52 protein-coding genes and 1 pseudogene are annotated in these 53351 nt (G+C 74.2%); 28 read left to right on the top strand and 25 right to left on the bottom strand.

Features of this window, described 5'->3' with window-relative positions; all coding sequences use genetic code 11:
* The 5 genes and pseudogenes from PV350_RS10750 to PV350_RS10730 all read left to right on the top strand — a co-directional run.
* A pseudogene (locus PV350_RS10750) lies at nt 1-152 on the top strand (flavodoxin-dependent (E)-4-hydroxy-3-methylbut-2-enyl-diphosphate synthase); the annotation flags it as partial.
* Nucleotides 153-189: 37 nt separating this feature from the next.
* The gene (gene dxs, locus PV350_RS10745) at nt 190-2115 is read left to right on the top strand and encodes a 1-deoxy-D-xylulose-5-phosphate synthase (protein ID WP_499515206.1); all 1926 of its coding nucleotides are present in this window, start codon (nt 190-192) and stop codon (nt 2113-2115) included.
* A complete protein-coding gene (locus PV350_RS10740) occupies nt 2096-3499 on the top strand; it encodes an aspartate aminotransferase family protein (RefSeq protein ID WP_500333470.1) in 1404 nt (467 codons plus the stop codon). Before dxs ends, PV350_RS10740 begins: the two co-directional genes overlap by 20 nt.
* An 83-nt stretch (nt 3500-3582) precedes the next feature.
* Nucleotides 3583-4200, top strand: coding sequence for a helix-turn-helix domain-containing protein (locus PV350_RS10735; RefSeq protein ID WP_499515208.1), 618 nt, complete (start codon nt 3583-3585; stop codon nt 4198-4200).
* On the top strand, nt 4197-4340 hold the full coding sequence (locus tag PV350_RS10730; protein WP_500333469.1) for a DUF6126 family protein: 144 nt from the start codon (nt 4197-4199) through the stop codon (nt 4338-4340). Before PV350_RS10735 ends, PV350_RS10730 begins: the two co-directional genes overlap by 4 nt.
* Nucleotides 4341-4360: 20 nt before the next feature.
* Here PV350_RS10730 and PV350_RS10725 read toward each other — a convergent pair whose 3' ends face one another.
* Complete coding sequence (locus PV350_RS10725; protein WP_499515210.1) at nt 4361-5185, bottom strand: tyrosine-protein phosphatase; 825 nt, start codon at nt 5183-5185, stop codon at nt 4361-4363.
* Nucleotides 5186-5430: 245 nt separating this feature from the next.
* Here PV350_RS10725 and PV350_RS10720 point away from each other — a divergent pair, with 245 nt between their 5' ends.
* Entirely contained in the window at nt 5431-6222 is a 792-nt protein-coding gene (locus tag PV350_RS10720) for an SGNH/GDSL hydrolase family protein (RefSeq protein ID WP_499515211.1), read from the top strand.
* A gap of 44 nt (nt 6223-6266) precedes the next feature.
* Here the strand turns inward: PV350_RS10720 and PV350_RS10715 are convergent, their stop codons facing one another.
* Nucleotides 6267-6647, bottom strand: coding sequence for an ATP-binding protein (locus tag PV350_RS10715; protein ID WP_500333468.1), 381 nt, complete (start codon nt 6645-6647; stop codon nt 6267-6269).
* 214 nt (nt 6648-6861) lie between these two features.
* Here PV350_RS10715 and PV350_RS10710 point away from each other — a divergent pair, with 214 nt between their 5' ends.
* Both PV350_RS10710 and PV350_RS10705 read left to right on the top strand, forming a co-directional pair.
* Nucleotides 6862-7728 carry a Sco1979 family transcriptional regulator gene (locus PV350_RS10710; protein WP_499515213.1) on the top strand — a complete coding sequence of 289 codons (867 nt, stop codon included), beginning with the start codon at nt 6862-6864 and terminating at the stop codon, nt 7726-7728.
* Nucleotides 7729-7813: 85 nt separating this feature from the next.
* The gene (locus tag PV350_RS10705; protein WP_500333467.1) at nt 7814-8620 is read left to right on the top strand and encodes an SAM-dependent methyltransferase; all 807 of its coding nucleotides are present in this window, start codon (nt 7814-7816) and stop codon (nt 8618-8620) included.
* Nucleotides 8621-8641: 21 nt separating this feature from the next.
* On the opposite strand, the gene PV350_RS10700 is transcribed toward PV350_RS10705, so the two are convergent.
* The 6 genes from PV350_RS10700 to PV350_RS10675 are packed head-to-tail and all read right to left on the bottom strand — an operon-like array spanning nt 8642 to nt 14795.
* Nucleotides 8642-9532 (bottom strand): STM4011 family radical SAM protein, encoded by an 891-nt coding sequence (locus PV350_RS10700; RefSeq protein ID WP_500333473.1) that lies wholly within the window; start codon nt 9530-9532, stop codon nt 8642-8644.
* An 11-nt stretch (nt 9533-9543) separates the two neighbouring features.
* Nucleotides 9544-10923: an STM4012 family radical SAM protein gene (locus PV350_RS10695; protein ID WP_499515216.1), complete on the bottom strand. Its 1380-nt coding sequence runs from the start codon at nt 10921-10923 to the stop codon at nt 9544-9546.
* Nucleotides 10920-11729: an STM4013/SEN3800 family hydrolase gene (locus tag PV350_RS10690; RefSeq protein WP_500333472.1), complete on the bottom strand. Its 810-nt coding sequence runs from the start codon at nt 11727-11729 to the stop codon at nt 10920-10922. Before PV350_RS10690 ends, PV350_RS10695 begins: the two co-directional genes overlap by 4 nt.
* Before the next feature lies 1 nt (nt 11730).
* Complete coding sequence (locus PV350_RS10685; protein WP_499515217.1) at nt 11731-12888, bottom strand: STM4014 family protein; 1158 nt, start codon at nt 12886-12888, stop codon at nt 11731-11733.
* On the bottom strand, nt 12869-13834 hold the full coding sequence (locus tag PV350_RS10680; RefSeq protein WP_500333466.1) for an STM4015 family protein: 966 nt from the start codon (nt 13832-13834) through the stop codon (nt 12869-12871). Before PV350_RS10680 ends, PV350_RS10685 begins: the two co-directional genes overlap by 20 nt.
* Before the next feature lie 7 nt (nt 13835-13841).
* Nucleotides 13842-14795: an STM4015 family protein gene (locus tag PV350_RS10675; protein ID WP_500333465.1), complete on the bottom strand. Its 954-nt coding sequence runs from the start codon at nt 14793-14795 to the stop codon at nt 13842-13844.
* Between the two features lie 221 nt (nt 14796-15016).
* Here PV350_RS10675 and PV350_RS10670 point away from each other — a divergent pair, with 221 nt between their 5' ends.
* Both PV350_RS10670 and PV350_RS10665 read left to right on the top strand, forming a co-directional pair.
* Entirely contained in the window at nt 15017-15343 is a 327-nt protein-coding gene (locus PV350_RS10670) for a DUF8820 family protein (protein WP_499515220.1), read from the top strand.
* 21 nt (nt 15344-15364) lie between these two features.
* On the top strand, nt 15365-16441 hold the full coding sequence (locus PV350_RS10665; RefSeq protein ID WP_499515221.1) for a DUF6745 domain-containing protein: 1077 nt from the start codon (nt 15365-15367) through the stop codon (nt 16439-16441).
* On the opposite strand, the gene PV350_RS10660 is transcribed toward PV350_RS10665, so the two are convergent.
* Both PV350_RS10660 and PV350_RS10655 read right to left on the bottom strand, forming a co-directional pair.
* A complete protein-coding gene (locus tag PV350_RS10660) occupies nt 16417-17340 on the bottom strand; it encodes a carbohydrate kinase family protein (RefSeq protein WP_499515222.1) in 924 nt (307 codons plus the stop codon). The genes PV350_RS10665 and PV350_RS10660 overlap by 25 nt on opposite strands.
* Before the next feature lie 31 nt (nt 17341-17371).
* Complete coding sequence (locus PV350_RS10655) at nt 17372-17944, bottom strand: PadR family transcriptional regulator (protein WP_500333471.1); 573 nt, start codon at nt 17942-17944, stop codon at nt 17372-17374.
* Between PV350_RS10655 and PV350_RS10650 the strand changes: the two genes are divergently transcribed.
* Nucleotides 17880-18401, top strand: coding sequence for a hypothetical protein (locus PV350_RS10650; protein ID WP_500333464.1), 522 nt, complete (start codon nt 17880-17882; stop codon nt 18399-18401). The genes PV350_RS10655 and PV350_RS10650 overlap by 65 nt on opposite strands.
* On the opposite strand, the gene PV350_RS10645 is transcribed toward PV350_RS10650, so the two are convergent.
* Genes PV350_RS10645 through wecB form a run of 4 tightly spaced genes read right to left on the bottom strand, consistent with a single transcriptional unit; the run spans nt 18382 to nt 24077 of the window.
* A complete protein-coding gene (locus tag PV350_RS10645) occupies nt 18382-20544 on the bottom strand; it encodes a glycosyltransferase family protein (protein WP_500333463.1) in 2163 nt (720 codons plus the stop codon). The genes PV350_RS10650 and PV350_RS10645 overlap by 20 nt on opposite strands.
* Nucleotides 20541-22358 carry a hypothetical protein gene (locus tag PV350_RS10640; protein ID WP_500333462.1) on the bottom strand — a complete coding sequence of 606 codons (1818 nt, stop codon included), beginning with the start codon at nt 22356-22358 and terminating at the stop codon, nt 20541-20543. Before PV350_RS10640 ends, PV350_RS10645 begins: the two co-directional genes overlap by 4 nt.
* Nucleotides 22358-22999 (bottom strand): class I SAM-dependent methyltransferase, encoded by a 642-nt coding sequence (locus PV350_RS10635; protein ID WP_499515227.1) that lies wholly within the window; start codon nt 22997-22999, stop codon nt 22358-22360. The genes PV350_RS10640 and PV350_RS10635 overlap by 1 nt, the downstream gene beginning before the upstream one ends.
* Nucleotides 22992-24077 carry a non-hydrolyzing UDP-N-acetylglucosamine 2-epimerase gene (wecB, locus tag PV350_RS10630; RefSeq protein WP_499515228.1) on the bottom strand — a complete coding sequence of 362 codons (1086 nt, stop codon included), beginning with the start codon at nt 24075-24077 and terminating at the stop codon, nt 22992-22994. The genes PV350_RS10635 and wecB overlap by 8 nt, the downstream gene beginning before the upstream one ends.
* A gap of 62 nt (nt 24078-24139) precedes the next feature.
* Here wecB and PV350_RS10625 point away from each other — a divergent pair, with 62 nt between their 5' ends.
* From PV350_RS10625 to PV350_RS10615, 3 genes are read left to right on the top strand one after another with little or no spacing between them, the layout of a single operon-like run.
* Nucleotides 24140-25570 carry a glycosyltransferase gene (locus tag PV350_RS10625; RefSeq protein ID WP_499515229.1) on the top strand — a complete coding sequence of 477 codons (1431 nt, stop codon included), beginning with the start codon at nt 24140-24142 and terminating at the stop codon, nt 25568-25570.
* An 18-nt stretch (nt 25571-25588) separates the two neighbouring features.
* On the top strand, nt 25589-26848 hold the full coding sequence (locus tag PV350_RS10620) for a nucleotide sugar dehydrogenase (RefSeq protein ID WP_500333461.1): 1260 nt from the start codon (nt 25589-25591) through the stop codon (nt 26846-26848).
* Nucleotides 26848-27999, top strand: coding sequence for a glycosyltransferase (locus PV350_RS10615; protein WP_499515231.1), 1152 nt, complete (start codon nt 26848-26850; stop codon nt 27997-27999). The genes PV350_RS10620 and PV350_RS10615 overlap by 1 nt, the downstream gene beginning before the upstream one ends.
* A 247-nt stretch (nt 28000-28246) precedes the next feature.
* Here the strand turns inward: PV350_RS10615 and PV350_RS10610 are convergent, their stop codons facing one another.
* Nucleotides 28247-29278, bottom strand: coding sequence for a saccharopine dehydrogenase family protein (locus PV350_RS10610; RefSeq protein ID WP_500333460.1), 1032 nt, complete (start codon nt 29276-29278; stop codon nt 28247-28249).
* A 230-nt stretch (nt 29279-29508) separates the two neighbouring features.
* Between PV350_RS10610 and PV350_RS10605 the strand changes: the two genes are divergently transcribed.
* Nucleotides 29509-30420 (top strand): alpha/beta hydrolase, encoded by a 912-nt coding sequence (locus PV350_RS10605; protein WP_499515233.1) that lies wholly within the window; start codon nt 29509-29511, stop codon nt 30418-30420.
* Between the two features lie 320 nt (nt 30421-30740).
* Here PV350_RS10605 and PV350_RS10600 read toward each other — a convergent pair whose 3' ends face one another.
* The gene (locus tag PV350_RS10600) at nt 30741-31196 is read right to left on the bottom strand and encodes a hypothetical protein (RefSeq protein ID WP_499515234.1); all 456 of its coding nucleotides are present in this window, start codon (nt 31194-31196) and stop codon (nt 30741-30743) included.
* Nucleotides 31197-31245: 49 nt separating this feature from the next.
* Here PV350_RS10600 and PV350_RS10595 point away from each other — a divergent pair, with 49 nt between their 5' ends.
* A complete protein-coding gene (locus tag PV350_RS10595) occupies nt 31246-31437 on the top strand; it encodes a hypothetical protein (RefSeq protein ID WP_500333459.1) in 192 nt (63 codons plus the stop codon).
* A gap of 136 nt (nt 31438-31573) precedes the next feature.
* Here PV350_RS10595 and PV350_RS10590 read toward each other — a convergent pair whose 3' ends face one another.
* The 3 genes from PV350_RS10590 to PV350_RS10580 are packed head-to-tail and all read right to left on the bottom strand — an operon-like array spanning nt 31574 to nt 35274.
* Nucleotides 31574-32641, bottom strand: a complete 1068-nt coding sequence (locus tag PV350_RS10590) for a maleylacetate reductase (protein ID WP_500333458.1) — start codon at nt 32639-32641, stop codon at nt 31574-31576.
* The gene (locus PV350_RS10585) at nt 32638-33504 is read right to left on the bottom strand and encodes a dioxygenase family protein (RefSeq protein ID WP_499515237.1); all 867 of its coding nucleotides are present in this window, start codon (nt 33502-33504) and stop codon (nt 32638-32640) included. The genes PV350_RS10590 and PV350_RS10585 overlap by 4 nt, the downstream gene beginning before the upstream one ends.
* A gap of 12 nt (nt 33505-33516) precedes the next feature.
* Nucleotides 33517-35274 (bottom strand): FAD-dependent oxidoreductase, encoded by a 1758-nt coding sequence (locus PV350_RS10580; protein ID WP_500333457.1) that lies wholly within the window; start codon nt 35272-35274, stop codon nt 33517-33519.
* A 69-nt stretch (nt 35275-35343) separates the two neighbouring features.
* Between PV350_RS10580 and PV350_RS10575 the strand changes: the two genes are divergently transcribed.
* The 3 genes from PV350_RS10575 to aroQ are packed head-to-tail and all read left to right on the top strand — an operon-like array spanning nt 35344 to nt 37801.
* Nucleotides 35344-36489 (top strand): helix-turn-helix domain-containing protein, encoded by a 1146-nt coding sequence (locus PV350_RS10575; RefSeq protein WP_500333456.1) that lies wholly within the window; start codon nt 35344-35346, stop codon nt 36487-36489.
* A 60-nt stretch (nt 36490-36549) separates the two neighbouring features.
* Nucleotides 36550-37311, top strand: a complete 762-nt coding sequence (locus PV350_RS10570; protein ID WP_499515240.1) for a pirin family protein — start codon at nt 36550-36552, stop codon at nt 37309-37311.
* A gap of 22 nt (nt 37312-37333) precedes the next feature.
* The gene (aroQ, locus tag PV350_RS10565) at nt 37334-37801 is read left to right on the top strand and encodes a type II 3-dehydroquinate dehydratase (RefSeq protein WP_499515241.1); all 468 of its coding nucleotides are present in this window, start codon (nt 37334-37336) and stop codon (nt 37799-37801) included.
* Nucleotides 37802-37819: 18 nt separating this feature from the next.
* Here aroQ and grpE read toward each other — a convergent pair whose 3' ends face one another.
* Complete coding sequence (grpE, locus tag PV350_RS10560) at nt 37820-38515, bottom strand: nucleotide exchange factor GrpE (RefSeq protein ID WP_499515242.1); 696 nt, start codon at nt 38513-38515, stop codon at nt 37820-37822.
* Nucleotides 38512-40380: a molecular chaperone DnaK gene (dnaK, locus tag PV350_RS10555; RefSeq protein ID WP_499515243.1), complete on the bottom strand. Its 1869-nt coding sequence runs from the start codon at nt 40378-40380 to the stop codon at nt 38512-38514. Before dnaK ends, grpE begins: the two co-directional genes overlap by 4 nt.
* 142 nt (nt 40381-40522) lie before the next feature.
* On the opposite strand from dnaK, the gene PV350_RS10550 reads away from it, so the two are divergent.
* The 3 genes from PV350_RS10550 (at nt 40523) to PV350_RS10540 (ending at nt 42527) form a co-directional block, all read left to right on the top strand.
* Nucleotides 40523-41368: an NUDIX domain-containing protein gene (locus tag PV350_RS10550; protein WP_500333455.1), complete on the top strand. Its 846-nt coding sequence runs from the start codon at nt 40523-40525 to the stop codon at nt 41366-41368.
* A 53-nt stretch (nt 41369-41421) separates the two neighbouring features.
* Nucleotides 41422-41952 (top strand): O-acetyl-ADP-ribose deacetylase, encoded by a 531-nt coding sequence (locus PV350_RS10545; RefSeq protein WP_499515245.1) that lies wholly within the window; start codon nt 41422-41424, stop codon nt 41950-41952.
* 296 nt (nt 41953-42248) lie between these two features.
* Nucleotides 42249-42527 carry a hypothetical protein gene (locus PV350_RS10540; RefSeq protein WP_500333454.1) on the top strand — a complete coding sequence of 93 codons (279 nt, stop codon included), beginning with the start codon at nt 42249-42251 and terminating at the stop codon, nt 42525-42527.
* A gap of 117 nt (nt 42528-42644) precedes the next feature.
* Here the strand turns inward: PV350_RS10540 and PV350_RS10535 are convergent, their stop codons facing one another.
* From PV350_RS10535 to PV350_RS10525, 3 genes are read right to left on the bottom strand one after another with little or no spacing between them, the layout of a single operon-like run.
* Nucleotides 42645-44180, bottom strand: coding sequence for an ATP-dependent DNA ligase (locus PV350_RS10535; RefSeq protein ID WP_499515247.1), 1536 nt, complete (start codon nt 44178-44180; stop codon nt 42645-42647).
* A gap of 47 nt (nt 44181-44227) precedes the next feature.
* A complete protein-coding gene (locus PV350_RS10530) occupies nt 44228-45364 on the bottom strand; it encodes a site-2 protease family protein (RefSeq protein WP_499515248.1) in 1137 nt (378 codons plus the stop codon).
* Between the two features lie 17 nt (nt 45365-45381).
* The gene (locus PV350_RS10525) at nt 45382-46326 is read right to left on the bottom strand and encodes an AraC family transcriptional regulator (protein WP_500333453.1); all 945 of its coding nucleotides are present in this window, start codon (nt 46324-46326) and stop codon (nt 45382-45384) included.
* A gap of 278 nt (nt 46327-46604) precedes the next feature.
* Here PV350_RS10525 and PV350_RS10520 point away from each other — a divergent pair, with 278 nt between their 5' ends.
* Nucleotides 46605-47255, top strand: a complete 651-nt coding sequence (locus PV350_RS10520; protein WP_500333452.1) for a DUF4360 domain-containing protein — start codon at nt 46605-46607, stop codon at nt 47253-47255.
* Between the two features lie 69 nt (nt 47256-47324).
* Here the strand turns inward: PV350_RS10520 and PV350_RS10515 are convergent, their stop codons facing one another.
* Nucleotides 47325-48209, bottom strand: a complete 885-nt coding sequence (locus tag PV350_RS10515) for an alpha/beta fold hydrolase (RefSeq protein WP_499515251.1) — start codon at nt 48207-48209, stop codon at nt 47325-47327.
* 68 nt (nt 48210-48277) lie between these two features.
* Between PV350_RS10515 and PV350_RS10510 the strand changes: the two genes are divergently transcribed.
* From PV350_RS10510 to PV350_RS10490, 5 genes are all read left to right on the top strand, one after another.
* Nucleotides 48278-48907: a GNAT family N-acetyltransferase gene (locus tag PV350_RS10510; RefSeq protein WP_500333451.1), complete on the top strand. Its 630-nt coding sequence runs from the start codon at nt 48278-48280 to the stop codon at nt 48905-48907.
* A gap of 39 nt (nt 48908-48946) precedes the next feature.
* On the top strand, nt 48947-49348 hold the full coding sequence (locus PV350_RS10505) for a hypothetical protein (protein ID WP_499515253.1): 402 nt from the start codon (nt 48947-48949) through the stop codon (nt 49346-49348).
* 152 nt (nt 49349-49500) lie between these two features.
* Nucleotides 49501-51348, top strand: coding sequence for a DUF2264 domain-containing protein (locus tag PV350_RS10500; protein ID WP_499515254.1), 1848 nt, complete (start codon nt 49501-49503; stop codon nt 51346-51348).
* Nucleotides 51349-51355: 7 nt separating this feature from the next.
* Nucleotides 51356-51784, top strand: a complete 429-nt coding sequence (locus tag PV350_RS10495) for a PPOX class F420-dependent oxidoreductase (RefSeq protein ID WP_499515255.1) — start codon at nt 51356-51358, stop codon at nt 51782-51784.
* 339 nt (nt 51785-52123) lie between these two features.
* The gene (locus PV350_RS10490) at nt 52124-53290 is read left to right on the top strand and encodes an MBL fold metallo-hydrolase (RefSeq protein ID WP_500333450.1); all 1167 of its coding nucleotides are present in this window, start codon (nt 52124-52126) and stop codon (nt 53288-53290) included.
* Nucleotides 53291-53351: the final 61 nt, after the last annotated feature.

Raw genomic sequence — 53351 nt, 5'->3', positions numbered from 1 at the left:
GCAAGGGGCAGATCTTCGTCAAGGGCGAGGTCATCAAGACCGTGCCGGAGTCGAAGATCGTGGAGACCCTCATCGAAGAGGCCATGAAGCTCGCCGAGCGCATGCAGGCCGACGGAGTGCCGTCAGGAGAGCCCCAGATCAGTGTGAGCTAAAGCGAAACAATCCCCGGCAGGGGAGCGAGGTGGGAAAGTGTCGCTGCTCGAGAACATCCGTGGTCCACGCGACCTGAAGGCCCTTCCGCCGGAGCGGCTGGGCGAACTCGCCGTGGAGATCCGTGAATTCCTGGTGCAGGCGGTGGCCAGGACCGGGGGGCACCTGGGACCCAATCTGGGCGTGGTCGAGCTGACGGTCGCCCTGCACCGGGTCTTCGACTCGCCGGCCGACCGCATCCTGTGGGACACGGGTCACCAGTCCTACGTCCACAAGATCCTGACCGGCCGTCAGGACTTCTCCAAACTGCGCGGCAAGGGGGGCCTGTCCGGCTACCCCTCGCGCGCCGAGTCCGAGCACGACGTCATCGAGAACAGCCACGCCTCCACGGTGCTCGGCTGGGCCGACGGCCTGGCCAAGGCCAACCAGGTGCTCGGCCGGCAGGACCACGTCGTGGCCGTGATCGGGGACGGTGCGCTCACCGGCGGCATGGCCTGGGAGGCGCTGAACAACATCGCCGCCGCCAAGGACCGTCCGCTGATCATCGTCGTCAACGACAACGAGCGCTCCTACGCCCCCACCATCGGCGGCCTCGCCAACCACCTGGCCACCCTGCGCACCACCGACGGCTACGAGCGCTTCCTGGCCTGGGGCAAGCAGGTGCTCCAGCAGACGCCCGTGGTCGGCAAGCCGCTGTACGAGTCCCTGCACGGCGCCAAGAAGGGCTTCAAGGACGCCTTCGCCCCGCAGGGCATGTTCGAGGACCTGGGGCTGAAGTACCTCGGCCCGATCGACGGCCACGACGTGACCGCGGTCGAGTCGGCGCTGCGCCGGGCCCGGCGCTTCCACGGCCCCGTCCTCGTGCACTGCCTCACCGAGAAGGGCCGCGGCTACGCCTTCGCCGAGCGCGACGAGGCGGACCGCTTCCACGCCGTGGGCGCCATGGACCCGCTCACCTGCGAACCGCTCACCCCGTCGAGCGGCCCGAAGTGGACCTCGGTCTTCGGCAACGAGATGGTCCGGATCGGCGCCGAGCGCCCGGAGGTCGTGGCGATCACGGCGGCCATGCTGCAGCCGGTCGGGCTGGAGAAGTTCGCCAAGGCCTTCCCGCGCCGCGTCTACGACGTCGGGATCGCCGAGCAGCACGCGGCGGTCTCGGCGGCGGGCCTGGCGACCGGTGGCCTGCACCCGGTGGTCGCCGTGTACGCGACCTTCCTCAACCGCGCCTTCGACCAGGTCCTGATGGACGTCGCGCTGCACAAGTGCGGTGTCACCTTCGTGCTGGACCGGGCGGGCGTCACCGGCGACGACGGCGCCTCGCACAACGGCATGTGGGACATGTCGATCCTCCAGGTCGTCCCGGGCCTGCGGATCGCCGCCCCGCGCGACGCCGACCAACTGCGCGCCCAGCTCCGCGAGGCGATCGACGTCGACGACGCGCCCACCGTCGTCCGCTTCCCCAAGGAGACCGTCGGCGAGGCCCTGCCGGCCATCGACCGGGTCGGCGGCATGGACGTCCTGCACCGCGGCGACCGGCCGGACGTGCTGATGGTGTCCGTCGGCGCCCTGGGCTCGGTCTCCCTGGCCGCGGCCGCCCTGCTCCGCGAACGCGGCGTCGGCGTCACGGTCGTCGACCCCCGCTGGGTCAAGCCGCTCGACGCGGAGCTGCCCGCGCTCGCCGCCCGGCACCGCATGGTGGCCGTCATCGAGGACAACGGCCGTGCCGGGGGCGTGGGTTCCGCGGTGGCGCAGGCCCTGCGTGACGCGGAGACCGACGTGCCGGTCCGGGACTTCGGCATCCCGCAGCAGTTCCTGGCGCACGCCAAGCGCGGCGAGGTGCTGGCCGACATCGGGCTCACCCCCGCCGAGATCGCCGGCCGGATCGGGGCCACCTTGACCCGTCTCGCGGTGAACGAGCAGCACCCGAACGAGAGGCACGTGAGCGATGACACCGCCCGAACCTGAGCCCAAGGGGTTCGACCTGGCGACGCTGCTGGCCGAGCGCGGAGCCGAGCGCTACGACCTGCACGCCAGGTACCTCAACCACCAGTTGCCGCGCATGCTGCACACCATCGGCTTCGACAAGGTCTACGAGCGGGCCGAGGGCGCGTACTTCTGGGACGACGAGGGCCGGGACTACCTCGACATGCTCGCCGGCTTCGGGGTGATGGGCCTGGGCCGCCACCACCCCGTGGTCCGCAAGGCGCTGCACGACGTCCTGGACGCCGGGCTGGCCGACCTCACCCGCTTCGACTGCCAGCCGTTGCCGGGCCTGCTCGCGGAGAAGCTGCTGTCGTACGCGCCGGGACTCGACCGGGTGTTCTTCGGCAACAGCGGCACCGAGGCCGTCGAGACGGCCCTGAAGTTCGCCCGTTACGCCACCGGCAGGCCCCGCGTGCTCTACTGCGACCACGCGTTCCACGGGCTGACCACCGGCTCGCTCTCCGTCAACGGCGAGGGCGGCTTCCGCGAGGGCTTCGACCCGCTGCTCCCCGACACCGCCATGCCCCTGGGCGACCTGGCGGCCCTGGAGCGGGAGCTGGCCAAGGGCGACGTGGCCGCGCTGATCGTCGAGCCGATCCAGGGCAAGGGCGTGCACGCCGCGCCGCCCGGTTACCTGCGGGCGGCGCAGGAGCTGCTGCACCGGCACAAGGCGCTGCTCGTCGCCGACGAGGTGCAGACCGGCATCGGCCGCACCGGCGACTTCTTCGCGTACCGGCACGAGGAGGGCGTCGAGCCCGACCTGGTGTGCGTGGCCAAGGCGCTGTCGGGCGGCTACGTGCCGGTGGGAGCCACCCTCGGCAAGGACTGGATCTTCAAGAAGGTCTACTCGTCCATGGACCGGGTGCTGGTGCACTCCGCCAGCTTCGGCTCCAACGCCCAGGCCATGGCCGCGGGGCTGGCCACCCTCACGGTGATGGAGGACGAGAAGGTCGTCGCCAACGCGCGGGCCACCGGGGACCTGCTCCGCGACCGCCTGGCCGCCCTCGTCGACCGCTACGAGCTGCTGCACGAGGTCCGCGGCCGGGGCCTGATGATCGGCATCGAGTTCGGCCGGCCGAAGTCGCTGGGGCTGCGCAGCCGCTGGACGATGCTGCAGGCGGCCCGCAAGGGCCTGTTCGCGCAGATGGTGGTCGTGCCGCTGCTGCAGCGGCACCGTATCCTCACCCAGGTCTCGGGGGACCACCTGGAAGTGATCAAGCTGATCCCGCCGCTGGTCATCGGGGAGCGCGAGGTGGACCGTTTCGTGGACGCCTTCACCGCCGTGATGGACGACGCACACGGCGGCGGTGGCCTGATGTGGGAGTTCGGCAGGACACTGGTGAAGCAGGCCGTCGCCAACCGCTGACCCGGGCCCGCGTCCGGCCCACGGTGCTTTGCCCCTGAGGCAAGTTTTTTGCCTCAGGGGCGAACCGCGTCTATACCTGAGGTATGACCTCACCATCCGCGGACGAGGCGCCCCTGCCGGACGTCGCCCCCCAGCTGCGCGCGCTACGCCGCAGGGGCGGGCTGACGCTGGAGGCGGCCGCGGCCCGCGCCGGGCTGTCGCCCGCGCACCTGTCCCGGCTGGAGACCGGGCAGCGGCAGCCTTCGCTCCCCATGCTGCTGACCCTCGCCCGCACCTACGGCACCACGGTGTCCGACCTGCTCGGCGAGACCTCCCCCGAGCGCGATCCGGTCGTCCGCGGCGGTTCCGTGCCTCCCGCGGAGGCCGGCGGCTGGACGTACTGGCCGGCCGGGAACCCCGGGCGGGCCATGCAGGCGCTGCGGCTGCACGTGCCGCCCGGCCCCCAGGAGGGGCTGGTCCGCGTCCACGCCGGCGAGGAGTGGCTGTACGTCCTGGGGGGCGAACTGCGGCTCACCCTCGGGGACGCCGTGCACCGGCTGGTGCCCGGCGACAGCGCCCACTTCGACTCGCTCACCCCGCACCGCATCGCGGCGGCCTCGCCGGACGGTGTCGATCTGCTGTTCGTCCACACGCTGCTGCGGAGTTCCGTCGTGGAGCTGTGCCTGGGCGACGGCCGTTCAACGCGCCCCCACGGCGCATGACGAGAGGACTGACCGTGTCCGGCAACTCCGGGGGCAAGGCCCCCATGGGCTTCAAGGTGCGCACCTTCATCTATCTGGTGGGGGTCCACATCATCGCCGCGTTCTTCTTCCTGATCTTCCACCTGGCCGGGGCCAAGTAGGGCGGCCCCGCCGCCTCGTGTCAGGCCGGCTGCGCGCCGTCCAGGAAGAGCGCGCGCAGCCGCTCGCGACGCCCGGGGGTGAGGCCGAGCCCCTCCTCCAGGTAGCGGTCCACCGAGCCCCAGTGCTCCTCGATGGTGTCGAAGGCGGTCTCCAGGTACTCCTTGCGCGCGTCGAAGAGCGGGCCGAGCAGCTCCATGACCTCGGGGGTGGTCGCCGGTTCCGCGTCGTCGCCGCGCTTGATGCGGTAGCGGCGGTGGGCCTCGTTGCTCTTGAGGTAGTCCTCCACGATCGCGTCGCGCTCGACCCCGAGGGCGAGCAGGATGACGGCGACCGAGGTCCCGGCCCGGTCCTTGCCCGCGGCGCAGTGCAGCAGCGCCGGCACCGACTCGTCCTCGGCGAGCAGTTCCAGCATGCGGGCGTGCTCGGCGGTGCGGTCCAGCACGATGCGGCGGTAGGCGTGCACCATGCGCGCGGCGGCGCGGCCCTCGCCGAGGATCTCGCGCAGCGCCGCGATGTCGCCGTCGCGGACCGTCGTCCAGAACTCGGCGCCCGAGGCCGGGTCGCTCAGCGGCATGTTGACGTTGCGCACGCCGGGCAGCTCGACGTCCGGGCCCTCCAGCTTCATGTCGGAGGCGTTGCGGAAGTCGAAGACCGTGTGCAGCCCGAGGGCGGAGAGGAAGGCGGCGTCGTCGGCGGTGGCGTGCGCCAGGTGGCCGCTGCGGAAGAGCCGTCCGTACCGCACCCGGCGGCCGTCGGTCGTCGGGAGGCCGCCCACGTCGCGGAAGTTGCGCACCCCGGTCAGCTCGGGTTCCGACGGGGCGGTCTGCGGCGTCTGCTCGGTCACCGGGGCTCCTTCGCTCAGGGGCCGGACGGTGCGGATCACCGGCGGCCGGACCACTCCCGACCATACGACACCCCGGGCGCGCCCCGTACCGCGCGGTATGTGATCGCGGGAGGGGGCTGTGCGCGGCGGTCGCGACGCCGCCGTATTCCGCTTCCGGCGGATCCGGCCGGGTGGGATACATCACCCCCCGTCAACCCTTGGTTACGGTGGCGTAGGTCACTTGAGGAGGTGAAGTATGTGCTGACGTGCCAGACGATTCGAAGAGAAACCACAGTGCCGCCATCGGGTCGTACACCGCCCTGGGGGACAGCTTCACGGAAGGTGTGGGCGATCCGGGTCCCGACGGGACGTTCATCGGCTGGGCCGACCGGCTGGCGGTCCTCCTGTCCGACCGCCGCCCGGAGCACGACTTCCGGTACGCGAACCTCGCGGTGCGCGGCCGCCTGCTCGACCAGATCGTCGAGGAGCAGGTGCCGCGGGCCGTGGAGCTCGCGCCCGACCTCGTGACCTTCTGCGCGGGCGGCAACGACATCCTCCGCCCCGGCAGCGACCCGGACGACGTCGCGGAGCGCTACGAGGCGGCGGTCGCCCGCCTCACCGCGTCCGTCGGCACCGTCGTGCTGTGCACCGGTTTCGACACCCGCGGCATCCCCGTGCTGCGCCATCTGCGCGGCAAGATCGCCACCTACACGGCCCATGTGCGCGCCATCGCCGACCGGTACGACTCCCCGGTGCTGGACCTGTGGTCGCTCCGTTCCGTCCAGGACCGCCGGGCCTGGGACTCCGACCGCCTCCACCTGTCGCCCGAGGGGCACACCAGGGTCGCGCTGCGCGCCGCGCAGGTGCTGGGCCTCGAGGTGCCCGCCGACCCCGACCAGGCGTGGCCGCCGGAGCCGTTCCGCGCGCCCGCCGAGATCCGGCGGGACAACATCCAGTGGGCGCGCGAGTACCTCGTGCCCTGGATCGGCCGGCGCCTGCGCGGGGAGTCCTCCGGCGACAACGTGGAGCCCAAGCGCCCGGACCTGCTGCCGCTGTAACCGGCGGGCCCGGGGCGTACCGCGCGCGGGCGCGCGACGCGGCGTCAGAAGGACGAGGTCCCGGAGGCGAGTTCGGCCCACACGACACGGCCGCCACCGTCGTCGGTGGGCCGGACGCCCCATGCCTGCGAGAGCGCGCCCACCAGCAGCAGCCCGCGGCCGCCCTCCTCGTCGACGCCCGCCGCCCGCGGCCGGGGCGCAGTCGGCGCGTGCCCCTGGTCGCTGACTTCGAGGCGCAGCCGGGTGCCGTCGTAGCGCAGCCCGCAGGTGATGAACTCACTGCCGGTGTGCATGACGGCGTTGGTGAAGAGCTCGGAGACGATCATCTCGGCGTCGTCGCGGAGTCCCTCGTCCGCCTCCCACTCCCGCAACCGTGCCCGCACGCGATGGCGTGCGTCGGCGACCGAGGACCCGTGAGCGGGCAAACGGAAGAGGTCCTGGCAGCGAGGGGCGTCGAGGTCGCCACGGCGCTCTAACCGCAGAGCGTCTGGTGAGGAGGCCACGTCGCTAACTATGCGGTGCCGTTCTCACTGTTGGCAAGATGCGATCTGTAATTTACAGAACGGCCGATGCGCACTGTCGGTTTTCGTTGACGGCATGACACACTGCTTGTGGCAGAGGGGAGTTGGGGAAGTGGTCGTGACGGACGCGCGGTCAGCCGGTGCCCCCACCGTCCTCCGTGTGGTGCTCGGAAAACGGCTCCAGGACCTGCGTGAGAAGGCCGGACTCTCCTTCGAGGACGCGGGCCGGGCGCTCGACGTCACCCACGCCACCGTCCGCCGCATGGAGAAGGCCGAGGTCGGCCTGAAGATCCCCTACGTCGAGAAGCTCCTGCGCACCTACGGGGTCACCGACCCGGAAGAGGTCGAGGGGTTCCTGGCGCTGGCCCGCGAGGCCAACCAGCCGGGCTGGTGGCACCGCTACCGCGACGTCCTGCCCGACTGGTTCAGCGCCTTCGTGAGCCTGGAGGGCGAGGCCGGTGTCATCCGCGCCTACGAGCCGCACTACGTCCCCGGACTGCTGCAGACCGAGGACTACGCGCGCGAGGTGCTGCGGGCGGGGAACCCGGGCGCCGGCGACGCGGAGGTCGAACGCGGGGTCGCGCTGCGCATGGAGCGCCAGGCCCTGCTCACCCGTGAGGACGCGCCGCTGGTCTGGATCGTCATCGACGAGACGGTGCTGCGAAGACCCATCGGCCGTCCGGCGGTCATGCGTGCCCAGATCGCCAAGCTGATCGACTCCTGCGCGCTGCCCAACGTACGGCTCCAGATCATGCCGTTCACGGCCGGACCGCACCCCGCCATGTACGGCCCGTTCCACATCTTCCGGTTCCAGACGCACGAGCTCCCGGACGTCGTCTACTCGGAGAGCCTGGTCGGGGGCGTCTACTTCGACGACCGCGACGACGTCTCGGCGTTCCTGGAGGCACTGGACCGGATGTGCGCACAGGCCGCGCCCACCCAGAGCACCGAGCGGATCCTCGTCGGCATCCAGAGGGAGACGTGACCATGGAGCGGACCCACGACGGCGACGAGATGACCGCACCGACCTCGACCCGCAAGGGTCACCGGAATCCGAACGGAGCAGGGCGTTGACCGACAAGGGCTTCCCCGCGGAGGAGATCGACACCAGCCGGCCGCACCCGGCCCGGATGTACGACTACTACCTCGGCGGCAAGGACAACTACGAGGCCGACCGCGAGGCGGCCGAGATGGTGATCCGCATGACCCCCGACGCGCGCCCCAGCGCCCGCGCCAACCGGGACTTCATGCAGCGCGCGGTGCGCTACGCGGCGGGGCAGGGCGTCCGGCAGTTCGTCGACATCGGCACCGGCATCCCGACCTCGCCCAACACCCACGAGGTCGCCCGTTCCGTCGTCCCCGAGGCCCGGGTCGCCTACGTCGACAACGACCCCATCGTGGCCGCCCACGCCGGCGCGCGGCTCACCAACACCGGCAACGCCGGCTTCTTCCTCGGCGACGTCCGCGAGCCCGAGACCATCCTGGAGCACGCGACCATCCGGGAGCTGATCGACTTCGACGAGCCCGTCGCCCTGATGCTGGTCGCGCTGCTGCACTTCGTCCGCGACGACGAGGACCCGGCCGGGATCGTGCGGACCCTCACCAAGAACCTCCCGGCCGGCAGCTTCCTGATCCTCAGCCACGGCACGACCGACTTCCACCGGGACGTCGACGCCGACGCCGGTGAGGCGTACAAGAACGCCACCTCCACCCTCAACCTGCGCAGCAAGCCGGCGATCGAGCCCTTCTTCGAGGGGTTCTGCCTGGTCGAGCCCGGCCTGGTGCAGGTGACGGGGTGGCGCCCGGACTCCCCGTCCGCGCGGGAGGGCGAGCACGCCCGCGCCGCCTTCTGGGGAGGGGTCGGCCGCAAGGGCTGACGCGGGGGCGTCGGCCGCCCGCTACGGAAGCAGGGGCGGCAGGAGCGGGAGCGGTGTCCGCCCCGGCGGCGGCACGGCGGGGATCCGCTCCAGGACCCCGCCCGCGAACACGTCGTACAACGGCAGCGTCTCCAGGTGGACGTAGCCGATGTGGCAGTCGCAGACGGCCAGCGGACACGCGCGCGGGCGCAGCGCCGCGCGGTAGGAGCCGTCGTAGAGGTTGCCCAGTTCCTCGGGGACGAAGTGGCAGCGGCGCACCGTGCCCTCGCCGTCCACCGAGATGACCGACTCGCCCGTGCGGCACGGCAGGCCCGCGCTGCGGTGCGGATGCCGGCTGTAAGGGAAGAGCGGGTCCAGCGCGGTCCACCGCGCCGCCTCGGCGTCGGTGTACGTGTGGCCCTCGGCGGCGTTGACCCACAGGTAGACGTGGTCCGGGAGGTCGGCCCGCAGCCGGTCGGCCTGTTCCAGGTGCTCCGGCAGCCCGACGACGCCCACGCTGTGGCGGACGCCGCGGTCCGCGAGCTCGCGGCATTTGGCCAGGAAGCGGTCGTAGGGCGTCTGGCCCGGGTGGAAGGTGCACCACAGGGCGAGCGTGTCCAGGTCGGCCTCGTCCAGCCACTGCGTGCGGCAGCTCAGATTGGTCTGGATCGCCACCCGGCGGACGTGCGGAAGCCGGCTCAGCTCCGCCAGCGTACGCCGGTACCAGGAGCGCACCAGGCCCTCGCCCCACGGGGTGAACAGCAGGGAGAGCCGGTCGTCGGTCCGCCCGGCCGCCCAGCCCGCGAAGCGCTCCAGCGCGGCGCGGTCGGCGGTCAGCTGGGCGCGGCTGTCACGGCGCTTGGCGAAGGGGCAGTACGGGCAGTCGTAGTCGCACGAGGCCAGCGGGCCGCGGTAGAGGATCGTCAGGTCCATGGCGGAGGCGCTCACTTGGGCTCGTAGGCGGCCATGCGCCGGCGGACGGCGGCGGAGAACAGCTCGGGTCCGGCCGCGTCGGAGTGGGCCAGCCCCTCGGGCGACAGCCGCAGCACCTCCGGCCCCGCGGCGGCGTCGAGCCAGCCCCGGTCCGCGAAGCGCTCCAGCTCCCCGGCGAAGTCCTCCCCGGGAGCCGTGCCGAACCGGGCCCGGTACTCCGTGACGGGCAGGCCCTCGGCCTGCAGCAGGGACTGCAGCAGATGACGGCGGCGGGCCTCCTCGGCGTCCATCGCCCAGCCGAAGTCGGCGTGGGCGAACTCCTGCGTGGTGCGCGCCGTGTAGTCGTCGATGATGCCGCGGATGTGGTGCATGTCGACGGCGTAGTCGAAGGAGTAGTGCAGCGAGGAGGTGTACGAACGGGCGCCGCAGCCCAGGCCCACCATGCCGTCGGTCTGGCAGGCGTAGTCCCCGCCGCCCGTGGTGGGCGCGTCCGCACGGCGGAACATGCGCATCGACACCTGCTCGTAGCCGTGCGCCAGCAGATGGTCGCGGCCGTGGCGGTACAGCCGCAGCCGCTGCTCGTCCCACGCCGCTTCGCCCCGCGCGGCGTCGGCCGCGTGCCGGCCGAGGCCGGTGAGCGGGCGGACGTACAGGGGGTACAGGTACAGCTCCTCGGGCCGCCAGGCGAGCGCCGCGTCGAGGGACTGCGTCCAGGAACCCTCGGTCTGGCCGTCGATGCCGTAGATCAGGTCGATGTTGAGGACGGGGATGCCCGCCTCCCGGATCCTGCCCAGCGCCGCCTCGACGTCGGCCCGGCGCTGGGGACGGACGGCGGCGCGCGCCTCGGCGTCGACGAAGCTCTGCACCCCCAGGCTCAGCCGGGTCGTGCCGCGCTCCGCCAGCACCGACAGGCGGTCGGCGGTCGCGGTGGCCGGCGAGGCCTCCACGGAGAGCGGTATCGCCCGCAGGTCCGCCCCCAGGCCGCGTTCGGCGAGATCGCAGAGCCGCTCCAGCTCGGCAGCCTCCAGGTACGTGGGGGTGCCGCCGCCGAAGGCCGCGTTGGCGAACCGCGCGCCCCCGCCCAGCGCCTCCCGCACCGCCGCGGCCTGGCGCTCCAGCGCGTCCAGGTAGGCGGTCGCCAGGCCGTCGGGCGCCCCGATCCTGGTGAAGAGGTTGCAGAAGCCGCAGCGGACCTCGCAGAACGGGATGTGGAAGTAGAGGGACAGCGCGTCCTTCGGCTCGTCCGCCCACAGGTCGCGCAGCCGGGCGTGCTCGCGGGGCAGCGCGCGGTAGGCCGTCTTGTGCGGGTACGCGTACACGTAGTGCCGGTACGGGCGCACGGCGGCCGTGGCCGGGGGCGCGGCGGAGAGCGTCACGTCGGTGAGGGTCATCGGGCGGCCCCGTCGAGGAGGAAGTGGGCGTAGGGCACCGTCCACACGACCTCGTGGCCGATGCGGTGGCCGGTGTGGCCGTCCTCGCCGTACGCCGTGCCGTGGTCGGAACAGACGACGGCCAGGCACGGACGGCGGCTGGAGACGGCGGCGAAGAGCCTGCCGATGTGGCGGTCGACGTACTCCAGGGCGGCGGCGTGGGTGGCGCGCGAGTCGCCCGCCTCCCGGGTGGCGCCCGGCAGGTGGAACCAGTTGGGCTGGTGCAGCGCCGACACGTTCACGAACAGGAAGAGCCGCTGCTGCGGCGGCAGGGCGGCGACGACCTCCTCGGCGCGGGCCACCTGGGCCTCGAAGGAGGTCGGGGAGGGCACGCCGAACTCCGGCTCCCAGTGGCTCTCCTGGAAGAGCCCGGGCAGCACCGAGCCCAGCGGCGCCTGCTTGTTGAAGAAGCCGACGCCGCCGATGCACACCGTGCGGTAGCCGGCCTCGGCCAGGCCCGACACCAGGTCGGGGGTGTCGTACACGAAGGTGCCGTCCGCGGTGCTCTCGCTGCCGGCGAAGCGCGCCGCGAACAGCCGCGGGTGGGGACCGGGCGCGGTGGGCGTGGGCAGGAAGCCCGCGAAGATCGCCTGGTGGGAGGCGTAGGTGAAGCTGCCGGGCGCGTGCCGGCGCTCCCAGCGGCCACCGGGCAGATGGCGGGCCAGGTGGGGGATGCGGCTGGCCGCGGCAAGCTCCTCGGCCACGTCGTGGCGGAGGGTGTCCAGCGTGACCAGCAGGATGTTGTGGCTGCCCACGATCTGGTTCATGTCAAGCGGTGGCGTCATGGTGGTGCTCCTCGCGTCGCGCGCCGTGCATCGCGGCCGGTACGGCGGCGACCTGGGCGGCGTAGGTGTCCAGGCCCTCGGCGCCGCTGCCGGGGAGGCCGGTGAGCCGGGGCAGCAGATCCCCGAAGGCGTTGACCTCGCCGACGGCGAAGCGGCGCCAGCCCGTCGCGGGCAGGACGTCCACACCGACGCAGAGCGTGCCGGGGAAGCACGCGGCCGCCCGTTCCGCGGTCGTCAGCACCTCCCCGAAGTCGCCGCCCGCGGCGCGGATCGCCGCGCGGGCCGTGTCCAGGTCGCCGCGGGCGCCGCCTAGGTGCAGGTTCGTCATGGGGTGCGGGCTGGTGCGGACGACGGCGTGCGTGGCGCGGCCCGCGACCACCACCACCCGCAGGTCGGCCGCCCGCCCGTGCTGGGACGCCTTGGGCAGCCAGCGCTCGACGTGCAGCCCGTCCGGGGCCAGCGCGTCCACGAGGGCGGCGACCTCCCGCTCCGTGCGGTACTCGCGTACCCGCAGCGAGTTGAACAGGCGTCCGTCGGCGGTGGTCTCCACCGAGGTCGTGGCCTTGACCCGGCCGGGGCCCGCCATCGCCAGCGCCACCACTCCGGAGGCGGAGGAGCCGTGCGCGGGCTTGAGGAACGCCCGGGAGATCCGGGCGGACCGCAGGCGCTCCCGGAGCTCGGCCCAGCCGCGCACCGGCGGCCCGTCGGGAGCGGGCGGCACCGGGACGCCCGCGGCGGCCAGCCGGGCGTGGCAGCGCCGCTTGTCGAACAGCACGGCGACCTCCCCGGCGTCCGCCGACGGCACCGCGCCGGCCCGGCGGGCCGCCGCCGTCACCTCGTGCACGGCGGCGGTGAAACGGCGGTACCACAACGCGGTGCCCTCGACCCTGGCCGGGTCGTCGGCGCCCCGCAGCAGGCGGTCGACCTCGGTGTCCTCGCCGGGCGAGTCGACGCGCACGAACTCACCGGGCGCGAAGGCGTACCGGCCGCGCAGTACGTCGCGCCACGCCAGCACCCGGGGCGCGGGATGCCCCGCGGCACGCACCGCGTCGGCGAAGAGGGTCGTCCTGCGGTTGCCGGGGTTGCCGACGACGGCGATGCGGAGCGCACCGCCGGTCCCGCTACTCGGAGACGGCGACATAGCGCCACTCCTCGTTCCGCCAGCGATGCGGCTCGCAGTGCTCCGACAGGTCGACCTCGGTGCCCGCGGAGCCCACGACGGCGCGCAGCCGCTCGGCCACGGCCCCGCTCAGGTAGTGGTGGTGCAGGTCGAGCCGCTTGAGGTGGGTGAGAGGCTGGCCGCGCAGCAGCGCCTCGGCGCCGGTGTCGGTGAGGGTGCCCATGGACAGGCTCAGCGTCTCCAGCTGCGCGACGACGGGAGCGGAGGCCACCGCCGCCGCGATCTCGTCCTGCAACTCGCTGTCCTGCAGGCCGAGGTGGCGCAGCGCGGGGAAGCGGCCGCCGGCCAGGACCGGCGCGAGGTCGGCGACCGTGGAGTCCCCTCCGTACTGCTCCACGCCGAGCCACAGCTCCAGCCGCTCCAGCGCGGGCAGCTCGCAGGCGCCGACCGCCCGCACCACCGCGCCGGGCAGCCCGCCGGACTCCAGGCGCAGCACGCGCAGCGCCTCGTGACGGACGGGACGCAGCGACAGCGGCTCCTCGCCCAGCCCCTGCGAGTCGCCGCCGCGGACACCGAACTCCTCCAGCAGCGGGAAGCGTTCGAGGACGGGCGTGACGTCGGTCAGCTGCAGCCAGGAGACCTCGCACTCCTCGCCGGTCACGTCGGCGAGGAACAGGGCGCGCAGCGCGGGGAGACGCTCCGCGTCCGCGAGCACCAGTTCCAGCGCGGGACGCAGCTCGGAGTACTCGTCGTCCCACCAGGGGCCGAGGACCAGCGCGCGCACCCGCGTGGTGTCGACCGCCGCGGTGAAGTGGCCCCACAGCTCGGGGAAGGGGATCTCGCCGGCCTCGAAGCAGTCAAGCCGCCAGGCCACGGCTTCGGGCCCGGGCAGCTCGGCCGTGCCGGCCTCGGGCAGCGTGTGCACGCGCAGCCCGTGGAAGGTCTCCAGGTGACGTGTGACGGTCATGACGGCCTCACTCCGCGACGGCGGTGTAGCGGTGGACCTCGCCGTCCCACTCGTCCTCGTCACCGGGTTCGGAGAGGTCGACCTCGACGCCCGAGGGCTCCAGGGCGGCCCGCACGCGCTCGGCGACCGGCTCGGTGACGAAGTTGTGGTGCAGGTCCAGCCAGTTCAGGTGGGTCAGCGGCTGGCCGGCGAGCAGGGCGGTCACACCGTCGTCGGTGAGCACGCCCAGGGACAGGTCGAGCGAGGAGAGCTGGGCCACGACGGGGGCCGCGGCGACGGCGGCGGCGATCTCGTCCTGGATCTCGCTGTTGCGCAGGCCGAGGTGGCGCAGCGCGGGGAAGCGGCCGCCGGCCAGGACCGGCGCGAGGTCGGCGACCGTGGCGTCGCCTCCGTACTCCTCCACGCCCAGCCACAGCTCCAGGTGCTCCAGCGCCGGGAGTTCGCTCGCGGCGACACCGCGGACCACCTCACCGGGCAGGCCGCCCGCCTCGAAGCGGAGCGTGCGCAGCCGCTGGTGGCGGGTCGCCGGGAAGCGCAGTCCGGTGCCGCCGCGGACGCCGAACTCCTCCAGCCGCGGATAGGCCTCGAGCACCGGCGTCACGTCGGACTGCTCGATCCAGGAGATCTCGGCCTCCTCCATCTCCAGGTCGCCGAGGAACACGGCCTCCAGCGCGGTCAGCCGTTCGCGCGCGTCCACGAGCAGCCGCACGAGGACACCGGAGTCGTTGTCGTACGGCTCGCCCCACTGGCCCACGACCAGGGCCCGGACCCCGGCGGGTTCGACCGTCTCCAGGAAGCGGTCCCACAGTTGCGCGAAGGTCTCCTTCGCGTCGTCCCAGGGGTTGACGGCCAGCCGCCACGCCACCGCGCCCGCCGCCGGGAGCTCCTGCCGCGCGCCGCGCGCGGGGAAGTCGAAGGCCGGCAGGCCGTTCAGTTCCTGCAGATGTTCGACGTGGGACATCGGTGGTCTCCCGAGGTGGACGGACGCGGTGCCTTGACGGGGTGGTGCCTTGACGTGGTGGTGCTTCGAGGCGGTGGTGCCTCGCTCGCGAAGAGTTCTACCAAGCCGCTCCGACAGCGCCTGCCGCGGGCTGTGCACAAGTCGTCGGGGGCGTTGTCACACCCCCCGCGTAGCGTCGTGGACATCGGGTCGGCGGGTGCCGACGGCGGAGGGAGACGCGCATGTACCGGCAGGGGGACGTCCTGATCGTGCCCGTCGCGGAAGCGGCCGTGCCGCCGGGCACGGACCGGATGCCGCGGCAGGCGAGGGACGCGCGCGGCAGGCTCGTGCTGGCCCTCGGCGAGGTGACCGGGCACGCCCATGCGGTCGTCGGGCCGGGGACGCTGGTGCGCGAGGCCGGGCCGTTCGGGGCGGCGTACCTCCATCTCCCGGACGGCGGGCGGGTGGTCCACGAGGAGCACGCCGCGATACCGCTGCCGAAGGGGTGGTACCGGGTGGTGCGGCAGCGCGAGTACGTGCCCGGCGCGGTACGCGTCGTGGCGGACTGACCAGGACGGGGGAGCGGAGCGATGACGACGGTGGCGAGCGCGGGTACGAGTTCGGGCACGGGTACGGCGACGGAGCCGGCGGCGGACACGACGGCGCTGTGGCGCGAGGTCGTCGCGGCGACCGGACCCGCGGACCGGGCGGCGACGGAGGAGGGGGTGCGCCTGGCCTACCGGCTGGCGGGGCTGCCCGAGCCGGAACGGATCGTGTGGGCGGCCTCGCCCCTGGAGGCGGTGGCCCTGGTCGTGCGCCTGACGGCGGACGGCACGGCGGGCGGCAGCGTCCGCGACGCCGTGCGGACCCGGCCGTGGGCGGCCGCGCGGGAGCGGGTCGCCGACCGGCTCGGACCGGCCGGGTGGGCGGACCACTGGGCCGTCACGGGCGCGCAGTTGTGGGACACGACGGTGCTGCTGACCGAGCGGATACGGACCGCGGTGGTGGACGCCGGACCGGGGGTGCCCGGCGGCGGGCAGGCCGTGCGGCTCGCGTTGCTCGACGCCGTGCTCGGGCAGCACGACGCGGCGTGGCTGGCCGCTTTCGACGACCAAGGGGGCACGCCGGAGCTGGCCGGGATCGCCGCGGTCGCCCGGAACGCCGGCTGGTGGTGGCCGTACGAGCGGACGGCGGTCGTCGCCGAACGCCCCCTGGAGCTGCACCGGGACGAGGCGGGCCGGCTGGACCGCGGCGACGGCCCCGCGCTGGCCTACGCGGACGGCTTCGCGCTGCACGCCTGGCGGGGCATGCCGGTCCCCGCCGAGTTCCTCGACGGGCTCGCCGGGCTGACCCCGCGCCGTATACGGGAGGAGGAGAACGCCGAGCTGCGCCGAGTGATGCTGGAGCACTACGGCTACGAGCGCTACCTGGAGGAGTCCGGGGCCGAGCCCGTGCAGCGGGACGCCGCCGGCGTGCTGTGGCGGATCGAGCTGGAGGGGGACGAGCCGCTGGTGATGGTCGAGGTCGTCAACTCCACGCCGGAGCCGGACGGCACCCACCGCACCTACTGGCTGCGGGTGCCGCCGCGGACCCGGACCGCCCGCGAGGGCGTCGCCTGGACCTTCGGACTGGAGGAGGCCGACTACGTGCCGGAGAGGGAGACCTGAGCGGACTCCAGCGTCGCGGCGTCGATGAGGGCGAGGTTGCCGCCCGCCGTGCAGGTGTGGGCACCTGCCGTCGCGCCGAGCCGGGCGCAGGACTCGAAGTCCAGTCCGCGCATGCGCCCGTGGAGGAAGCCGCAGAGGAAGGCGTCGCCCGCCCCGTTGGAGTCCACCACCGGGCCGGGCGGGGTGACGGCCGGGATGTGCCGGGGCATGCTGCCCCCGTCGCGCGCGAGCAGATAGGCGCCGCCCGCGCCCGCGGTGGCGATCACGGCCTGGGCGCGGCCGTCGCGCAGGATCGCGCGCATGATGTCCGCGATGCGCTCGCCCGCTCCCGCCGCGCTGAGGAAGACCAGGTCGGAGCGGCGGGCGAACTCCCGCTGGTGCTCGGCCAGTCCGTCCCAGTCGTGCAGGTCGGTCGAGACGGGCAGGCCGAGTTCCTCGATGTCGTCGTAGAGGAAGCGCGTGAAGTGCGAGATCGAGAGGTGCACGTGCCGGGCGCGGCGCAGGTGCGGCAGGTAGAACTCGCGCGGCATCCGCAGGTCCGCCGGGTCGCGCCCGTCGTAGAAGGACATCCGGCGGCCCGTGGCGTCCACGAGGTTGACGGCCCGCCGGGTCCCGGCGGGGGAGATCAGCGGCTCGAAGTCGACGTCGCCCTTGGCCAGGCGCTCCCTGAGCAGGGTGCCGATCCAGTCGTCGCCGACGAAGTCGAGGAACTTCACGGTCATGCCGAGCGCGCGGCAGCCCAGCGCCACGTTGCCGCCGGTCTGGCCGGGCCACTCCCGGACCGGCTCCACCCCGAGGGAGTCCACGAGCGGTACGGGCAGGCTGTCCACCCGCACGACGGTGTCCACCCCGGAACCGCCCACGACGAGCACGTCGTACGGCGACTCTTCCGTGGTCATGTGCACCTCCAGTCACCACCCCGGCGCCATGTTACGGCCGTTCGGTGTCCCCCGGTGTCCGGTCACTGATGTGCTCGGCCGCCCAGGCGGCCCACTCCTGCTGCATCCTGGTGAAGCGCAGCCCCCACTCCAGGGTCAGCCGCCCGTAGAAGGCGAGGTCGCCGCCGGGGTCCCAGTCGACGGAGCGCTCGAGCTCCAGCAGCCCCTCGTGGCGCTCCGCGGCCAGCGCCCCCTCGCGCTCCACGTAGGCCCGGGCCCGCCCGGGGTCGACCTGGTGGAGGAAGAAGACCCGCCGCAGCGCGTCGCTGCGGCGGTTGCGCTGCGGCTCCACCTCGGTGAGCCAGTGGAGCAGCTCCGCGCGGCCCGCCTCGGTGAGGGCGTACTCCTTGTGCCCGCGCGGTCCCTCGGCGGCGACGGTCACCAGCTCGGCCTCGGCGAGCCGGTTCAGCTCCGTGTAGAGCTGGCTCTGGGTGGCGGGCCAGACGTTGGTGAGGGACGTCTGAAACGTCCTGAGCCGGTCGTATCCGCTCGCCGGCCTCGTGCTCTCGGCCGGGCTGGTCGGCGCGGAGCGCCGCGCGGGCCACCCGGCGGACCGGTTCGTGATCGAACTCAGCTCCGCGGTGTTCTTCGCCCTGCTGGCGGCGCTGGCCTTCGCCGTCCCGGACTCACCGCTCGAGTCCTACAGCACGGCGCTCTCCCTGGGCTGGCTCGCCCTCGCGGCCTGGGGCTCGTTGGCCGTTTCCAGGCCGTTCACCCTCGGCATCGCCAGGACCATGGTCCCGCCCGCGGTCTGGGACAACCCGGTCTTCCTCCGCACCAACATGATCATCACCGCGGTGTGTGCGGCGTCCTTCACCGTGAACGCCGCGCTGCCGGCCGTCCTGCTCTCGGCCGCCCCGCACGCGCTCGCCGGGATCATCGCCGTCAAGATCTGCGGCTTCGCCCTCCCGGTGGTCTTCACCGCGCGCTACAGCCGCGCGGTGGCCGCCCGCCGGCAGGCAGCCGCCCCGGCGCCCGCCCCCGCGCCCATCCCCGCGGGTGTCACGGCGCCGAGCCGGTGACCAGTTCCGTCCACGCCGCACGGACCGTGTCGAGCCCGAAGGCCCCGCGCAGCCAGTCGCGGGCCTGCTCGCCCGCCTCCTGCCAGCCGTCGGCCGCGAGCGCCGCGATCGCGTCCGCCATGGCCGAGGGGGAGTCGTGGATCCAGCGGCGTTCGTAGATCGCGTCGGCGCCCGGCCAGGGCAGCAGGGCGGGCACCGCGCCGGAAGCCATGCCCTCGGCGGGCGCGAGGTGGAAGCTCTCGTCGTCGCTGGTGGAGAGCACGAAGCCGATGCGCCGCAGCCAGCTCGCCACGTCGGGGCCGAAGTCGTCGAAGACCACGGCGTCCTCCAGCGGACCGGACTGCACACGGCGCAGCACGGCGTCGTAGTGCGCCCGCTCCTCGGGCTTGTTCCAGATCCACCAGTAGTCCCAGGGCATCTTGGACTTCACCGACAGCCGCCACCGCGGGTCCCTGGCCCGCAGCTCCTCGAGCACGTCCAGGCCCAGGTCGAGCCGCTTGCGCGAGGGCGCGATGCCGATCATGCCGAGGCGGTAGCGGGCGTCGGGGACCTTGGGGCGGTCCAGCTGCCGGTCGTCGACCCAGTTGGGGACGGTGACGAGCTTCTCCTGCGGCCAGCCGGTGCGTTCGCGCGTGAGCCGGTTGTAGTGCGGGCTGACGCATACGACGCGGTCGACGGCGTCGATGTCGACCTGCGCGGGGTAACCGGCGTACAGCTCGAAGCGGTGGAGGCGCACCAGCAGGCGGGAGCCGCGGCGCTTGTGGCGGCTGTACCAGACGGCCGCCGGCCCGCACCACTCCACGACCACGACGTCGGCCCAGGCGGCGAGTTCGCGGCCGGCGGCCGCGTCGTGCCGGGCCAGTGCCTCCCAGGCGTCGACCCGCACCTCGACCCCGGGCAGGGCCTGGAGGTGGTCCAGCAGACGCGTGAAGAACTTCAGGTCGTGCCCGGCGACGACGACCCGCAGCGGCCGTCCGCGGCCGGCGAGCGCGACCGGTGCCGCCGGCAGCGCCCGTTCGACCAGGCCGCGCAGCCGTTCGGCGGCCCGGTCCAGTGAGAAGTGCGCGGCGGCCTCGCGGCAGCGCCGGGCGGCCGTGCGGTAGGCCTCGGGGGAACGGGCGGCGGTGGCGACCGCCTCCGCCGCGTCGTCGAGGGTGCCGCGGCCGGGGACGAACAGCGGGTAGTCGGCGCCGAGCAGCGCCTCGTGCGCGGGCGTGCGGTTGAGCACGACGGGTAGTCCGAGCGTCCCGAACTCCAGTACCTTCGTGGACAGTTCCAGGCTCGCGTCCAGTTCCGGATGGCGCCAGCCCAGCCCCAGGTCGCATCCCGCGGCGATCCGCATGGCCTCCTGGCGGGGGGTGCCGCCGTGGTGCACCACGCCGGTCGCGCTCCGCAGCGCACGCTCCATGGCCGCGTGGAAGCCGGGGTGCCGCGGGTCGTCGTGGACCTTGTCGCCGACGGTGTGCAGCTCGGCCCGGATCCCGCGGGTGGCCAGCGCGCCCGGCAACTCGGTCATCTCCAGGGTGTTCCAGCGCGGCGCGAACTTGCCCGTGTACACCATGCGGACGGGGTCGCGCGCCGCGTCGTGCTCCGGCACCGCGAAGTCCGGGACGGGCACGCTCGGCGGGTACAGCACGCACTTGCCGCACGCGGCCGGCACCCAGGCCTCGATGAAGCAGCGCAACTCCTCGGTCTGGCACAGCAGGTAGCGGCAGGCCTCGGCGATCCGGGTCAGTTCGTCGACCGCCTCGTCCGTCATCTGCGCCGCCGACTGCGGGATGTCGGTGAGGTACGCCCAGATCCGCCCGTCGAAGGCGCCGTCGGCGACGACCTGCGCCACCAGCCGGCGACCGCGCAGCACCAGCAGGTCGCACGGCTCCCGCTCGTCCTGCTCGCGCAGCACCCGCGAGGCCTGGACGGGGGACAGGACGTGCCCGGTCGGTACGACGGACACCCCCGGCAGTTGCGCCAGCGGATCGACCAGCCGTCCGGTGCGCACCGGCGCCTTCAGCACCAGCCGGGTCCCGCAGCCGGCCCGCGTCAGCGCCTGCACCGTCGACTGGGCCCACACCGCGGAACCGTCGATGAGGTTGAGGTCCACGTCCCCGTAGACCATCGCCCTGACCGTGCGCGTGCCCGTCATCGGACCTCCTCCGGGCGGATCGTGAACAGCCGTGCCGCCCCGGGGGACGGCCAGAGAGTCCTGCGCAGCAGGGCCGGGCGGAAGCCGTTGACGTGCGGAACGAAGCCCGGGGTGTCCGCGCTGAAGCCCACCGCGTCGGCCCCTGAGCACTCCTGGGCGCACATCAGGTCCAGCAGGTGGACCGCCGGCCGTTCCTCCGCGAGGTCCGTCCAGTCCGCGACCCAGGGCGCGCCCGGCCCGTCCGCCGTGGCCCGTACGGTGACCCCGCCCGCGGTGAGTTCCGCGTAGGCCGCCCCGGGAACGGGCACCAGCACCTCGGCGGGGCGCAGCCGCTGCGCCATCACCTGCGCGACCAGGCGTGACACCTCGGATCCGTCACGCGGGTCGGCCAGCACGGCCACCCGCCGGGCGTCCAGCGGGTCCGCCGCCCCGGCGATCCGGGCGAGCTCCGACAGCCGGACCCGGGTGGCCCGGGAGGTGAAGATCTCCCGCAGGTCGGCGCGGTCCACCGACGCCGGGTCCAGCCGGGCCGGCTGCACCCCGGTGTCCCCGTCGAGCACGGCGTCCCAGGGGAACGGGGCCAGCCCCGGCGCGGCGGAGGCGGGGGCGTCCCGCCACAGCACTGCGGTACGGCCGAGCGCGTGGACGGTGGCGAGGAGTTCGGCCAGCCGCCGGTCCAGGTCGGGTGCGGTGCCGGTGCCGGTGTGCGCCCACGGCCCGGCAAGGCAGGCGCTGAGCTGTACGACGAGCACGTCCGGGTCGGTGCGTTCGGCGACCTGCCGTGCGTCGTGCGGCAGCACGCGGTTGACGACGGCGTCGTGGGCGAAGTCGGCGGTGGTCGTGGCGTCCAGGACACCGGCGATGACCAGCCGGTCGCGGGGGCCGGCCGTGAACGCCCGGTGGGCCAGGTGCAGGTGTCCGTCGGCCGCCGGACCGCCCCCACCCGGTGCCGGGGAGGCGGCGGCCGGCGTGCCCGGCCGGGCGGCTGCGGGGCGACCGCCCTTGCCGCGGCCGCGCCACATCCCGTACAGCTCGCGCGGCAGCCGCGTCGAGCCGCGCAAGGGGGAGCGCGCGGCCGAGACCAGCGCCTGGCCGACCCGCAGCGAGGTCGAGCCCTGCAGCATGGCGACCCGGGTCTCCAGCACCCCGATCCGCTCCCTGGCGCGTCGCAGCTCGGCCGCGAGCCGGTCGCGTTCGTGCGTCACGGCCGCCGTCCGCTCGCCGTCCGTGCCGTCCTGCAGCGCCTCCAGCGCGCGACGGTCCTCCTCGTGCCGCCGCTCCAGCTCCAGCACCCGGGCCCGCTCGGCACGCGAGACGAACTCCGCCAGCACGTACTCGCCGGCCACCCGCAGTGCGGTGGTCTCCCCGCCCGCCACCGGCCGACCGGCCGGGTCCAGGAGCGGCAGCAGTGCCTCGGTGCAGGTGAACACCGCGCCGCCGTGCAGGTGCAGGTAGTCCAGGCCGGCTGCCCGCAGCACCTGGCAGCGGTGCGCCACCAGGGCGTCGAGCAGCCGGTGGTACGGCAGTTCGGCACCGGCGTGGCCGAACACGATCAGGCCCTTGCCGCCCGGGCGCATCCGCCGCAGCGCCGCGAGGCACGCGTCCTCGTCGCCGTGCCGGGTGGGGTCGGGGCCGTAACTGAGCAGGGCCAGCCGTCCCTCGCCGACCGGGTCCTGGTCACCGGCCGGGGAGGGGCACAGCCGGACGCCGCCCGGCAGGTGCAGGTACGGTTCGAGCGGGATGCCGCCGCCGGTCGCGTCGACGACCTCGGTCACCCCGTCCAGGTGCGGGTGGAGCAGATCGAGAAGGCGCATCAGGAGGTCCTCGTGAAGACGTGGAAACCGACCCTGTTCTCCCGGAAACCGTACGGCGTGAAGCCGCCGTACCGCAGTCCGAGCGGTTCGACGGCGGCGCGGTACTCGGCCGCAGGGCGGTGCAGGATGTAGTCGCCGCGCGCCACGCGCCCGGGCGCGTCCTCGTCGGTGACGACCAGCCGGCCGGTCAGCCGGACGAGGGAGGCGAGGTTGACCAGCGCCGCCCGCCAGGCGGCGTCGTCGAGCACGTGGAAGAGCACGTCCACGGCGAGCACCACGTCGTACAGCCACGGGCTGCGCCAGGCCGACAGCTCCGCCACCGCGTAGCGGGGGCCGCCCCCCAGCGCGCGGCCGTGGTCCACTGCCGAGGGGCTGGCGTCGATCGCGTCGACGAGGTGGCCGCAGCGGGCCAGGGCCCGGGCGAAGTGGCCCTTGCCGCAGCCCGCGTCGAGTACGAGCAGCGGGTCGTTGGCCCGTTCGAAATCACCGGTGATGCGCAGGACCTCCGCGAAGCGCAGCGCGTAGAAGATCTCGTTGCCCGGCCGGTCGAGTCCGATATGGCCGCCGGAGGCGAGGTCGTCGTGCTCGCGGTGACGGCTGTCCCAGTACGCGAGGGGGTCCTCGAGACGCGGCTCAGACATGGTGGTCAAGCCACTCGGTGATGACGCGGGCGATGCGGGGCCCCGAGCGGCCGTCCCACAGCGGGGGGCCCTCGGGGGCGCGGGCTTCGCCGTCCAGCGCCTTGAGCAGGGCCGGGACCAGCCCTTCGGGGGCGACGAGGCGGTTGGTGCCGTGGGTGACCGTCACGGGCCGCTCGGTGTTGGGCCGCAGCGTCAGGCAGGGCACGCCCAGGACGGTGGTCTCCTCCTGCACCCCGCCCGAGTCGGTGACCACCGCGGCGGCGCCCCGCAGCAGCCCCATGAACTCCAGGTAGCCGAGCGGCTCCAGGATCCGGATGCCGGGCGTGTCGCCGAGCCCCGCCGCCTCCAGCGCGGCCCGCCCGCGCGGGTGCAGCGGGACCGCCAGCTCCAGGTGCTCGGCCGCCTCGCGCAACGCCGCCACGGCGGCGGCCGCGGCGGCCGGGTCGTCGACGTTGGCGGGACGGTGCAGCGTCACGACGCCGTAGCGGCCGGGCAGCCCGTGGGCGGCGCGGGCGGATTCGGGGTCGAAGCGTGGCAGGTGGGCCATCAGGGTGTCGATCATCGGGTTGCCGACGAAGTGCACCCGGGCGGTGTCCACGCCCTCGTCCCCCAGATGGCCCACCGCCTCCGGGCTGGTGACGAAGAGCAGGTCGGCGAGCTGGTCGGTCAGCCGCCGGTTGACCTCCTCCGGCATCGTCATGTCGAAGCTGCGCAGGCCTGCCTCGACGTGCGCCACGGGCAGCCCCAGCTTGGCGGCGACCAGGGCGGCGGCGAGCGTGGAGTTGACGTCCCCGTAGACCGTGACCAGGGCGGGCGCCCGGGCCGACAGCTCGTCCTCCAGGGCGGTCAGCAGGGCGGCGGTCTGCCGGGCGTGGCTGCCGGAGCCGACGCCGAGGTCCACGTCCGGTTCGGGCAGACCGAGCTCCCGGAAGAAGACGTGCGACATGCGTTCGTCGTAGTGCTGTCCGGTGTGCACCACCGACTGCGGCTGCCCGGCCTCGCGCAGCGCGGCGACGACCGGGGCGGCCTTGACGAAGTTGGGCCGGGCACCGACCACGTGGACTACCGAGCCGAGCACGGTGCCTCCCGTTCACTTGCCGTGCTTAGGGTGGGATTGTGCGTCGTCGTACTCTTCGTGCCTTGATTCTCGCCGTCTCCGTGGCGATCCGTCATCTGCGGGACGACCCGGTGCGTGCGGCGTCCCTGGCCCTGAGGGTCGCCCCGGGGCCGGCCCGGGGGCCCGCCCGGTGGGCGCTGGCCCGGCTGCCCGAGCGCGATCCGCACCGCGTGCGCGGCGGCGCCACCGCGTACGGGCCGCGGGGTGTGCCCGCCCCGGCAGGTGTGCCGGGGACGGCGGTGCCGGGGCGGGTGCTGCACCTGGTCACCAACTCCCTGCCGTACCGCAACGCCGGCTACACCGTCAGGACGCACGCCATCGCGCGCGCCCAGCGGCAGGCGGGCCTGGACCCGCAGGTCGTCACACGGCTGGGCTTCCCCGTGGCCCAGGGCGTCTGGGACGGACGGCCGGAGCAGGTCGTGGACGGGGTGCCGTACCACCGCCTGCTGCCGGTGCGGATGCCGGGGACGCCCGCGGCCGCCCTCGCCCGCAACGCCGAGCTCGCCGCCCGGCTCGTCGAACGGCTCCGCCCCGCGGTCCTGCACGCGGCCACCGATCACCCGAACGGCCGAGTGGCGCTCGCACTGCGCGAATCGTTCGGCCTGCCGGTCGTCTACGAGGTGCGCGGCTTCCTGGAGGAGACCTGGCTGACGCAGGGACCCGGGCGTGACCGTGACAGCGCGTCGTACCGGGAGCGGCGCGCCCTGGAGACGCACTGCATGAAGGCCGCCGACCTGGTGCTCACCCTCGGCGAGGCGATGAAGGCGGAGATCGTCTCCCGGGGGATCCCCGAGGAGCGGGTGCGGGTCGTGCCCAACGCCGTGGACGACGTCTTCCTGCAGCCGCTGCCCGACCCCGGTGACCTGCGCACCCGTCTCGGCATCGGCCCGGACGAGATGGTCGTGGGCACGGTCTCCACGCTCACGCCCCACGAGGGCATCGGCACCCTGCTGCGCGCCGGAGCCGTGCTGCGCCGCCGGGGTGTGCCGCTGCGCCTGCTGATCGTGGGGGACGGCCCGCAGCGGCCCGCGCTGGAGCGGCAGGCGGCGGGGCTCGGCCTCGGCGGGAGCGCCCTGTTCACGGGCCGTGTGCCGTACGCCGAGGTGCGGGCCCACCATGCCGTGCTGGACGTCTTCGCGGTGCCGCGGACGGGAGAGCGGGTGTGCCATCTCGTGACCCCTCTCAAACCGGTGGAGGCGATGGCGAGCGGTCTTCCCCTTGCAGCAAGTGATGTCACGGCGATGGGGGAGCTGGTCGAAGACCAGGTGAACGGACGGCTAATTCCGTCAGGAGACGTAAATGCCTGGGCAGATACGCTCGAAATATTGCTCTATAGTCCAAATCAACGGCGGATGATGGGCGACGCCGCCCGCGCACGAGTGGCCCGCGACCGTACCTGGGCCCACATCGCGGGGCGGACGCGCGACGCCTACCGCGGTCTGGGGGCCGTATAGCGCTCTGGATGGTGCGGCATGACGGTGGATCTCGCAGTCGTAGGCCTCGGATACGTCGGGCTGCCCCTCGCCAGGGAGGCGGCGGCGGTGGGACTGAGCGTCGTGGGACACGACCTGGACCCCGCGGTGGTGGACGCCCTCAACTCCGGCCGCTCGCACGTGGACGACGTCCGCGACGACGACCTGCGGCGCATGCTGGCCTCCGGGTTCACCGCGACCACCGGCCAGGAGTGCCTGGGGGAGGCCCAGGCCATCGTCATCTGCGTCCCCACCCCGCTGTCCGAGGACGGCGGACCGGACCTGACCGCGGTCACCGGGGCCGCCGAGGCGGTCGCCGCACGGCTGCGCCCCGGCGTCCTGGTCGTGCTGGAGTCGACGACCTACCCCGGCACGACCGACGAGGTCGTCCGGCCCCTCCTCGAGGCGGGCTCGGGGCTGCGCGCCGGGGCGGACTTCGCCCTCGCCTTCTCGCCCGAGCGGATCGACCCGGGCAACCGGACCCACGGCTTCCGCGACACCCCGAAGATCGTCGGCGGGCACACCCCCGGGTGCGCGGCGCGCGCCGTCGCGTTCTACGGCAAGCTCGTCGACACCGTCGTGCGGGCCAAGGGCACCCGCGAGGCCGAGATGGCCAAGCTGCTGGAGAACACCTACCGCCACGTCAACATCGCGCTCGTCAACGAACTGGCCATACTCTGCCGCGAACTGGGCGTCGACATCTGGAACGTCATCGACTGCGCCGCCACCAAGCCCTTCGGCTTCCAGGCCTTCCGGCCCGGCGCGGGCGTCGGCGGCCACTGCATCCCGATCGACCCCAACTACCTGTCGTACAAGGTCCGCACGCTCGGCTACGAGTTCCGCTTCGTCGAACTCGCCCGGGAGATCAACCACCGGATGCCGGAGTACGTGGTGCGCCGGGCGCAGGACCTGCTCAACACGGCCGGGAAGGCGCTGCACGGCTCACGGGTGCTGCTGCTCGGCGTCACCTACAAGCCCGACATCGCCGACCGGCGCGAGAGCCCCGCCGTCCCCGTGGCGCGGCTGCTGCGCCGGCTCGGCACGGGGATCTCCTTCCACGACCCGTTCGTGGAGGCCTGGGAGGTCGACGGCGATCCCGTCCCCCGGGCCGGCGACCTGGCCGCCGCCCTGCGCGAGCACGACCTGACGGTCCTCCTGCAGGACCACAGCGCCTACGACCTGCAGGTGGTGGCGGACCGGGCCCGCCTGCTGTTCGACACGCGCGGACGGATCTTCCGGCCCGACGTCGAGGTGCTGTGATGCACGTACTGGTCGTCACCGTCGTGCACCACCCCGAGGACGCGCGCATCCTGCACCGGCAGATAGCCGCCCTCCTGGCCCACGGTCACACCGTCACCTACGCCGCGCCCTTCACCGCGCGGGCGACCCCGCCCCGCCCCGGGGTCGAGGGCGTCGACCTGCCCCGGGCCACCGGACGGGACCGGCGCGCGGCCGTCCGTGCGGCCCGGCGCCTGCTGGCGCGGCGCGGGCCCACCGTCGACGCCGTCCTGCTCCACGACCCCGAACTGCTGCTCGCCCTGCCGCGGGCGCTGCGGCACTGGCACCGCACCGGCGCCCGGCGGCCGGCCGTGGTGTGGGACGTGCACGAGGACACCGCGGCCGCCCTCGCCATGAAGGGCTGGGTGCCGCGGCCACTGCGCCCGCCGCTGCGCCTCGTGGTCCGCGCGGCCGAACTCGCCGCCGAGCGGCATCTGCACCTGCTGCTCGCCGAGGACGCCTACCAGCGGCGCTTCCGCCGCGCGCACCCCGTGGTGCCGAACCTGGTCACCGTCCCCACGGACCCCCCGCCGGCGCCGGGCGACGACCGCGTCGTCTACCTCGGGCAGTTGTCCCGGGCCCGCGGCGCCGAGGAACTGGTCGCCATGGCACGGCTGCTGGCCCCGGACGTCCACGTCGAGCTCATCGGCGCCGCCGACGGCGACGTCCGCGGACTGCTGGCGGCGGCCGACCGCGACGGCGCGCTGCGCTGGCACGGCTTCCTGCCCAACGACGCGGCCCTGGGCCGGCTGCGCGGCGCCCTCGCCGGGGTGTCGCTGCTGCGCGACGAGGCGAACTACCGCCACTCGCGGCCCACCAAGGTCGTCGAGTACATGGCCTACGGCATCCCCGTCGTGAGCACCCCCAACCCCCTCGCCGCCGAACTGGTCCGCGGGCACGACTGCGGCCTCCTCGTCCCCTTCGAGGACCCCGCGGCTGCCGCGGACGCGGTCCGGCGGCTGCGCGACGACCCGGAACTGCGCCGCGCGATGGGCGCCCGCGGCCACGCCGCCGCCCGCGGCGGGCTGCACTGGCCGGACTGCGCCGGGCACTTCGTCACGAGCCTGGAGGGCTGGGCGGTGGCGGCGGCCACCGCCGCCTCGGCGCGCGCCTCGGCGGCGCGTCCGTCGTAGCGGGAGCCTCGGCCGGCGCGGGGGCCCGGTCGCGGACCGGTGCCGCGGTTTCGGCGGCAGGGTCGGGGGCCAACGTCGTCGTCCGAACCTTGCTGCTGTGCCTGGCGCGGGTGCGTGCGCCCGGTCGCGGGAGTGGGCGCGTGGTGCCGCCCTTCTGCCGTAGCCCTGCAGGGGCCGGCCGACCGCGGCGCGGGTCGGCCTCGGCGACCGCGTCCCGCGGCGGCGCGTCCGTCGTAGCCGCGGGGGATCAGCTGACGTGGGGTCCGTCCCGGCGTACTCCGTCCAGTTCCAGGACGAAGTCGGCGCCGAGGGCCGAGGAGGGGGTCTGGGTGCCGTGCGGGAGCCGCGGCAGCCGGGTCACGATGCGCAGCACCGAATCGACGGTCAGCGCGTAGCCGTTGGGGGCCGACAGCGCCGCCTGGGCCGCACCGCCGTGCGCGTCGCGGGCGCGGGCCCACACCTGGGAACGGGTGCGCGCCCGCGCGCGCTCGCCGGGGCCCGTCAGGAAACGGTCGACCCCCGCGCGGGCCAGCCGCCGTACCGGGCCGACCCGGAGCACGCGTGCCGCCAGCGGGGCGCCCGGCAGCCAGGTGTACGTCGAGACGTTGGGGATGCCGGTCGAGTGGTAGGCCGTGCTGACGTCGCCCCAGGCGAGGCCGGCGACCTGGCGCCGGCCGGTGCGGAAGGACGCGGTCACCCGGGGGTGCCCGAGCGGGACGTCGCGGATCACCCCGTCGACGCGGGCGCGGCCGCCGGCGCCCTTGTCGAGCGCCTCGAGCGCGGAGCGCGCCGTGCCGGGGCTCGCGCCCCCGCCGGCCACGAAGGCGATGTCCAGGTGGGTGGCGGTGGGCAGCGCGGCGGCGACGGTCGCGGCGAGGCAGTCGGTGGGGACGACGTCGAACCCCGCCCCGGGCAGCAGGACCACACCCGCCGCGCGGGCCCGGGCGCTCATCGCGTGCAGCGCCTCGAGCACGTCGATCTCGCCGGTGATGTCGAGGTAGTGCGTGCCGGTGTGCAGGCACGCCTCGGCCATCGGCAGCGCCGTCGCGGAGAAGGGCCCCGCGCAGTGGGCCACGGCGTCCACGTCCGCGAGCGCCGCGCGCAGCGCCGCCGCGTCGCCGAGGCCGACCACCCGGTGGTCCAGGCCCAGTCCGGCCGCCAGCGGGGCCAGCGCGGCGGCCGACCGGCCCGCGAGCACCGGGCGTTCCCCACGGGCCACGGCCTCCCGTGCGACGAGGCGGCCGGTGTAGCCCGTGGCTCCGTACAGCAACCAGGTCATGCGCGTGTGCTCCCTCGTCGGTTCCGGCCCCCGCGGCGGGGCCCCCGGCACCGAACCTACCGGTCGGTCACCGCACTTCGCCCCCGGGGCGTCGCGGGCTTGCGGCGCGCCGAGGGGAACCGCGGCAGCCGTTGAACCACTCCCGGCCGCCGTCCGTTACCCCGGGTAAAGGGAGTGCGCCCGGTCCGTGCGCGCCCCGTCGCGCACCTGTCCTGTGAGGAGCCACCCCCATGACCCCCAGCACCGCACGCGCGCCCGGAGGGACCGCCGCCGAGGTGGCCGCCGCGACCCGCGTCGACGCACGCACCTGGGACCTGACGGTCGCCTCGGCGGCGCTCGGCCGCCCGGCGGCGGTGCGGATCGTCCTGCCCACGGACTTCGCGCGTGCGCCCGGGCGCACCTGGCCGGTGCTGTACCTGCTGCACGGGCCGCACGAGGACCACACCGCCTGGAGCCGGCAGGCGGGCGTCGAGCGGCTCACCGAGGGCGGCGGCCTCATCCTCGCCATGCCGGACTGCGGCCCCGCGGGCCTGTCCAGCCACTGGCTCGACGGCTCCGACTACGAGACCTTCCAGCTGGGCGAGGTCGACGGGCTGCTGCGCCGCGACTACCGGGCCTCCGGCGTACGGGCCGTGGCGGGCGTCTCGACCGGCGGCCACGGCGCCATGGCCCACGCGGCCCGCCACCCGGGGGCGTTCCGCGCCGCCGCCTCCTTCAGCGGCGTCCTGGACACCACCTTCGCCGGGGTGCCCACCGCCCTCGACGCCCTCCTGCTCCGCGAGAGCCTCTGCCCCGGGTCCCTGTGGGGCGACCCCGTGGACCGGTGGGACACCTGGCGGTCCTTCAACCCCACGGCGCGCGCGGGAGGGCTGCGCGGCACCGCGCTGTACGTGTCCTGCGGAAGCGGTGCCGCCGCCCCGGCCGCGGGCGGCGGCACCGAGCTGCTGCCGGAGGTGCTGGAGAGCACCCTGTGGCCCGCCACGCATGTCTTCGCCACCGCGCTGGAACTCCGTGACATCCCGGTGACGACGCACTACTACGAGGGCGGCCGACACGAATGGGCTTACTGGCGACAGGAGTTCGCGACGGCCTGGCCGCTGCTCGCTCACGCGCTCGGGCTGCCGGGACCTCCCGTCGCGTGACGATGAGACGATGAGCGGGTCAGAGGGTGAGAGGAAGGCCCCTAACGAGGGGGGCGCGCTCACTCGATCCAGTGGCGCTGCCTGCTCCGGACGTACCACCGGCGCACGAGCCGCGTTGCAAGGGGACATGGACAGCAGCACATCCTCGACCCGTGGATGCCTTCTCCAGGGCCACCCGGACCACCACCGGACCTTCGCCGAACTCACCGGCGCCTATTGGATGGACCCGCCCATCTACACCGAACTCCTCGCCGACTGGCGGGCCCACGGGCGCGCCGTCCCCGGCTACGCGGGGCCGGACGTACCGCGCGCGGCCTCCTTCAGCGGCGGCAGTCTGCCGCAACTGCTGCCTGGAACAGGGCCAGTTCCACCACGGTAGGGGTGTGGAGGGTGCCCGTTCCGTCGGGGGGTACCAGCCACCGCAGGGCCCCCGCGGCCCGGTACGGGGGCGGGACGGCGATCCAGGCGCCCCTGCCGGCGTAGCGGATCCCGGTGCCCACCCATCTGCTGACGGGGTCCGGCGGGAGGAAGAAGCCGACCCGGCGGGAGGCCGTGTCGGCGAGGGTGGGCCCGGGTTCCGTGCGGGGGAGGCGCAGCAGGGCGTCGAGGGCCAGCAGGCCGAGGTCCTCGGGCACGCTGAGCACGTCCCAGAAGCGCCCGGCGGGCAGCAGGACGGTCCCGCTCTCGCCGTGTTCCCATTCCCGCTTGCACGCCCGCGGATCCGCCGCGGCGGCGGCCAGCCACTCCATTGCCTGTTTCGGTGCCGCATTTCTCATACGCTCAACCTTGGTAGATATTTCTAACCGGCGGAAGGGGTGGCGGGGGATGGCGTTTTGGAGCACGAAACGCCTGTTTTCCGTACGCCTGTGCGGCGTTGTCGCGCGGGCCCGCCGTGCCCTGCACGGCGGGCCGCGGGACGGTGCCGCACTCGAACGGCTGGTGAGGACGGCGGAGCGGCTGGACTACGGCGGCGGGCCGCCCGCGGCCCCGGACCGGGAGGCCCGGCGCCGGGGCTGAGGGATTCCCGCGCGCCGGCGGAACACGGGTTCCGCCGGGAATTCCGGGACCGCTGCCGGGGAATGCGCTCGGCAGCACGGCCGAAAAGCGCAAAGGCGTTCGTGTGCGTACGGGGGAATGCCCGGCCGGAATCCGGTCAGCCCGTCGGCGGCGCCCCCTCGTACGCCGCCGTCAGCAGCGCGCGCAGCTCTTCCGCGTCCGCCGGGCGCGGGTTGGCGTACGAGGCCGCGCCCACGAGCTCCACGACGCGGCCGATGCCGTCGGCCGGCAGACCGACCTCGGCCAGCGAGCGCGGCGCGCCGAGCCGCCCGCCCAGCTCGTGCACTGCGCGCGCCGGGTCCTCGGTTCCCAGCGCCCGGCGGAGCGCGGCCGTCGCGGCCGGGGCGGCCGGGGCGTTGAAGGCGAGGACGTACGGCAGCAGCACCGTGTGCGTCGCGGAGTGCGGCAGGTCGAAGGCGCCGCCGAGCACATGGGCCAGCTTGTGGTGCAGGCCCATCGTGGTGGCCCCGAGGCACGCCCCGCACAGCCAGGCCCCGTACAGGGCGTGTCCGCGCGCGTCGAGGCCGCCCGGGTCGGCGACGACACGCGGCAGCGCGTCCGCCAGGGCGCGCACCCCCTCCTCGGCCATCAGCGACACGATCGGGGTGGCGTCGGGGGCGTACAGCGCCTCGACGGCGTGGGCGAGGGCGTTGACGCCGCTGGTACCGGACAGCGCCGGCGGCATCGACAAGGTGAGCTCCGGGTCGTAGACGACGCTGCGCGGCAGGACGCGGCGGTCGCGGCCGGTGCGCTTGACGCCGTCCTCCGTCAGGCCCCAGACCGGGGTCATCTCGGAGCCCGAGTACGTCGTCGGAACGGCCAGCAGCGGCAGCCCGGTGCGCAGTGCGACCGCCTTGCCCAGGCCGACCGCGGAACCGCCGCCGACCGCGACCAGCCCGTCGGCGTCCAGTTCCCGCGCCACCGCGACGGCCTCGTCGGCCACCTTCACCGGCACGTGCATCACCGCGCCCGGGTGGACGCCCACGCAGACCGCCCCGAGCGACGCGGCGACGGAGCGCGCGGTGTCCTCACCGTGCCGGCCCGACAGCACCAGCACGCGGCGCAGGCCGAGCCGGCCGGCCTCCTCCGCCACGGCCGTGGTGGCGGCCCCGGGTCGGAAGACGACCCGCATCGGCAGCGCCTCGTGGACGAACTCCAGGCTCATGACCGCTGCAGCACGATGTCGAAGGTCGCCAGCCGGAAGGGGTTGGGAACCCCGTACCCGGCCGCCCGCTCCGGGTCGTCCACCTCGGCGAACTCCTGGACCAGGCTCTTCTTCACCGCGAAGACCGCGTCCGAGTCCAGGTACGGGCTGTCCTGGACGAACACGTGCGTGGTGACCGGCTGGTGGCCGGCGGCGGCCGCGATGAAGTGGATGTGCGCGGGCCGGTACGCATGGCGCTCCGTGGCGTCCAGCAGGTCGCCCACCGGGCCGTCGGTCGGGATCGGGTAGTGCGCGGGCACGACGGTGCGGAACCGGAAGCGGCCCTCCCCGTCGGCCTCGAACAGCCCGCGCCCGTTGCCCCGGGGCTGTTCGCCCGGCTGCTGGACGTCGTAGAAGCCGTGCTCGTCGGCCTGCCAGACGTCCACCGTGGCGCCCGGCAGCGGTGTGCCGTCCACGGAGACCACGCGCCCGGTGACCACGCAGGGCTCACCCGAGCCGATCATGTCGATCGCGTCGCCGAACTCCCGCGCGGGGGAGTCGACCATGTGGAACGGGCCCAGCACGGTGGAGTCGGTGGCCCCCTCCCCGGCCGACTTCCGCTGGTTGATCGTCTCGACCAGCATCGACACCCCGAGCACGTCGGACAGGAGGATGAACTCCTGCCGTGTGTCGGTGCACGCCTGGCCGGTGCGGGTGAGGAAGCCGATCGCCCCTTCCCACTCCCCCATCGTCGGCTCGACGTCCCGGACGAAGTCGTGGAGGTGCCGGGTCAGGCTGCCCAGGATCTCCCGCAGCCGCGGGTCGGGCGTCCGCGCGAAGCTCTCCACGACGGCCGGCGTCGCGCTCTGTTCGGTGAAGTCCATGCTCTCTCCTCGTCAGTCCCGTCCCAGGATGCGCCGCAGCGCGGAGCCGAGCACGGACCGCGCCTCGGCGTCGTCGGCGGCCCCGTCGGCGCGCCGGAAGGCCACGTACAGGTCCGGCCGGACCAGCAGCGCGCCCGTGTCACCGATGCCGCGCACCCGCGCCCAGTCGCCGTACGGGTCCTCGTACTCCCGGCCGGGGCCGATCACCGCGGTCGCGATGTCCAGCCCCAGTTCGGTGCCGACCGCGCGGGCCGCCGCCGCCCAGGCCTCGCCGCCGATGCCGGTCAGCAGCGCGAACCGGCCCCCGCCGCCGAGGTCGAGGGTGGACAGCGTGCGGGTCCCCGCCGTCAGCCACGCGTGCGGCAGCTTGGCGCCGGGGCGGCTGCTCGGCTGGTGGTACAGCTCGGGATCGCGGTCGAAGCCCGGGTCTGCGGTGCCGTCCGGGACGACCGCGGCCGAGGCGTAGCGCTGGTTGAGCTCCACGCCGTGCGCGTTGAACTCGTACCGCTTGAAGTCGATCGCCTCGCGCAGCCGTGCGCGCCGCTTCTCGCCGGCCGGGGTCGCGTCCTTGCGGGACTCCATGTTGGCGATCAGCTGCCCGGGGCTCTGCGGGGCGAGCAGGTCCAGCGCGTCGAAGACCGGGGCGGTCTCGCCGATCGACTTGTTGGCGCGGGTGACGATCTGCTTGCCGACGGGCGCCCGCTCGGCGGTGTAGGTGTCCAGCAGCGAGGGCGCGGCGGTGCCGTCCAGGACCAGCTTCAGCTTCCAGGCCAGGTTGTACGCGTCCTGGATGGAGGTGTTGGAGCCGAGCCCGTTGGACGGCGGGTGCCGGTGGGTGGCGTCGCCCGCGCAGAAGACCCGGCCGTGGGAGTACGTCTCGGCGTACATCTCGTTGACCGTCCACGCCGAGGAGGAGCGGATGGTCACCGGGACGTCGTCGTCGCCGATGAGCTGCCGGACCACCGACAGGGCGTACTCCTCGGTGAGGTCCGGGGGCGCGCCCTCGACGTCGTAGCCCCACACGATCAGCCACTCGTTCCACGGCCGCACGCAGCGCACCAGGCCCGCGCCGATGCCGCCGACGGTCGCGCCGGGGGTGAGCACCCAGTACAGGGTGCTGGGGCGGTGGGCGACGTACCGGGACAGGTCGGCCTCGAAAACGATGTTGACGCTGCCCGCCACGCCCATCTTGCCGCCCATGGGCAGCCCGGCGTCCTCGGCGACCTTGCTGCGTCCGCCGTCGGCGCCGATCAGGTACTTGGCGCGGATGGCGTACTCGTCGCCGCGCAGCCGGTCCTCCACCACGGCGGTCACGCCGTCGGCGTCCTGCTCGAAGGACTTGTAGACGGTGCCGTAGCGCAGCCGGGTGCCGCGCGCCACGGCCGCCTCGACCAGCACCGGCTCCATCCAGTTCTGCGGCATGTCGCACATGCGGCTCGGGCTGGCCAGGTCGTGCGCGGCCTGCACCAGCGGGTCGTTGCCCCAGGAGCGCAGCCGCCCCAGCTCCTCGCCCGCGAGGCTGGTGCAGAAGACGGTGTTCCCCATCAGGTGCTGGGGAGTGGCCTTGGCGACGACCTCCTGCTCGACGCCGAGGTCGCGCAGCACCTCCATGGTGCGCTGGTTGGTGATGTGGGCCCGAGGCGTGTCGGCCAGCCTGTCGTAGCGCGTGACGACGATGTTCGGCACCCCGTACGTGCTCAGCGCGAGCGCGGCGCCCGCGCCGGCCGGCCCACTGCCCACGATCAGCACGTCGGTCTCGACGGTCTCCATCAACGCGGCTCCTTGACGGATAATTGAAATGGCAACGAACCGATCGTGGATCAGAGGGAGACCGCCGGCGTGTCTCAATCCGATACATCCCCCGAAGAGCTGCTGCTCGGCGCCTACCTGCGCGAGCGGCCGAACGGCCGCGCGGTCGTCGCGGCCGACGGCAGGACGCGGATCGTGAGCGCCGAGGCCGCGCGGCGGCTGTCCGACGAGTCGCTGGCGCTGCTGGAGCGGCGGGCCGGCGGCATGGTCCGCGACGGCCGGACCGAGGGGTACGAGCTGCCGCTGCCGGACGGCGGCTGGCGGGCCCGGCTCAGCCCCGTCCTGGACTCCGGCGAGGTCATCGGCGCCGTCGCCGTGCTGTCCGCGGCGGCGGAGGGTTCCGGCGGGCCGCCGGCGGTCCCCGAGCCGAGGCTGCCCGGGCTCGTGGGCGCGTCGCTGTCCTGGCGCGCAGCGGTGGCCCGCGCGGTGCGGCTCGGGGGCGAGCAGGGGCCGCTGCTGGTGACGGGGGAGCCCGGCACCGGCAAGACGACGCTGGCCCGCGCCGTCCGGGCCGGCGACGTGGAGCTGGACGCGGCGCTGGTGACCGGTGCCGCGGCCCGTGACTGGGTGCGGCGGCTGGCCGTGCGCCCCGTGCCGGGCCGGGTGCTCGTCCGCCACGTCGAGGCGCTGGACGCCGGCGCCGCGGCCGCGCTGGTGGCGCTCCTCGAACAGCGCCCCGTCCTGCGGCTGACCGCCACCCACACCCCCGGGGACCGTACGGACCCGTGCCTGGACCGCCTGCTGGGCCGGCTGGCGGCGCGCTCGCTGTCCGTACCGCCGCTGCGCGAGCGCCCCGAGGACCTCCCGGTGCTGCTCGCCGCCCTCAGCCCGCGACCGGCGCCCGGCCACCCGCCGCTGACCTGGACCGTCGAGGCCCGGCGCACCCTGGAGCGGCACACCTGGCCGGGCAACGTCGCCGAGCTGGCGACGGTCGTCAGGACCCTCGCGGACGAGCGCAGGCTGAGCGGTCCGGTGCGCCCGGAGGAACTGCCGGACGCCGTGCGCGGCGGGGCCGGCGGCCGCCGTCTGGGCAGCCTGGAGCGGGCCGAGCGGGACGCGATCCTGGAGGCGCTGCGCACCCACGGCGGCAACAAGGCGCGGGCGGCGAAGGCGCTGGGCATCGCGCGGGCCACGGTCTACCGCAAGCTGCGGAGCTACGGCATCCAAGGAATATAGTTCGAGATTCAACATGTTAGGTTGGGCGACAGAGACACACCCCGCAGAAGGAGATCCCCGATGGCCACCCAGCTGGATGTCCGCCGCGCCGGCCAGCGGTTCCACACCCGCGCCGGCTGGCTCGACTCGCACCACTGCTTCTCCTTCAGCCACCACTACGACCCGAAGAACACCCACTTCGGTCTGCTGCTGGTCTCCAACGACGACGTCGTCGCCCCCGGCACCGGCTTCGACACGCACCCGCACCGGGACATGGAGATCGTCACCTGGGTGCTCGACGGCGGCCTGGTCCACCAGGACTCCGAGGGCCACAACGGCGTCATCTACCCGGGCCTCGCCCAGCGGATGAGCGCGGGCACCGGCATCCTGCACAGCGAGAAGAACGACAGCTGGAAGCTGACCGGCGCGCCCGAGCACAAGGACCCCGTGCACTTCGTGCAGATGTGGGTGTTCCCCGACGAGCAGGGCATCAAGCCTGGCTACGAGCAGCTCGACATCAACGACGAACTCGCCCGCGGCGGCTGGGTCACCGTCGCCTCCGGAATGGACCGCGACCGCGACGAGCGGGCCATCTCCATCGCCCAGAAACACGCCGCGCTGCAGGCCGCGCGCATGGCGCCGCAGCAGACCCTGGCCCTGCCCACCGCCCCCCTGGTGCACCTGTACGTCGCCAAGGGCGAGGTCGCCGTCGAAGGCGCCGGTCTGCTCGCCAAGGGCGACGCCGTGCGCGTCACCGGGGCCGAGGGCCAGCGGCTCACCGCCGGCGCCGAGGGTGCCGAGGTGCTGGTCTGGGAGATGGACGCCGCCGTCAGCTTCGGGTGATCACGTGGTAGACCTTGGGGCCATGACCCGCACCCTCGCGAGCGCGCCGATCATGGTCCTCAACGGTCCCAACCTCAACCTGCTCGGCCGGCGGCAGCCCGAGATCTACGGCTCCGAGAGCCTCGCCGACGTCGAGGCCCTGTGCGCCGCGACGGCGGCTCGGCTCGGCGGGACCGCCGACTGCCGGCAGAGCAACCACGAGGGACAGCTGATCGACTGGATCCACGAGGCCCGCGAGCACCACGCGGGCGTCGTGATCAACCCCGGCGCCTACTCCCACACCTCGGTGGCGATCCTGGACGCCCTCAGCGCCTGCGACGGCCTGCCCGTGATCGAGGTCCACATCTCCAACATCCACCGGCGCGAGGCCTTCCGGCACCACAGCTACGTCTCGGCGCGGGCCGACGCCGTGATCGCGGGCTGCGGCGTCCAGGGCTACGCCTTCGCCGTCGAGCGGATCGCCGCGCTCCTGGACGCCGGCGCCCGCTGAACCAGCGGCGGGCCGCGCTCAGGCCTCGCCCGGCTGCCAGTCCGGCCACTCGCCGGGGTGGTCGGCCCAGTGCACCTGATCGGGGTCCGACACGTCGATGTCCGGGAAGGTCCCGCGCACCCGCAGCTCGAACTCCTCCCGCTCCAACTGCTCCCAGCCCACACCCCGGATGTGCACCCTGCGGTAACGGTGGTCGGCCCCGAGCGGGGCCACGTCGACCTTGTGGGTTGTCTCCATGCCTCCAGGGTGCACCCGGGCCGGTGCCCCCGCAGGTCCGGTGACCACCACCTCCGCGGGGCGCAGCAGGTGCCCGCCGACCCGGTAGCCGGAGCGCACGACGGTGCCGCAGACCAGGCGGTCCGCGCCGTAGGCGCCCGACGAGCCGACCGCCTCGTGACGCGCCGGGTCGAAGGGATCCCCGGGCTCGCCGAACGACCGCAGGCCGAGCTCCGCCAGCCGCGCCTCCAGCACCTCGACCACGGCGCGGAAGCCGCCGGTTACCTCGCCCAGCTCCCGCGCCCGGTCGACGGCGTCCAGCACCGGCAGCAGTCCGTGCAGCACGTTCGCGACGGCGATCTCCCGCACCGCCAGCCGGTCCCGGTGCACGCGCTTGCGGTAGTTGTCGTACTCGGCCTTGAGCCGTTGCAGGTCCGCCGTGCGTTCGACGAGCCGCGCCCGCAGCCCGCCGCCCGGAGGCGGACCGGCCCGGTTCACGCCGTGCCTCCCTCCCGCTTGTCGTCGTCGACGATCTCGGCGTCCACCACGTCCTCGTCGCCCTCCGGCGGCGCCGCGTGCGGGGCCCCGCCCTCGCCCGCCGCGGACCGTTCCGCCTGGGCCTGGGCGTACATCGCCGTGCCGATCTTCTGCGCCGAGGCGGTCAGCCGCTCGGTCGCCCGGCGGATGCCGGCGGAGTCCTCGCCCTTCAGCTGCTCCTTCAGGTCCGCCACCGCCGACTCGACCTCCGACTTCAGGTCGCCCGGGACCTTGTCGGGGTTGTCCCGCAGCAGCTTCTCGGTGGAGTAGACCAGGCTCTCCGCGTTGTTGCGGGTCTCGGCCTCCTCACGGCGCTTGTGGTCCTCCTCCGCGTACTGCTCGGCCTCGCGCATCATGCGGTCGATGTCGCTCTTCGGCAGCCCGGAGCCGCCGGTCACGGTCATCTTCTGTTCCTTGCCGGTGCCGAGGTCCTTCGCCGTCACGTGCATGATGCCGTTGGCGTCGATGTCGAAGGAGACCTCGATCTGCGGGATACCGCGCGGGGCCGGCGGCAGACCGGTCAGCTCGAACACCCCGAGCTTCTTGTTGTACGCCGCGATCTCGCGTTCGCCCTGGTAGACCTGGATCTGCACCGACGGCTGGTTGTCCTCGGCCGTCGTGAAGATCTCCGAGCGCCTCGTGGGGATGGTCGTGTTGCGCTCGATCAGCTTGGTCATGATGCCGCCCTTGGTCTCGATGCCGAGGGACAGCGGGGTGACGTCCAACAGCAGGACGTCCTTGACCTCGCCCTTGAGCACCCCGGCCTGGAGGCTGGCGCCGATCGCCACGACCTCGTCCGGGTTGACGCCCTTGTGCGGCTCCTTGCCGGTCAGCGACTTCACCAGCTCCGTCACCGCCGGCATCCGGGTCGAACCGCCCACCAGGATCACGTGGTCGACGTCGGCGACGTTGATCCGCGCGTCCTTCACCGCCTGGTGGAAGGGACCCTTGCAGCGCTCCAGCAGGTCCGCGGTCAGCTGCTGGAACTGGGCGCGGGTGAGCTTCTCGTCCAGGTGCAGCGGGCCCTCGGCGGAGGCCGTGATGTAGGGCAGGTTGATCGTCGTCTCGGTGGACGAGGACAGCTCGATCTTCGCCCGCTCGGCCGCCTCGCGCAGCCGCTGCAGCGCCATCTTGTCCTTGGCCAGGTCCAGCCCGTACGCGTTCTTGAAGCGCTCCACGAGGTGGTCGACGACCCGCTGGTCCCAGTCGTCGCCGCCCAGCTCCGTGTCGCCGTTGGTGGCCTTGACCTCCACCACGCCCTCGCCGATGTCCAGCAGGGAGACGTCGAAGGTGCCGCCGCCCAGGTCGAAGACGAGGATCGTCTGGTCGTTCTCCTTGTCCAGGCCGTACGCCAGGGCCGCGGCCGTGGGCTCGTTGATGATCCGCAGCACGTTCAGGCCGGCGATCTCCCCGGCCTCCTTGGTCGCGGTGCGCTGGACGTCGTCGAAGTACGCGGGCACCGTGATCACCGCGTCCGTGACGTCCTCGCCCAGGTACGCCTCCGCGTCCCGCTTCAGCTTCTGCAGCACCCGGGCCGAGATCTCCTGGGCCGTGTAGCGCTTGCCGTCGATGGTGCCGGAATCGGGGAACCGCCAGTCGGGGTCGCCCATGTGCCGCTTGGCCGAGCGGGCGGTCCGCTCCACGTTGGTCACGGCCTGGCGCTTGGCGATCTCGCCGACGAGGACCTCGCCGCCCTTGCTGAAGGCCACCACCGAAGGTGTGGTCCGTGCCCCTTCCGTGTTGGTGATGACGGTGGGCTCACCGCCCTCCAGAGCGCAGACCACCGAATTGGTGGTGCCGAGGTCAATACCGACCGGACGTGTCATGTCAGCTCGCCTCCTCCCCTCCAGGGTGCGACGCGCGCGGGCCGACCACCAGACGGCCGCCGCAACCCGCACCGGGGAGCGCAGGGCAATGTCCCGGAATAATCGCGGGGCCCGGACAGCGGGCGCTGCTAGCGTCGGCGGGATGTCCTCACTGCATGCGGGAGTGATCCTCTTCCACGACCAACGCCTCGCCGTACACAGCGACTTGAGCCTGCCGCAGGCCCCCGTCCCGCCTCGCGGCGACCCCGCGGAGACCGCCCGTGCGGCGGCCCGCGACGGCCTCGGCGTCGACGTCAGGACCGACCTCCGGCCCTGCCTGGAGGTCCGCGCGACCGGCGGCACCCATCTGTACTACCGGGCCGCCGTGCCGCTGCCGTCCGGCCCCCCGCCCACCCGGCTGCTCAGCAGGTCCGAGGCCCTGCACCTGCCGCTCGCGCCCTGGACGGCGTGGGAGGCCATCCTGCGGTCCTGGGACGGCCCGCCCTGGTGGCGGGGCCGCCTCGTACTGGAGGACCCGCTCGGCCGGCCGCCCAAACGGACCCGGGCCGGCGCGGTGATCGTCCGCGACGGGCGCATGCTGCTGATCCGCTACCGCCACCGGCGCGGCGACTACTACGAGATCCCCGGCGGCGGGGTCGAGCCGGGGGAGATCCCCGAGACGGCCGTCCTGCGCGAACTCGCGGAGGAGACCGGGCTGAGCGGCACCGTCGGGCAGGAGATCGCCCGGGTGAACCGGGTGCACCGCGGCTCGCACCCCGGGCACTACTTCCTCGTCGAGGCGCACGGCGAGATCGGCCCCCGCTCCTCCCTCGACCTGGAGGAGGCCGCCGCCCCCGTCTGGGTCCCCGTCGACGACCTGCGGCACCTGCCGCTGTGGCCCAAACGGCTGGGCTGGCGCATCGCGCACTGGCACCGCGAGGGCTGGCCGAAGCCCGCCGCGGAGTTCTGCGACTCACTGCTCGACCTGCGGGTGCCCTGCGACTGGTGACCCGGCGGGAACGGCCGGGCGCCCGGGCACCTCGCGGTGGCAGGATCACGGGTATGGCACGCATCACCCTCGTCCGGGGCGACATCACGCAGCAGTCCGTCGACGCCGTCGTCAACGCCGCCAACTCCTCGCTGCTCGGGGGCGGCGGCGTCGACGGCGCCATCCACCGCCGCGGCGGCCCGGAGATCCTCGAGGAGTGCCGTGCGCTGCGCGCCTCGCGGTACGGGCGCGGTCTGCCGACCGGACAGGCCGTCGCCACCACGGCCGGCCGGCTCCCGGCCCGCTGGGTGATCCACACCGTCGGCCCCGTGCACAGCGCCGGCGAGGACCGCTCCGGGCTGCTCGCCTCCTGTCACCGCGAGGCGCTGCGGATCGCCGACGAGGTCGGCGCGAAGACGGTCGCCTTCCCCGCGATCTCCACCGGCGTCTACCGCTGGCCCGTCGAGGACGCCGCGCGCATCGCCGTCGCCACCGTCCAGGACACGGACACCGAGGTCGAGGAGGTCCGCTTCGTCCTCTTCGACGACGCGGCCTACGCCGCGTTCGCGGCGCGACTTCCCGGGGGAGGGCTCGGTGAGCGGTGACCTCGGCGTCCGGGAGCGGGGCACGGAGCGGTGCCCGGCCCGTGGTGCGGGTTAACCGGGGCGGAACTCTTGGTCATCGATTCCTTTGGGAAAGCTCCGGGACCGCAAGCCCTGCCTAGCATGAGGTGATCACGCACCGTACGACCCCGGGGGCGGCCCGGAACGCCGCCGTCCGGCCCTGGGCCGCGGCTCTCGCGTCCGGGCGTACGCGCCGGGATCCTGGGCGCCGACTGGTCACAGGCCCGCATGGGTCCGGCCCGACCGGGGCCGCGGGCACACGAGATCCTGGAGAACACGTGCAGTTCGAGCTGACCGGACGGACCGGCTTCGGCGGCGGCGGCGACCTCGGCACCGCCCGGGCGACCCCCGACGGCACCCGGGAGGACCTGCCGGCGCCCGACCGGGAGCCGGGCCACGCCGAGGAGGCCCTCGCGGCGTCCGCCCCTGACGGCGAGTGGAGCCCGCTGCTCCGGCTGAGCCGCGCCCAGCGGGAGACGGTGGACGCCGCCCTCGACGAACTGGCGGAGCGGCTCGCCCCGGTGGCCACCCTGTGCGAAGCGAGGCGGACGGTGTGAGCCCCGCCGATCACGGCACCGGCCGCGTCGGACGGCGCGGCTTCCCGCGGCGCCACCGCCTGCCGGCACGGGCGATCCCGGCCCGCCGCGGTCACCCCGACCGCGCCGGGCCCCCGGTCAGGGCCGCAGGGCCAGCACCGTGTCGACGGTGTCCGCCTCGGCGGCCGTCTTGTCCTCGCGGTAGCGCAGGACGCGGGCGAAGCGGAGCGTGACGCCCGCGGGGTAGCGGGTGGAGCGCTGCAGGCCGTCGAAGGCGATCTCCACGACGAGTTCCGGGCGGACCCGGACCACCCACCCGTCGTCGCTCACGGCCAGTTCCCGCAGGCGCTCGGTCTGCCAGGCGAGCATGGCGTCGGTCAGGCCCTTGAAGGTCTTGCCCAGCATCGCGAAGGTGCCGTCGGGGCGGCGGGCGCCGAGGTGGAGGTTGGACAGCTTGCCGGTGCGGCGGCCGTGGCCCCACTCGGCGGCGAGCACCACCAGGTCGAGGGTGTGCACCGGCTTGACCTTGAGCCAGGCCGCCCCGCGCCGCCCGGCGCTGTACGGGGCGTCGAGCGCCTTGGCCACGATCCCCTCGTGGCCCCGTTCCAGCACCTGCTCCGCGAAGTCGCGGGCCGCCTGCCGGGTGGCCGGGTCGGCCGGGTCGGCGGCCACCAGCCGGCGCACCCTGCGCGGTGCGGGGGCGACCCGGGCCAGTTCCTCGTGGCGCTCGGCGGTGGACAGGTCCAGCAGGTCGCGGCCGTCGACCGACAGCAGGTCGAAGAAGACCGGTGCCACCGGCAGCGACTCCCGGGCGGCCGCGACGTCCAGCCGCGAGCCCACCCGGGAGGAGGTCTCCTGGAAGGCGCGGGGGCGGCCGTCCTCGCCGAAGGAGATGACCTCGCCGTCGAGCACGGCCTCCTCCACGGCCAACTCCCGTGCGGCGGCGACGACTTCCGGCAGCCGGCCGGTGATCTCGTCCAGCGTGCGGGTGTACACGCGCACGTCCTCGCCCGTGCGGTGCACCTGGACGCGGATGCCGTCCAGCTTCTCCTCCAGCGCGCACGGGCCCAGCCGGTCCAGGGCCTCGTCCACGTCCTTCGCGGTCTGCGCGAGCATCGGCTGCACCGGTCGCCCCACCTCCAGCCGGAACGCCGCGAGCGCCTCCGGCCCCCCGGCCAGCAGCGCCTGCGCGACGGTGCCCAGGGAACCGCCCAGCATCACCGCGCGCCGCACGTCCTCCGGGGGCGCCTTTGCCGCCACGGCGAGCGCCTCGACCGCGAGCGCGTCGAGCGCCCCCTGCCGCAGCTCCCCGCCGATCAGCCCGAGCAGGAACGCCTGTTCCTCCTCCGTGGCCGCGCCCATGAGGTCCGCCACCAGCCGCTTGCGTTCGGCCGCCGCCCCCTTGCCGGTGACCGCGGCGATGCGGTCGAGCGTCTCGTGGACCTCGTGCACCGTCAGCCGGGGCGCCGGTGCGGGCTCCCGCCGCTCCCGCAGGGTGCTCCAGCCCACCCCGGTGCGCCGCTGGGGCAGTCGCCCCGCCAGGTACGTGATCACCACGGGCGCCTCGTCGGGCTCCGCGGTACGCAGCAGCCGGGCCAGCGCCGCCACCTTCTCCGACCGGGCGGACGTGGCCGCCACCTCCCGGGACGTCCGGGCGAGCTCCGCGAGCAGCATGGCTCCATCCTGGACCGCCCGCGCCGGGCGCGCAGCCCTCGGGCGGGTCAGACGGGGGGCCGTCCGCCCGTCATGCGGCGGCGCTGGACGAGCCGGGTGACGTCGGTGCCGGTGACGATGCCGATGGGGCGGCCGCCGTCGACGACGACGACCCGGACGCCGCCGGCGCCGGGCTGGAGGCGGTCGAGCGCGTCGTTGACGAGTTCCTCCGGTGTGCCGGTGGTGGTCCTGGACAGCGGGACGGCGACGTCGCGGACCCGCACGTCGGCGCGGCGGTCCGCGGGGACCGACGTGAGCCGGCGCAGCTGCACCACCCCGCTGAGGCGGCCGTCGAAGTCGACCAGGGGCAGGGTGGAATGGCGGGCGGCCACCGCGACCTCGTCGATGAAGCGGTCCACCGGCAGCCAGTCGGGGCCGGTCACGACGGGGGCCGACATGGCGTCCGCGAGCCGTACGCCGCGCAGCGCGGCGCTGATGACCGCGCGCTGGCGTTCGGCGCCCGCGGTGAGGGCCATGAAGAGCCCGACCAGGGCGAGCCACAGGCCGCCGGCCATGCCGCGGGCGAAGGCGAGCCACCCGACCACGACGAAGAGGAAGCCGAGGACCTGCCCGCCGCGCCCGGCGACCCGGTCGGCGCGGTCGCGGTCCCCCGTCCGCCACCACAGCAGCGCCTGCAGCACGCGGCCGCCGTCCAGGGGCGCGGCGGGCAGCAGGTTGAAGACGCCGAGCAGCAGATTCGCCCAGCCCAGCCAGATCAGCAGCGCCCCCGGCACCGAGCGGTGGGCCGCCGCGTCCACGCCGATGCCCGCGCCGAGCGCGGCGCCGCCGATGACCAGGCTCGCCAGCGGGCCGCTGACCGCCACCAGGAAGGCGGCGCCCGCGGAGCCGGGCCGCCCCATGCGCGTCATGCCGCCCATGGCCCACAAGGTGACGTCCTCGACCGACAGGTGCTCGCGCCGGGCCGTCGCCGCGTGGGCGACCTCGTGCGCGAGCAGGCTCGCCATCAGCAGGACCGCGCCCACGGCCGCCGCGACGGTGTAGGCGGTGGCCGACAGGCCCGGGACCCAGGCGGGCAGGGTCTCGCGGCCGAGCCCGTAGGCGAGCAGCACGATGAGGACGGGGACGCTCCAGTGCATCCGGAGCGGAACCCCGAAGACGCGTCCCACAACGACCGAACCGTTCATGACTCCTCCCTCCAGTGTCACTCCGCCCGGGCCGCGCCGACGCGGTGCTCCTGGGGGCTCACCCCCCGCACCCGCTTGAAGGCGGCGCTCAGCGCGAAGGGGCTGCCGTAGCCGACCCGGCGGGCGACCGCCCCGAGCGTGGCGTCCGGTTCGAGCAGCAGATCGGCGGCGAGCGCCAGCCGCCAGCCGGTCAGGTACGCCATGGGCGGCTCGCCCACCAATTCGCCGAAGCGCCGGGCCAGCGCGGCCCGCGACACGCCCGCCTCGGCGGCGAGCGCCGCCACCGTCCACGGGTGGGCCGGGTTGTTCTGCAGCAGCCGCAGCGCCCGGCCCACCACGGGGTCGGCGAAGGCCCGGTACCACGCGGGGGCCGCCTCGCCGCGCCGGGCGAACCACGCCCGCAGCACGGAGATCAGCAGCAGGTCCAGCAACCGGTCCAGCACCGCCTCCTGCCCCGGATCGTCCTTGACGATCTCCTCGGCCAGCAGCGGCGGCAGCGGGCTCTCCCACTCCCGCGCCGGCAGCACCAGGAGCGGGGGCAGCGCGTCCAGCAACCGTCGGCCGACCGCGCCGTCCACCTCGTAGGTGCCGACCAGCATGACGTCGGAGCCGTCGGCCCGGTTGCCCCAGGTCCGCACCCCCAGCGCCATCGCGTCGGCCAGGTCGTGGCCGTCCGCGGTGCGGCACACCGCACCGGGGAGGATCCAGGCGTGCGGCGGGGTCGAGGGGAGGTCGGCGACCGCGTACGGCACGGGGCCGCGCGCCACGGCCACGTCCCCGGGCCGCAGCCGCACCGGCGCGCCCTCCTCGGGCACGACCCACGCCCCTCCGCGCGCGACCGTCATCACGCACAGCGGCGCCCGGTCCTCGATCCGCACCGACCACGGCGGCTCCATGACCATGCGCAGCAGGAAGGCACCCCGCGCACGGGGTCCGTCGAGCAGGCCCGAGAGTGCGTCCATGTCCTCCAGGGTAGACGTCCGCGTATGGAAACCAGCCATTTGCCCGTGATCCGTCTCAGCCCGTCTCAGCCGGGAGGCCGACCCGTGTCACGCCGGGTGACTGTCCGGATCTCGTGCGTCACTTCCGCGCCAGGGGTGACGGCGGTCGGCCATTCCTGTGGGAAACCTATGGGGATTCTGTACGCGAACGGTGACACATGGTGTCGTGTACGCGACACCGGAACGGGGTGCACGACCCGGTGTCGCGACCCCTCAACGACCTGAAGGGAATCCCCCCCATGACGTTACGTGCGTTGGCCATGAGCGGCGTGGCGGCCGCCTCGCTGCTCGGCCCGCAGGCCTGGGAGCCGGGCGGCGCCACCCTGCCGCCGCCGGACCGGATCGTCATCGACGTCGCCACCGTCAACGGTTCCGGCTGTCCGGCCGGCACCGCCGCCGTGGCCGTCTCGCCGGACAACGAGGCCTTCACCGTCACGTACAGCGCCTACATCGCCCAGGTGGGCGTCGGCTCCAAGCCGACCGACTTCCGCAAGAACTGCCAGCTCAACCTGAACGTGCACGTGCCGCAGGGCTTCACCTACGCGATCGCCGCGGCCGACTACCGCGGCTTCGCGCACCTGGAGCGCGGCGCCTCCGGCGTGGAGAAGGCCAGCTACTACTTCCAGGGCTCGCCCGAGACCAACGCCATCAGCCACACCTTCCGCGGCGCGCTGGACGACAACTGGCAGACCACGGACAGCGTCGACGTCGCCGCGCTGGTCTGGGCGCCCTGCGGCGAACTGCGCAACTTCAACATCAACACCGAACTGCGGGTCAGCGCCGGCAGTTCGGACCCGTCGCGGACCACGAGCTTCATGACGATGGACTCCACGGACGGAAGCATCAGGACCACGTACCACCTGGCGTGGAAGGAGTGCCCCGGCGCGTAGTCCCCGGCGCCCCGCGGGCCGGGCCCTGGGCGGGAAAGGGGCCCGGCCCGCGTCACCCGGCAGCCCCGCTCACGGGGCGGTGATGGCGTCGGCGACCCGTTCGGGCTCGTCGACCTGCACGTAGTGCCCGGCGTGCATCAGCAGGCGCAGTTCGCTGTGGGGGAAGATCACGGAGAACTGCCGGGCGACGCGGGTGTTGAGCCACCGGTCCCGGGTGCCGAAGACCACCCGGACCGGCGGCTGGAACTCGCGCATCTCCGGGATGCGCCGCCGGCGGCTCAGCATCGCGTGCAGCAGCTCGTCGTTGAGCCCCCAGAACGCCGGGCGGGCGGCGGGGTACTGCGCGTAGAGCCGCTCGACGTACGTCCCGCGCACCTCCGGGTCGCGGATGAAGCCGCCCACCTGCCAGACGTAGAGCCTGCGGTCCAGACCGGGCCGGCGCCTGGCGACGGCCCGGGCCGCCGAGCGCAGCAACGGGGTGGAGTACAGGGCGATCGCCGGAGGGCGGCGCAGCGCGGGGGTCCAGTGGTAGTAGGTGTTGAGCAGCACCAGCCGGGCCACGCGGTCGGGGTGCTCCAGCGCCCAGTCGATCGCGGGCGGTCCCGAGGCGTCGTGCGCCACCAGCACCAGGCGCCGGCCGGTGCGGCCCGCCGCGAGGGCGTCGGCCACCGCGGCGAGGTCGTCCACCTGCTGGGCGACGGTGTAGGCGTGGCCGGGCGGTTTGTCGGAGCGTCCCCACCCGAGGAAGTCGAACCGCACCACTGGCAGCCTGCCCTCCAGGTGAGGCAGGAGGCGGTCGTACAGCCGGCTGCTGTCGGGGAAGCCGTGCATCAGGACCGCGGGCGCGCCGGGGCCCGGGGTGATCTCGGCGTGCAGCCGGTAGGGGCCGTGCGACACGGCCAGCGCCTCGGTGGCCGGGGCCATGGCGACCTCCCTCGGCCTGTGGGCCCCCATGTGGTTCAGCCTAACGCGGTACGTCGCAGGGGTTGTGGGAGCGCTCCCATGACCGTCATCATGCCCGCATGACCCCACGCGCCGTGATCCGCCCGTACCGCCCGGAGGACCGGGCCGCCGTCTACGACATCTGCGTGCGCACCGGCCACGAGGGCGGCGACGCGCGGCACCTCTACACCGACCACGACCTGCTCCCGGACAACTTCGCGGGGCCCTACGCCCACCTCGAGCCCGAACTCGCCTTCGTCGTCGACGACGGCACGCGCGCCGTCGGCTACATCGTCGGCACCGCGGACACCGCCGCCTTCGTGTGGCGCTTCCGCGCCGAGTGGCTGCCCCGGCTCGAACACCGCCACCCCAAGCCGTCCGGGCCGCCCGTCACCCCGGACGAGGAGATGGCGGACCTGCTGCACCGCCCGGAGCGCATGATCGTGCCGGAACTCGCCGGGTACCCCGCGCACCTGCACATCGACCTGCTGCCCGAGTACCAGCGGCGCGGCTACGGGCGGGAACTGATGGGGCGTCTCCTGGACGCGCTGGCCGCCCGGGGCGTCGGCGCCGTCCACCTCGGCATGGTGACCGCCAACACCGCGGCCCGCGCCTTCTACGACCGGATGGGGTTCCGTGAGCTCCCCGTCCCGGACCCCGGTCCCCTGACGTACCTGGGACGCGGGACGTCGGCGACGGACGGGGGCTGAGGGGATCGCGGTGTGCCGCCGGTGGGAGGGGAGCGTTGCGTGGAGGTGCCCGGCCCCGAGGCCGACGGGGAGCCCGCGCCGCAGTACCAGGGCGGGAAGCGCAACCCCGCCCTGCAGATCGGGCTGTGGGACCGGGTCGCCTGTGACTTCCGATGTCTCGCGAGGCTGGATCCTCCCCTGGCGGCGTTCGCCGCGCGGCTGAGGCTGACCGTCGAACGCAGCTGGCAGGACCTCGGTGACGTGGGCGTCGCCGTCTTCCGCATCGGCAGGACGGAGTACGCGCTGCACGAGTTCGACGGGGGCTCTTACGGCACCTACGCCTGGGTCCACCATTCCGTGGACGACCACGAGCAGGCACTGGACGTCCTGTTGCGTGCCCTCGGCGTGGGGCGTGCCGCGATCCGTCCGGGCACGCTCTCCACGGATCCAGAGGGGGCCTGACGGCCCCGGGCGAGGCCGACACGCTCTGGAAAGCGCTTGCGGCGCGGCGGTAGAGTCGCCCGCCGGCCGGGCACCGCCGGCCGGGCACCGCCGGGAGGTCGGCGCCCGGCGGCGAAGCCGTTCCCCGACCCCGGAAAGGCCGTATGCGAACCGTGACCCGGAAAACGCCGGCGCACCCCTTCCAACTGCCGCCCGAGGACCGGGAGCTGAGCCCGTACACAGGGTGGACCCGCGCCCACTGGGAGGCGGTCGCCGACGGGCTGCTCGCCGCCGTCGCCCCGCACGCCACGCCCGGCGGGGCGCTCTACCACCTCCCCGGCGACCGGAACAGCGCCTCGGGCGCCCGCTCGGACGGCCTGGAGGGGTACGCGCGCACATTCCTGCTCGCCGCGATCCGCGTGGCGGGCACGAACGGTGACGATCCGTCAGGACTGTTGCAGCGGTACGCCGACGGCCTGGCCGCCGGCACCGCGCGGCCCGGCGGGGACGGGCCGGAGGACTGGCCCGTCGTGGCCGACCGCACGCAGCCGCTGGTCGAGGCCGCGTCCATCGCCATCGCGCTCCGGCTGACCCGCCGCTGGCTGTGGGACCGGCTCGACGGGCCCGTGCGCGAACGCGCCACCGCCTGGCTCGCCCGGGCGGCCGCCGCGCAGGCGTGGCCCAACAACTGGGAGATGTTCCCGGCCACCGTCGGCGGTTTCCTCGGCGACCGGGACGCCGTCGCGCGCGGACTGCGGCGGATCGAGCGCTGGTACGTCGGCGACGGCTGGTACACCGACGGCGACCTGCGCGCCTTCGACCACTACAACGGGTGGGCGCTGCACCTCTACCCCGTGCTGGAGGCCTGGTTCTCCGGCGACGCCGACCTGCTGGACCGCTACGGCGAGCGGCTGCGGATCCATCTCGCCGACCAGTCCCGCCTGTTCGGCGCCGACGGCTCGCCCCTCCACCAGGGCCGCTCGCTGACCTACCGGGTCGCCGCGGCCGCGCCGCTGTGGCTCGGCGCCCTCACCGGACACACCCCGCTCGCCCCCGGCACCACGCGGCGCCTGGCCTCCGGCGCCCTGCGCCACTTCCTGGACCGCGGCGCGGCGGGCCCCGACGGGCTGCTGTCCCTGGGCTGGCACGGCCCCTACGCGGGTGTCCTGCAGGACTACTCCGGGCCCGGCTCCCCGTACTGGGCGAGCAAGGGCTTCCTCGGCCTGCTGCTGCCGCCAGGACACGCGGTGTGGACGGCGCCCGAGGAGCCCGCCCCCGTCGAACGCGGCGACGTCATGACCGCGCTGCCCGCGCCCAACTGGCTGATCCAGTCGACGGCCGCCGACGGCCTCGTACGCCTGCACAACCACGGCAGCGAGGACACCCGTTACGCCGCCCACTACACGCGGTTCGCCTACTCCACGGCCACCGCTCCGCTGACCGGGGACACGCTCCCCGACAACCACTTCGGCCTTCTGGACGCCGACGGCGGTGTCACCGCGCGCACCGGGCTCACCCCGCTCGGCGCCGGCGAGGGATGGGCCGCCTCACGCTCCCGCGCCGGTGAGCGGGTCCGCGTCGTGAGCCTCGTGATGGCCAGGGGCGCCGCCGAGATCCGCGCCCACCTGGTCAGCGGGGCGCCGCAAGGCTCGCCGGTACGGCAGACCGGCTGGCCCGCGGGCGAGGGCCTGACCTCGGAACTGCTGCCGCTGCAGGGCCTGCGGGCCGCCCCCGGCCTGCCGCCCGCCCCGACCGCGTGCACCGGACGCGCGGTCACCCCCGTCCTCACCGGCGAGACCACCGAAGGCGGCGGCAGCCGCGGCGACCTCTTCCTCTGCGCGGCCCGGCTCACCGGCGCCGCCGACGCGGAGCCGCTGTCCGCCCTCGCCCGGGCCGAGGCCGGTGTGTCGCCGTCGGGGGTCCACGAGGTGACCGTCACCTGGGCCGACGGAGCCACGCACCGGGCGCGGCTGACCACGGCCGACGTGGTCGTGGAATCCTCGCCCCCGGACGCTCGTTGAGGCTGCCATGAGCGACAAAGACCTCCTCCGCCTGCTCGCCGACACCAAGGGGGGCGTGCTCGTCACCATCAAGCGTGACGGCCGCCCCCAGATGTCCAACGTCATCCACCACTACGACCCGGACACGGGGGTGCTGCGCGTCTCCCTCACCGACGACCGCGCCAAGACCCGCAACCTGCGCCGCGACCCCCGCGCGAGCTACCACGTCACCACGGCCGACCGCTGGGCCTGGACGGTCGCGGAGGGCACCGCGGAACTCACCCCCGTCGCGGCGGACCGGGACGACGCGACGGTCGAGGAGCTCGTCGACCTCTACCGGGCCCTGCAGGGCGAGCACCCGGACTGGGACGACTACCGCCGCGCCATGGTCGAGGACAAGCGCCTGGTGCTGAAGCTCCACGTCGAGCGCGCGTACGGCCAGCCGCGCGGCGCGTAGCCGCCCCTGCGGTGCGCCCCGCCGCCCGCTCCCCGTGGGGGCGGGCGGCATCCGGCCCCCGACGGTGGCAGCATCGACACTGCGCAACACTGCGCAACACTGCGCAACACTGAGCGACACTGCGCGATACAGCGGGGACGATCTCCCGCACCGGGGAACCGCCTGGTCACGGTCGTCCCGCCGGTCGTGGGCGGGAGCCGGTGGGCCGACGGCGGCCGATCCCACAAAGGGGCGCGGAACCGGAATGACCGGTGTAGGAGTTGTCGCTGTACATACTGGTTCTGCCGGGGCCCGGACGGCTCACGGCACGTTCGTGACCGCCGACCAACGGGAGGTGCCGTGTCCGGCTCCAGTCCGAAGCGTTCCCTGCTCTCCAGCCTCATCCCCGCCTTCGGAGACAACCCCTACGGGGAGAGGATGGAGCGCATCCGGCGGTCGCCGAACTTCGCCGACGGGGTGTTCACCAACCCCCTGGGCGCACGTACGGCGCCCTCCGGATCGATGCTGCGGTTCGCCCGGACGTACTTCCGCAAGGAGGAGCGGGTCCGCAGGGCCCCCGCCGGGGACATCCCGCTGCACGCCACGACCCTCGCCGACCTGGCCGCACCGCCCGCCTCGGGCCTGCGGCTCACCTGGATGGGCCACTCCACCGTGCTCGCCGAGATCGACGGGCGCCGCGTCCTGTTCGACCCGGTCTGGGGCGAGCGGTGCTCCCCCTTCTCCTTCGTCGGCCCCAAGCGCCTCCACCGGCCGCCGGTACCGCTGGAGGAGCTGGGCGAGGCCGACGCGATCGTCATCTCCCACGACCACTACGACCACCTCGACATGCCCACGATCAAGGCGCTCGCCGGGACCGGCACCCGCTTCGTCGTGCCGCTGGGCGTCGGCGCCCACCTGGAACGCTGGGGCGTCCCCGCGGACCGCATGACCGAGCTGGACTGGCACGAGTCGACGCAGGTCGCCGGGCTCACCCTCACGGCGACCCCGGCGCGGCACTTCTGCGGCCGGGCGATCCGCAACACCCAGCACACCCTGTGGGCCTCCTGGGTCGTCGCCGGGCCCGAGCACCGCGTCTACCACAGCGGTGACACGGGATACTTCCCCGGTTTCACGGAGATCGGCGAGGCCTACGGGCCGTTCGACGCCACCATGGTGCAGATCGGCGCCTACAGCGACTTCTGGCCCGACATCCACATGACCCCCGAGGAGGGCGTCCGCGCCCACCAGGACCTGCGCGGCGAGCTCATGCTCCCCATCCACTGGGGCACGTTCAACCTGGCCCCGCACCCGTGGGAGGAGCCCGCCGAGGGCACCGTCGCCGCGGCGCGCGCCGTGGGGGCCCGGGTCGCCGTGCCACGCCCCGGAGAGCCCTTCGAGCCCGCGGCCGGGGTGCCGCTCGACCCCTGGTGGCGGGCGATCGCGCACGGGGCCGCCGCCCGCACCTGGCCCGCGCTCACCGACGACGCGCGGCCGGCCGCCCCGCAGCCGGACAGCGCCCCGGCGTGAGCGCGTCGTGAGCCGGTCGTGAGCGAGGAGGGGCGGGGCGCCCGCCGCACCCGCCCCCTCC

It is taken from the genome of Streptomyces sp. PA03-6a, from assembly GCF_033792765.1.
Taxonomy (GTDB): Bacteria; Actinomycetota; Actinomycetes; order Streptomycetales; family Streptomycetaceae; genus Actinacidiphila.
Note: the sequence above shows the minus strand (reverse complement) of the source record. Positions and strands in the feature narration are given on the sequence as shown.

What these genes read in the sequence shown, in the direction of transcription:
- PV350_RS10645 (WP_500333463.1), bottom strand. Translation starts at nt 20,544, where the DNA reads ATGACGGGCACGCGCACGGTCAGGGCGATGGTCTACGGGGACGTGGAC.
- PV350_RS10570 (WP_499515240.1), top strand. Translation starts at nt 36,550, where the DNA reads ATGGCCACCCAGCTGGATGTCCGCCGCGCCGGCCAGCGGTTCCACACC.
- PV350_RS10525 (WP_500333453.1), bottom strand. Translation starts at nt 46,326, where the DNA reads ATGGACGCACTCTCGGGCCTGCTCGACGGACCCCGTGCGCGGGGTGCC.
- PV350_RS10615 (WP_499515231.1), top strand. Translation starts at nt 26,848, where the DNA reads ATGCACGTACTGGTCGTCACCGTCGTGCACCACCCCGAGGACGCGCGC.
- PV350_RS10610 (WP_500333460.1), bottom strand. Translation starts at nt 29,278, where the DNA reads ATGACCTGGTTGCTGTACGGAGCCACGGGCTACACCGGCCGCCTCGTC.
- PV350_RS10730 (WP_500333469.1), top strand. Translation starts at nt 4,197, where the DNA reads ATGACGAGAGGACTGACCGTGTCCGGCAACTCCGGGGGCAAGGCCCCC.
- PV350_RS10660 (WP_499515222.1), bottom strand. Translation starts at nt 17,340, where the DNA reads ATGACCACGGAAGAGTCGCCGTACGACGTGCTCGTCGTGGGCGGTTCC.
- PV350_RS10685 (WP_499515217.1), bottom strand. Translation starts at nt 12,888, where the DNA reads ATGTCGCCGTCTCCGAGTAGCGGGACCGGCGGTGCGCTCCGCATCGCC.
- dnaK (WP_499515243.1), bottom strand. Translation starts at nt 40,380, where the DNA reads ATGACACGTCCGGTCGGTATTGACCTCGGCACCACCAATTCGGTGGTC.
- PV350_RS10620 (WP_500333461.1), top strand. Translation starts at nt 25,589, where the DNA reads ATGACGGTGGATCTCGCAGTCGTAGGCCTCGGATACGTCGGGCTGCCC.
- PV350_RS10690 (WP_500333472.1), bottom strand. Translation starts at nt 11,729, where the DNA reads ATGAACCAGATCGTGGGCAGCCACAACATCCTGCTGGTCACGCTGGAC.
- PV350_RS10695 (WP_499515216.1), bottom strand. Translation starts at nt 10,923, where the DNA reads ATGACCCTCACCGACGTGACGCTCTCCGCCGCGCCCCCGGCCACGGCC.
- PV350_RS10635 (WP_499515227.1), bottom strand. Translation starts at nt 22,999, where the DNA reads ATGTCTGAGCCGCGTCTCGAGGACCCCCTCGCGTACTGGGACAGCCGT.
- PV350_RS10675 (WP_500333465.1), bottom strand. Translation starts at nt 14,795, where the DNA reads ATGTCCCACGTCGAACATCTGCAGGAACTGAACGGCCTGCCGGCCTTC.
- PV350_RS10545 (WP_499515245.1), top strand. Translation starts at nt 41,422, where the DNA reads ATGGCACGCATCACCCTCGTCCGGGGCGACATCACGCAGCAGTCCGTC.
- PV350_RS10580 (WP_500333457.1), bottom strand. Translation starts at nt 35,274, where the DNA reads ATGGAGACCGTCGAGACCGACGTGCTGATCGTGGGCAGTGGGCCGGCC.
- PV350_RS10740 (WP_500333470.1), top strand. Translation starts at nt 2,096, where the DNA reads ATGACACCGCCCGAACCTGAGCCCAAGGGGTTCGACCTGGCGACGCTG.
- PV350_RS10735 (WP_499515208.1), top strand. Translation starts at nt 3,583, where the DNA reads ATGACCTCACCATCCGCGGACGAGGCGCCCCTGCCGGACGTCGCCCCC.
- PV350_RS10510 (WP_500333451.1), top strand. Translation starts at nt 48,278, where the DNA reads ATGACCCCACGCGCCGTGATCCGCCCGTACCGCCCGGAGGACCGGGCC.
- PV350_RS10520 (WP_500333452.1), top strand. Translation starts at nt 46,605, where the DNA reads ATGACGTTACGTGCGTTGGCCATGAGCGGCGTGGCGGCCGCCTCGCTG.
- PV350_RS10700 (WP_500333473.1), bottom strand. Translation starts at nt 9,532, where the DNA reads ATGGACCTGACGATCCTCTACCGCGGCCCGCTGGCCTCGTGCGACTAC.
- PV350_RS10515 (WP_499515251.1), bottom strand. Translation starts at nt 48,209, where the DNA reads ATGGGGGCCCACAGGCCGAGGGAGGTCGCCATGGCCCCGGCCACCGAG.
- PV350_RS10585 (WP_499515237.1), bottom strand. Translation starts at nt 33,504, where the DNA reads ATGGACTTCACCGAACAGAGCGCGACGCCGGCCGTCGTGGAGAGCTTC.
- PV350_RS10600 (WP_499515234.1), bottom strand. Translation starts at nt 31,196, where the DNA reads ATGAGAAATGCGGCACCGAAACAGGCAATGGAGTGGCTGGCCGCCGCC.
- PV350_RS10680 (WP_500333466.1), bottom strand. Translation starts at nt 13,834, where the DNA reads ATGACCGTCACACGTCACCTGGAGACCTTCCACGGGCTGCGCGTGCAC.
- PV350_RS10640 (WP_500333462.1), bottom strand. Translation starts at nt 22,358, where the DNA reads ATGCGCCTTCTCGATCTGCTCCACCCGCACCTGGACGGGGTGACCGAG.
- PV350_RS10665 (WP_499515221.1), top strand. Translation starts at nt 15,365, where the DNA reads ATGACGACGGTGGCGAGCGCGGGTACGAGTTCGGGCACGGGTACGGCG.
- PV350_RS10530 (WP_499515248.1), bottom strand. Translation starts at nt 45,364, where the DNA reads ATGAACGGTTCGGTCGTTGTGGGACGCGTCTTCGGGGTTCCGCTCCGG.
- PV350_RS10590 (WP_500333458.1), bottom strand. Translation starts at nt 32,641, where the DNA reads ATGAGCCTGGAGTTCGTCCACGAGGCGCTGCCGATGCGGGTCGTCTTC.
- PV350_RS10535 (WP_499515247.1), bottom strand. Translation starts at nt 44,180, where the DNA reads ATGCTGCTCGCGGAGCTCGCCCGGACGTCCCGGGAGGTGGCGGCCACG.
- PV350_RS10595 (WP_500333459.1), top strand. Translation starts at nt 31,246, where the DNA reads ATGGCGTTTTGGAGCACGAAACGCCTGTTTTCCGTACGCCTGTGCGGC.
- PV350_RS10495 (WP_499515255.1), top strand. Translation starts at nt 51,356, where the DNA reads ATGAGCGACAAAGACCTCCTCCGCCTGCTCGCCGACACCAAGGGGGGC.
- aroQ (WP_499515241.1), top strand. Translation starts at nt 37,334, where the DNA reads ATGACCCGCACCCTCGCGAGCGCGCCGATCATGGTCCTCAACGGTCCC.
- PV350_RS10670 (WP_499515220.1), top strand. Translation starts at nt 15,017, where the DNA reads ATGTACCGGCAGGGGGACGTCCTGATCGTGCCCGTCGCGGAAGCGGCC.
- PV350_RS10605 (WP_499515233.1), top strand. Translation starts at nt 29,509, where the DNA reads ATGACCCCCAGCACCGCACGCGCGCCCGGAGGGACCGCCGCCGAGGTG.
- PV350_RS10550 (WP_500333455.1), top strand. Translation starts at nt 40,523, where the DNA reads ATGTCCTCACTGCATGCGGGAGTGATCCTCTTCCACGACCAACGCCTC.